Annotated in this window: 42 protein-coding genes and 1 pseudogene; 21 read left to right on the top strand and 22 right to left on the bottom strand. The window is 70.5% G+C overall.

The genetic code is table 11. The features are described 5' to 3' along the window. The 3 genes from AC07OQ_RS22750 to AC07OQ_RS22740 form a co-directional block, all read right to left on the bottom strand. Positions 1-359, bottom strand: a 359-nt coding sequence (locus AC07OQ_RS22750) for a zinc ribbon domain-containing protein (RefSeq protein WP_495055421.1), incomplete at its 3' end; no start/stop codon positions are given. 135 nt (positions 360-494) lie between these two features. Continuing rightward, positions 495-1841, bottom strand: a complete 1347-nt coding sequence (locus AC07OQ_RS22745; protein ID WP_495055420.1) for an MATE family efflux transporter — start codon at positions 1839-1841, stop codon at positions 495-497. A 37-nt stretch (positions 1842-1878) separates the two neighbouring features. Then, the gene (locus AC07OQ_RS22740; RefSeq protein ID WP_495055419.1) at positions 1879-2583 is read right to left on the bottom strand and encodes a phosphatase PAP2 family protein; all 705 of its coding nucleotides are present in this window, start codon (positions 2581-2583) and stop codon (positions 1879-1881) included. Between the two features lie 88 nt (positions 2584-2671). On the opposite strand from AC07OQ_RS22740, the gene AC07OQ_RS22735 reads away from it, so the two are divergent. Next, a complete protein-coding gene (locus tag AC07OQ_RS22735; RefSeq protein WP_495055418.1) occupies positions 2672-3352 on the top strand; it encodes a response regulator transcription factor in 681 nt (226 codons plus the stop codon). Next, positions 3349-4683 (top strand): histidine kinase dimerization/phospho-acceptor domain-containing protein, encoded by a 1335-nt coding sequence (locus AC07OQ_RS22730; protein ID WP_495055417.1) that lies wholly within the window; start codon positions 3349-3351, stop codon positions 4681-4683. Before AC07OQ_RS22735 ends, AC07OQ_RS22730 begins: the two co-directional genes overlap by 4 nt. On the opposite strand, the gene AC07OQ_RS22725 is transcribed toward AC07OQ_RS22730, so the two are convergent. Next, positions 4680-5249, bottom strand: a complete 570-nt coding sequence (locus AC07OQ_RS22725) for a peroxiredoxin (RefSeq protein WP_495055416.1) — start codon at positions 5247-5249, stop codon at positions 4680-4682. The two genes, AC07OQ_RS22730 and AC07OQ_RS22725, sit on opposite strands and share 4 nt — an antisense overlap. Positions 5250-5419: 170 nt before the next feature. Here AC07OQ_RS22725 and AC07OQ_RS22720 point away from each other — a divergent pair, with 170 nt between their 5' ends. The 5 genes and pseudogenes from AC07OQ_RS22720 (at position 5420) to AC07OQ_RS22700 (ending at position 10714) form a co-directional block, all read left to right on the top strand. Further along, positions 5420-6301, top strand: coding sequence for an N-acetylmuramic acid 6-phosphate etherase (locus AC07OQ_RS22720; RefSeq protein WP_495055415.1), 882 nt, complete (start codon positions 5420-5422; stop codon positions 6299-6301). A gap of 5 nt (positions 6302-6306) precedes the next feature. After that, a pseudogene (locus AC07OQ_RS22715) lies at positions 6307-6570 on the top strand (transposase); the annotation flags it as partial. 53 nt (positions 6571-6623) lie between these two features. After that, positions 6624-7901 carry an AmpG family muropeptide MFS transporter gene (locus tag AC07OQ_RS22710; RefSeq protein ID WP_495055414.1) on the top strand — a complete coding sequence of 426 codons (1278 nt, stop codon included), beginning with the start codon at positions 6624-6626 and terminating at the stop codon, positions 7899-7901. After that, entirely contained in the window at positions 7898-9034 is a 1137-nt protein-coding gene (locus AC07OQ_RS22705; RefSeq protein ID WP_495055413.1) for an acyltransferase family protein, read from the top strand. The genes AC07OQ_RS22710 and AC07OQ_RS22705 overlap by 4 nt, the downstream gene beginning before the upstream one ends. A gap of 135 nt (positions 9035-9169) precedes the next feature. Then, entirely contained in the window at positions 9170-10714 is a 1545-nt protein-coding gene (locus AC07OQ_RS22700) for a glycoside hydrolase family 10-like protein (protein ID WP_495055412.1), read from the top strand. 20 nt (positions 10715-10734) lie between these two features. Here the strand turns inward: AC07OQ_RS22700 and AC07OQ_RS22695 are convergent, their stop codons facing one another. Both AC07OQ_RS22695 and AC07OQ_RS22690 read right to left on the bottom strand, forming a co-directional pair. Continuing rightward, complete coding sequence (locus AC07OQ_RS22695) at positions 10735-11880, bottom strand: serine hydrolase domain-containing protein (RefSeq protein ID WP_495055411.1); 1146 nt, start codon at positions 11878-11880, stop codon at positions 10735-10737. 22 nt (positions 11881-11902) lie between these two features. Next, the gene (locus AC07OQ_RS22690) at positions 11903-12544 is read right to left on the bottom strand and encodes a cysteine hydrolase family protein (protein WP_495055410.1); all 642 of its coding nucleotides are present in this window, start codon (positions 12542-12544) and stop codon (positions 11903-11905) included. Positions 12545-12643: 99 nt separating this feature from the next. Here AC07OQ_RS22690 and AC07OQ_RS22685 point away from each other — a divergent pair, with 99 nt between their 5' ends. Then, the gene (locus AC07OQ_RS22685) at positions 12644-13615 is read left to right on the top strand and encodes a GlxA family transcriptional regulator (RefSeq protein ID WP_495055409.1); all 972 of its coding nucleotides are present in this window, start codon (positions 12644-12646) and stop codon (positions 13613-13615) included. 40 nt (positions 13616-13655) lie between these two features. On the opposite strand, the gene AC07OQ_RS22680 is transcribed toward AC07OQ_RS22685, so the two are convergent. From AC07OQ_RS22680 to AC07OQ_RS22670, 3 genes are all read right to left on the bottom strand, one after another. Further along, on the bottom strand, positions 13656-14036 hold the full coding sequence (locus tag AC07OQ_RS22680; protein WP_495055408.1) for a hypothetical protein: 381 nt from the start codon (positions 14034-14036) through the stop codon (positions 13656-13658). 169 nt (positions 14037-14205) lie between these two features. Beyond that, positions 14206-14730, bottom strand: coding sequence for a DUF6130 family protein (locus AC07OQ_RS22675; RefSeq protein ID WP_495055407.1), 525 nt, complete (start codon positions 14728-14730; stop codon positions 14206-14208). Next, complete coding sequence (locus AC07OQ_RS22670; protein ID WP_495055406.1) at positions 14727-15746, bottom strand: alpha/beta fold hydrolase; 1020 nt, start codon at positions 15744-15746, stop codon at positions 14727-14729. Before AC07OQ_RS22670 ends, AC07OQ_RS22675 begins: the two co-directional genes overlap by 4 nt. Before the next feature lie 116 nt (positions 15747-15862). On the opposite strand from AC07OQ_RS22670, the gene AC07OQ_RS22665 reads away from it, so the two are divergent. Both AC07OQ_RS22665 and AC07OQ_RS22660 read left to right on the top strand, forming a co-directional pair. Then, the gene (locus AC07OQ_RS22665) at positions 15863-16813 is read left to right on the top strand and encodes a GlxA family transcriptional regulator (protein ID WP_495055405.1); all 951 of its coding nucleotides are present in this window, start codon (positions 15863-15865) and stop codon (positions 16811-16813) included. Between the two features lie 114 nt (positions 16814-16927). Beyond that, positions 16928-17833: an alpha/beta hydrolase fold domain-containing protein gene (locus AC07OQ_RS22660; protein ID WP_495055404.1), complete on the top strand. Its 906-nt coding sequence runs from the start codon at positions 16928-16930 to the stop codon at positions 17831-17833. A 78-nt stretch (positions 17834-17911) separates the two neighbouring features. On the opposite strand, the gene alkB is transcribed toward AC07OQ_RS22660, so the two are convergent. The 3 genes from alkB to ada all read right to left on the bottom strand — a co-directional run bounded on the left by alkB (position 17912) and on the right by ada (position 20511). After that, the gene (alkB, locus tag AC07OQ_RS22655; RefSeq protein WP_495055403.1) at positions 17912-18556 is read right to left on the bottom strand and encodes a DNA oxidative demethylase AlkB; all 645 of its coding nucleotides are present in this window, start codon (positions 18554-18556) and stop codon (positions 17912-17914) included. Between the two features lie 183 nt (positions 18557-18739). After that, positions 18740-19429: a 2OG-Fe(II) oxygenase gene (locus tag AC07OQ_RS22650; RefSeq protein ID WP_495055402.1), complete on the bottom strand. Its 690-nt coding sequence runs from the start codon at positions 19427-19429 to the stop codon at positions 18740-18742. Then, positions 19426-20511: a bifunctional DNA-binding transcriptional regulator/O6-methylguanine-DNA methyltransferase Ada gene (gene ada / locus AC07OQ_RS22645; RefSeq protein ID WP_495055401.1), complete on the bottom strand. Its 1086-nt coding sequence runs from the start codon at positions 20509-20511 to the stop codon at positions 19426-19428. The genes AC07OQ_RS22650 and ada overlap by 4 nt, the downstream gene beginning before the upstream one ends. Before the next feature lie 195 nt (positions 20512-20706). On the opposite strand from ada, the gene AC07OQ_RS22640 reads away from it, so the two are divergent. Both AC07OQ_RS22640 and AC07OQ_RS22635 read left to right on the top strand, forming a co-directional pair. Next, on the top strand, positions 20707-21648 hold the full coding sequence (locus AC07OQ_RS22640) for a BadF/BadG/BcrA/BcrD ATPase family protein (RefSeq protein WP_495055400.1): 942 nt from the start codon (positions 20707-20709) through the stop codon (positions 21646-21648). After that, positions 21645-22514: an N-acetylmuramoyl-L-alanine amidase gene (locus tag AC07OQ_RS22635; protein WP_495055399.1), complete on the top strand. Its 870-nt coding sequence runs from the start codon at positions 21645-21647 to the stop codon at positions 22512-22514. Before AC07OQ_RS22640 ends, AC07OQ_RS22635 begins: the two co-directional genes overlap by 4 nt. A 33-nt stretch (positions 22515-22547) precedes the next feature. Here AC07OQ_RS22635 and AC07OQ_RS22630 read toward each other — a convergent pair whose 3' ends face one another. Then, positions 22548-22796 carry a GlsB/YeaQ/YmgE family stress response membrane protein gene (locus tag AC07OQ_RS22630; protein WP_495055398.1) on the bottom strand — a complete coding sequence of 83 codons (249 nt, stop codon included), beginning with the start codon at positions 22794-22796 and terminating at the stop codon, positions 22548-22550. Between the two features lie 346 nt (positions 22797-23142). On the opposite strand from AC07OQ_RS22630, the gene AC07OQ_RS22625 reads away from it, so the two are divergent. From AC07OQ_RS22625 to AC07OQ_RS22615, 3 genes are all read left to right on the top strand, one after another. Next, complete coding sequence (locus tag AC07OQ_RS22625) at positions 23143-24039, top strand: LysR family transcriptional regulator (protein WP_495055397.1); 897 nt, start codon at positions 23143-23145, stop codon at positions 24037-24039. Further along, positions 24040-24657 (top strand): M15 family metallopeptidase, encoded by a 618-nt coding sequence (locus tag AC07OQ_RS22620; protein WP_495055396.1) that lies wholly within the window; start codon positions 24040-24042, stop codon positions 24655-24657. 82 nt (positions 24658-24739) lie between these two features. Continuing rightward, positions 24740-25792: a S66 peptidase family protein gene (locus AC07OQ_RS22615; protein WP_495055395.1), complete on the top strand. Its 1053-nt coding sequence runs from the start codon at positions 24740-24742 to the stop codon at positions 25790-25792. A 10-nt stretch (positions 25793-25802) separates the two neighbouring features. On the opposite strand, the gene AC07OQ_RS22610 is transcribed toward AC07OQ_RS22615, so the two are convergent. From AC07OQ_RS22610 to AC07OQ_RS22600, 3 genes are all read right to left on the bottom strand, one after another. Further along, the gene (locus AC07OQ_RS22610) at positions 25803-26600 is read right to left on the bottom strand and encodes a substrate-binding periplasmic protein (RefSeq protein ID WP_495055394.1); all 798 of its coding nucleotides are present in this window, start codon (positions 26598-26600) and stop codon (positions 25803-25805) included. A gap of 76 nt (positions 26601-26676) precedes the next feature. Continuing rightward, entirely contained in the window at positions 26677-28116 is a 1440-nt protein-coding gene (gene dacB, locus AC07OQ_RS22605; protein ID WP_495055393.1) for a D-alanyl-D-alanine carboxypeptidase/D-alanyl-D-alanine endopeptidase, read from the bottom strand. Between the two features lie 5 nt (positions 28117-28121). After that, positions 28122-29024 (bottom strand): ornithine cyclodeaminase family protein, encoded by a 903-nt coding sequence (locus tag AC07OQ_RS22600; protein ID WP_495055392.1) that lies wholly within the window; start codon positions 29022-29024, stop codon positions 28122-28124. A gap of 425 nt (positions 29025-29449) precedes the next feature. On the opposite strand from AC07OQ_RS22600, the gene AC07OQ_RS22595 reads away from it, so the two are divergent. Further along, the gene (locus AC07OQ_RS22595; RefSeq protein ID WP_495055391.1) at positions 29450-32263 is read left to right on the top strand and encodes a TonB-dependent receptor; all 2814 of its coding nucleotides are present in this window, start codon (positions 29450-29452) and stop codon (positions 32261-32263) included. Positions 32264-32461: 198 nt separating this feature from the next. Here AC07OQ_RS22595 and AC07OQ_RS22590 read toward each other — a convergent pair whose 3' ends face one another. The 6 genes from AC07OQ_RS22590 to AC07OQ_RS22565 all read right to left on the bottom strand — a co-directional run bounded on the left by AC07OQ_RS22590 (position 32462) and on the right by AC07OQ_RS22565 (position 38019). After that, entirely contained in the window at positions 32462-32842 is a 381-nt protein-coding gene (locus AC07OQ_RS22590) for a VOC family protein (RefSeq protein WP_495055390.1), read from the bottom strand. Between the two features lie 173 nt (positions 32843-33015). Next, entirely contained in the window at positions 33016-33936 is a 921-nt protein-coding gene (locus tag AC07OQ_RS22585; RefSeq protein ID WP_495055389.1) for a S66 peptidase family protein, read from the bottom strand. Then, positions 33936-35243, bottom strand: a complete 1308-nt coding sequence (locus AC07OQ_RS22580; RefSeq protein WP_495055388.1) for a D-amino acid dehydrogenase — start codon at positions 35241-35243, stop codon at positions 33936-33938. Before AC07OQ_RS22580 ends, AC07OQ_RS22585 begins: the two co-directional genes overlap by 1 nt. A gap of 68 nt (positions 35244-35311) precedes the next feature. Continuing rightward, complete coding sequence (locus AC07OQ_RS22575; RefSeq protein WP_495055387.1) at positions 35312-35929, bottom strand: histidine phosphatase family protein; 618 nt, start codon at positions 35927-35929, stop codon at positions 35312-35314. Between the two features lie 25 nt (positions 35930-35954). Further along, entirely contained in the window at positions 35955-36614 is a 660-nt protein-coding gene (locus tag AC07OQ_RS22570; protein WP_495055386.1) for a glutathione S-transferase family protein, read from the bottom strand. A 334-nt stretch (positions 36615-36948) separates the two neighbouring features. Beyond that, positions 36949-38019 carry an integron integrase gene (locus AC07OQ_RS22565; RefSeq protein WP_495055385.1) on the bottom strand — a complete coding sequence of 357 codons (1071 nt, stop codon included), beginning with the start codon at positions 38017-38019 and terminating at the stop codon, positions 36949-36951. 222 nt (positions 38020-38241) lie between these two features. On the opposite strand from AC07OQ_RS22565, the gene AC07OQ_RS22560 reads away from it, so the two are divergent. From AC07OQ_RS22560 to AC07OQ_RS22540, 5 genes are all read left to right on the top strand, one after another. Further along, positions 38242-38508, top strand: coding sequence for a hypothetical protein (locus AC07OQ_RS22560; protein WP_495055378.1), 267 nt, complete (start codon positions 38242-38244; stop codon positions 38506-38508). 121 nt (positions 38509-38629) lie between these two features. After that, complete coding sequence (locus AC07OQ_RS22555; RefSeq protein WP_495055384.1) at positions 38630-38938, top strand: hypothetical protein; 309 nt, start codon at positions 38630-38632, stop codon at positions 38936-38938. A 58-nt stretch (positions 38939-38996) separates the two neighbouring features. Beyond that, positions 38997-39431, top strand: a complete 435-nt coding sequence (locus AC07OQ_RS22550) for a hypothetical protein (RefSeq protein WP_495055383.1) — start codon at positions 38997-38999, stop codon at positions 39429-39431. Between the two features lie 682 nt (positions 39432-40113). Then, positions 40114-40515, top strand: a complete 402-nt coding sequence (locus tag AC07OQ_RS22545) for a hypothetical protein (RefSeq protein ID WP_495055382.1) — start codon at positions 40114-40116, stop codon at positions 40513-40515. Between the two features lie 90 nt (positions 40516-40605). Further along, entirely contained in the window at positions 40606-40896 is a 291-nt protein-coding gene (locus AC07OQ_RS22540) for a hypothetical protein (RefSeq protein WP_495055381.1), read from the top strand. The last annotated feature ends 71 nt before the right edge of the window (positions 40897-40967 follow it).

The following is a 40967-nucleotide window of genomic DNA, read 5'->3' as shown; positions in this document are numbered from 1 at the left end:
GGCCGCGCCGGCTCGGCCGCGAACACCGCCGGCGGGCCCGCCGCGGCCGGCGGCTCGGGCCGCTGCAGCGCCTCGTCCCGCGCGAGCCTGTCGCCTTCAAGGCCGGCGGCGGGAGCGTCCGTTGCTGGGGTGGCCGGGCGCGGCTTGCGCAGATGCCCGAGGCGCAGATCGCCGTGGCAGCTGCCACAGGCGTCCATCTTCGAGATGTCGTTGAGCGCGCCGCAATGCGGACAGGGCACCAGGTGCAGCGCGGCTCCACAGGCGTTGCAGAATTTCGAGCCTTCCGGACTGTTGTGATCGCAGTACGGGCATTGCGTCAGCGGCCTGGTCATGGGCTCATCCGGCGACATCAGCGACATGCGTCCGAATCTCCTGCAAAGAGGGCCGAATCAGTGTATTGCGCTTCCCTGGCAGGCGCTAGCCACCGAATTCAAGGTCAAGACCCGAGGCCGGCCGGCGCCAGAATGTCGGCCCCGCGGTCCCGCCGGCTCGGCTCAGCCTGCCTGCTGGTGACGCAGCCGGCGCCGCACCTCGCGGGCATGCGGCACCCAGCCCTGGGTGGCCCAGCGCCGCCACATCAGCAGCCCGCGCAGCCATTCGTCGGCGGCATAGGCGATCCAGATGCCTGCCAGACCCAGGCCCAGCACCTGGCCCAGCAGCCAGCTGCCGCCGGCCAGCACCAGCAGCATCGAACCGGCCCCGACCAGCACCGGATAGCGCGCGTCGCCGGCCGCGCGCAGCGCATTGATCACCACCAGATTGAAGGTGCGGCCGGGCTCCAGCAGCACGGTCAGCCACATCAGCGTGACGCCGGCGCCGATGATGGCCGGGTCCCGCGTGAACAGGCCCAGCAGCCAGGGCGAGGCCACGGCCGCGACGGCCGCCACCGCGACGCTGATCGCCAGCCCCCGCGCCAGCGCGCGCCGCACCAGGCGATGGGCCGCGTGCAGTTGGCCGGCGCCGATCAGGTGGCCCACCACGATCTCGGCCGCGAAACCGGTGGCCAGGCCGCACAGCAGCACGAAGTACATCAGCTGCGAGGCGTAGGCATGGGTGGCCAGGGCGGTGGCGCCGAGGCCGCCGGCCACCGCCAAGCTGACCATATAGGCCAGCCGGTAGGCGATGTTCTCGGCAGCCCCGGGCAGGCCGATATGCAGCACCGCCGACAGCTCGTGCCGGCGCAGCCGCCACCAGTCGCCCAGGGTCGGGCGCAGATCCAGCCGGGCGCGCCACAGCCAGAGGTGCAGGCCCAGGGCCAGCGTGCGGCTGGCGAGCAGGGCCAGGGCGAAGCCGCCCAGGCCCAGCCATTGCATCAGCGGCACGGCCAGGGCGAGCTGGGTCAGCTGCATCGCCACCAGCACCGCCAGCGTGTCGCGGCTGCGCAGGTGCGCCCGCATCACGCTGGCCATCGACGCGTTCCAGGCATCCAGCAGCAGGGCCGGCGCCAGGCTCATCAGCAAGGGCTGGGCCAGCGGCAGGATCTCGGGCGGCGCGTTCATCAGCCGCAGCAGGGGGCCGGCCCCGGCAGCGGCCGCCGCCGCGGCCAGGGCGCCGATCCAGCTGCTGGCGCCTAAAGCGGCGCGGGCCAGCGCCTGTGCGCGGTCGCGCCGGCCGCCGCCCAGGCTCTGCGTGATCACGACGCTGATGCCGGCGCCGATGATGCGGAACAGGATGAACAGGGCCGCCGCCACCTGGTTGGCCAAGGCGAAGGCGGCACCGGCGGGGTCGGAGATGCGCGCGGCCAGCAGGGTGCCCACCATGCCCACCGCGATGCCCAGCAGCAGTTCGATGAAGAGGGGCCAGGCGAGCGAGAACAGGCGAGGGCGGGGCGGAGACATCATGCGGGAGGACCGGGCCCGCATGCTAGCGCGGGCCGGGTTACCGCGCGGTTTCCAAACGCGGGCCCGGAGGCGCACCGTGCATGGCACGCCACAGTCCGTCCAGGATCCAGGCGGCGCTCCAGCACAGCCAGGCCGACCACAGCGTGTGGCTCATGAAATGGGCCCCGCGCAGCTGCTGCGACAGGCCCAGCAGCAGGCCGGCCGCCAGCGCCGCGGCCAGCCAGCGCCGGGCGATGCGCGCATCGACGCCGCGGAAGGCGAAATAGCCGCCGACGAAGGCGAAGCCCGCCGAGGCGTGGCCGGCCGGGAAGCAATGGCCGCCGCCGCCGTCGCCGCGCCAGAAGCCCAGCCAATGCGGCGCATAGCGTGCCACGCCGCCGAACTGCTGCAGGTCCCAGGGGCAGCTGGTGGCGTTGACGCCCTTCAGCAGGCTGACCAGCAGCACGGCCAGCCAGCCCGACAGCACCAGCTGCAGCCGTGCCGACCAGCGCAGGCGCCGCAGCGGCCCGCGGGGCCACCAGACGCCCAGGCTCAGCAGCAGCATCAGCAGCCAGGCCAGCAGCCGGCCGCCCTGGTGCAGCGCGTCGGTCAGCAGCCAATGGTCGCGCAGCGCGAAGCCGGCCGGGCCGCCGACGGCGCGCGCCAGCGCCAGGTCCAGGCCGCTGGCCTCCCAGGCCAGCAGCAAGAGCAGGGCGCCGCCGGTGGCCAAGGCCGGGCGCAGGTCGGAGGAAATTCTCGGCATGGGGCGGCACGATGCCCGGCCGGGCTTAAGCGCGGCTTAGCGCGGATTGGCGCGGATTGGCGCGGCTTAGCGCGTGCACAATGCCGCCATGCGTGTACTGGTGGTGGAAGACGACGAGGGCATTGCCCAGGGGCTGCGCGCCCATCTGCGCCAGCAGGGCTGTGCGGTGGACATCGCCGGCACGGTGGCCGAGGCCTGGACGGCGCTGCGTGCCGAGCCCTTCGAGCTGGTGCTGCTGGATCTGGGTCTGCCCGACGGCGACGGCGGCCAGCTGCTGCAGCGCCTGCGCCAGGCGCCCGCCGAGAAGCTGCCCGATCCGCTGACGCCGGTGCTGATCATGACGGCGCGCGACCAGATGGCTTCGCGCATCGCCGGCCTGGACATGGGGGCCGACGACTATGTCACCAAGCCCTTCGACGCCGGGGAGCTGGCCGCCCGCATGCGCGCGCTGCGCCGGCGCGCCGCCGGCCGCGCCCAGCCGCTGCTGCGCGCCGGCGATATCGAGCTGGATCCGGCCAAGCGCAGCGTGCGCCGCGCCGGCGCCGAGGTGGAGCTGTCGGCGCGCGAATTCGGCGTGCTGCAGGCCCTGCTGGAGGTGCGGCCGCGCGTGCTGTCGCGCCCGCAGCTGGAGGCCACGCTCTACAACTTCGACCAGACCCTGGGCAGCAATGCGATCGAGGTGCATGTGCACCATCTGCGCCGCAAGCTCGGCGAGGAGCTGATCCGCACGGTGCGCGGTGTCGGCTACTTCATTCCGGCCGAATCGTGACGAACCGGCCGAGCAGCAGCCTGCTGCGCCATCTGCTGGCCTGGGTGCTGGGCGCCCTGGTCCTGGTGTGGGGCAGCTTCATCGCCGTGGGCTTTCGTACCGGCGTGCACGAGGCCGACGAGCTGACCGACGGCCATCTGGCCAGCGTCGCCGCGCTGCTGCTGAACCAGCGCGGCGGCGGCGAGTTCATCAGCAAGACGCCGCAGCCCAGCGGCCTGCTGCCGCCCGATCTGAAGAGCCACGACTACCAGCAAAGCCTCAGCGTGTTGGTCTGGAATGCGGCCGGCCAGCTGCTCGGCCAGACCGGCGTCGCCGAAGCACCGGACTTCGAGCGCGGCGAGGGTTTCGCGGATCTCCAGCTGGGCGGCGAACCCTGGCGCAGCTTCGCGCGCTGGGACCCGGCGCATGAACGCCGCGTGATGGTGCTGCTGCGCCTGGCCGAGCGCGACGACCTGGCCTGGGACATTGCCGGCCAGGTGGCCGAACCGGGCCTGTGGCTGCTGCCGGTGGTGGCGCTGGCGCTGGGCCTGGCGCTGCGGCGCGGCCTGCGGCCGCTGTACCAGCTGTCGGACGAGGTGCATGCGCTGGACCCGCGCCGCGCCGCGCCGCTGGCGCTGCAGGACCGCAAGCAGGAATTCCAGGTCGTGGTCGAGGCCATCAACGCGCTGAGCCTGCGCTACCGCGCGGCGCTGACCCGCGAGCAGGAGCTGGCCAACGAGCTGGCCCATGAGCTGCGCACGCCGCTGGCCTCGCTGGCCCTGCATGCCAGCAATCTGCGTGGCGCGCTGGACGGCGCGGAGCGCGAGCAGGCGCTGGCGCGCATCGAGCATGAGGCCTTGCGCACCGGCCAGGTGCTGAGCGAGCTGCTGTCGCTGGCGCGTGCCAGCCGCACCGAACTGGCCGAGGCGCAGCAGGCGCTGGATCTGGCCGCGCTGGCGGGCAGGGTGCTGGCCGAATATGGGCAGGCCGCGCTGGACAGCGGCCACGAGCTGGCGCTCGGCGGCGCCGAGCGCTTCCCGCTGCAGGGCCATCCGGTGCTGCTGGAACTGGCCTTGCGCAACCTGATCGAGAACGCGCTCAGCCACACGCCGCCGGGCAGCCTGGTCGAGGTGCAGCTCGACAGCGAGGCGCGCTGGCTGCAGGTCTGCGACCGCGCGGTCGCGCAGCCGCTGCCGGAGGCGACGCGGCGTCTGCCCACCCTGGGCCTGGGCCTCGGGCACCGGGTGGTCGAGAAGGTGGCGGCGGTGCATGGCGCGGTGTTCGCCGCCGTGCCGCCGCCCAGCGGCTTCGACAGCTGCTACCGCCTGCAGTTCGACGCTGCGACGGCCTAGGGCTTGCTGCCCGCCGCCTTCCATTGCTGCACCGCCTTCAGCATGGCCTCGACATGGCCGTCCGGGCTGAGGCTGGCGAACACCGAGGCGATGCGGCCGTCCGGCGTGATCAGGTAGGAGATGCGGTCGGCCATGCCGGGCACCACGCGCAGCGCCGCGTCATAGTCTTTCATCACCTTGGCGCCGGCATCGGCCGCCACCGCGAACTTGTTGCGGCAAGCCTCGACCGAGAACTTCTTCAGCGTCTCGATATCGTCATTGGACATGCCGATCACGGTGGCGCCCAGCTTCTTGAATTCATCGGTGGCTTCGGCGAAGCGGTGCGCCTCGACCGTGCAGCCGCTGGTGAAGGCCTTGGGATAGAAATACAGCACCACCGGCCCCTCGCGCAGCGCGCTGGCCAGGTGGAACTTGAAGGCCTGGCCGCCCACCGCGGCCTCGGTCCTGAAGTCGGGCGCGGCGGCGCCGGGCTGCAGCGCGGCATGGGCGGCCGGGAGTCCGCACAGGATGGCGGCGGCGCACAGGAGGGCCGCGGCGAGCCGGGCGGGACGGACGATCGGGGGCATGGCGAGGCTCCTCGGGTGGCGGGGCTGCCATGATCGCCGAAAGCCGGGGTCCGGCGTGCGGCCGGGTCGACTTCCCGATTACCTGACGTTATAGAGTCAAAGCCTGCTTTCATTGGTAAGACCATTTGTAGACCATTAGAGTCCGACGCAGCAACCCCGAGAGACTCCCGATGCTCAAGACCGAGACGCCCAGCAGTACCCACGCGGATCTGGACCTGTACGAGCTGCCCCAGCTGATCAGCGCCTTTGTCGAGGACCAGGTCGAGGCGGTCAACGCGGTGCGCGCGGCCGGGCCGCAGCTGGTCGCGGCGGTGGCAGCGGCGCTGCCGCGCATCCAGGCCGGCGGCCGCCTGGTCTATGCCGGCGCCGGCACCTCGGGGCGCCTGGGCGTGCTGGACAGCGTCGAGCTCTATCCCACCTTCTCCTGGCCGCAGGAGCGCGCGGTGGCCCTGATCGCCGGCGGCCGGGGCGCGATGTTCGTCGCGGTGGAGGGCGCCGAGGACGACCAGGACCAGGGCGAGCGCGACCTGCAGGGCGTGGGCATCGGTCCGAACGACGTGCTGCTGGCCCTGGCCGCCTCGGGCGGCACGCCCTATGTGCTGGGCGCGCTGAAGGCGGCGCGCGCGGCCGGCGCGCTGACCATCGGCTTCGCCAACAATGCCAGCGCGCCGGTGACGGCCGCGGCCGAGATCGGCATCACGCTGGACACCGGGCCCGAGGTGATCTCGGGCAGCACGCGGCTGAAGGCCGGCAGCGCGCAGAAGATGGCGTTGAACACCTTCTCCAGCGCGCTGATGGTCCGGCTGAACAAGGTCTACGGCAATCTGATGGTGGACCTGAAGGCCACCAACGCCAAGCTGGTGAAGCGCGCGGTGGCGCTGACCATGCGTGCCGCCGGGGCGGACGAGGCCGCGGCGCGCGCCGCGCTGGAGCGCTGCGACTTCCATGTCAAGGTGGCGGTGGTGGCGCTGCGCAAGAAGGTGTCGGTGGAGGCCGCACGCGAGCTGCTGGCGCGCAGCCAGGGCAGCGTGCGCCAGGCCCTGCGGGACTGACGGCGATGCGCGGCGGGCCGAAGCGCGAGTACACGCTGGACTTCAAGCGCCAGGCGCTGGCGCGTGCCGCGGCCCGGGGCGTCTACGCCGCCGCGCGCGAGCTGGGCCTGGCCGAGCAGACCCTGCGCAACTGGGCCAAGGCCGAACGCGCGGGCGGCCTGGCGGGCGGCGCCGGCAAGGGCGTGACGGCGGAGCAAATGGAGCTGTCCCGCTTGCGGGCCGAGAATGCGCGCCTGAGGATGCGGCTCCAGCCACCGCAGCGCCAGGACGCATCGACGTCCGCGGCGCGCAGGGCTGCGGCCCGCTGAACAAAGCCGAGCGCATGACGACCACGACACCCATCACCACCCGCAATCCCTGGACCTGGATCCCCACGCTCTACTTCGGACAAGGCCTGCCCTATGTCGTCGTGATGACCCTGTCGGTCGTCATGTACAAGAACCTCGAGGTCTCCAACACCGACATCGCGCTCTACACCAGCTGGCTCTACCTGCCCTGGGTGATCAAGCCGCTGTGGTCGCCGCTGCTGGAGATGTTCAGCACCAAGAGGGCCTGGATCGTCGCGCTGCAGTTCCTCGTCGGTGCGGCGCTGGCGCTGGTGGCGCTGACGATTCCGGCGCCCAAGTTCTTCCAGCTGACCCTGGCGGTGTTCTGGCTGATGGCCTTTGCCTCGGCCTCGCACGACATCGCGGCCGACGGCTTCTACATGCTGGCGCTCAGGCAGCACAGCCAAGCCGCCTTCGTCGGCGTGCGCTCCACCTTCTACCGCCTGGCCAATATCGGCGGCCAGGGCGGCCTGGTCTACCTGGCCGGCGAGCTGCAGGAGCGCAGCGGCAGCATGAGCCTGGCCTGGAGCGCGGTGTTCTGGGTGCTGGCCGGGCTGTTCGCCGCCCTGGCCATCTTCCACTTCTTCCTGCTGCCGCGCCCGGCCAGCGACACGGCGCGCCGCGTGCAGGGCAATCCGGCGACCGAGTTCTTCGGGGTGTTCGCCGAGTTCTTCAGGAAACCCGGCATCCTGGTCGTGCTCGGCTTCCTGCTGCTCTACCGCTTCCCCGAGGCCCAGCTCCTGAAGCTGGCCTCGCCCTTTCTGCTGGACAGGCCCGAGGTCGGCGGCCTGGGCCTGTCGACCAAGGAGGTCGGCATCGCCTACGGCACCGTGGGCCTGACCGCGCTGACCCTGGGCGGCCTGGCCGGCGGCTGGGTGATCTCGAAGATCGGCCTGAAGCGCGCGCTGTGGCCGCTGATCCTGGCGATGCACGTGCCAAACGTGGTGTTCCTGGCCCTGGCGCTGTGGCATCCGCATAACCTGTGGATCGTCAGCGGCGCGCTGGCGGTCGAGCAGTTCGGCTACGGCCTCGGCTTCACCGCCTACCTGATGTACATGATCCTGGTGGCCGACGGGCCGCACAAGACCGCCCATTACGCGATCTGCACCGGCTTCATGGCCCTCGGGATGATGCTGCCCGGCATGTGGAGCGGCTGGCTGCAGGATCATGTCGGCTACCCGCTGTTCTTCGCCTGGGTGCTGCTCTCGACCATCCCCTCGTTTGCGATGGCGGCCTTGATCAAGGTGCCCGCGAATTTCGGAAAGAAGGAATGAACCAGCGTCTGCTGTCTCTCGACGCCTTCCGCGGCTTCACGATCGCCGCGATGCTGCTGGTCAACAACCCCGGCGACTGGGGCCATCTGTACGGCCCGCTGGCCCACGCGAAATGGGACGGCTGGACCTTCACCGACTGGATCTTCCCCTTCTTCGTCTTCATCAGCGGCATCTCGATGGCGATCAGCCTCTCCCGCCGCGCGGCACTGGGCGACGACAAGCTCGCGCTGCTGGGCCAGACCGCGCGCCGCGCCGTCACCATCATCGCGATCGGCCTGCTGCTGAACCTGATCCCGGCCTTCAACTTCGCCGAGCTGCGCATCCCCGGCGTGCTGCAGCGCCTGGGCCTGTGCACCCTGCTGGCCGCGCCGATCGCGCTGTGGTGGGGCTGGCGCGGGCAGCTCGGCTGGGCGGTCGGCCTCTTGGCGCTCTACAGCCTGATCCAGCTGTGCGTGCCGGTGCCCGACGCGAACGGCGTCTGGCACCGCGGCTCGCTGCGCCCGGGCGAGGATGTCGGCGCTTGGCTGGACCGCCTGCTGATGGACGGTCATCTGTGGCGCCAGAGCCGGACCTGGGATCCCGAGGGCCTGCTCAGCACGCTGCCGGCCGTCGCCAGCCAGGTCTTCGGCCTGCTGGCCGGCCATTGGCTGGCGGCCAAGCGCCAGCCGATCGAGAAGGCGATGTGGTTCATGGTGGCAGGCCTGGCCTGCCTGTGGCTGGGCGAGCTGCTGGGCGCCTGGCTGATGCCGATCAACAAGAGCCTGTGGACGCCGTCCTATGCGGTGGCGATGGGCGGCTGGGCCTGCCTGGTGTTCGGCTGCTGCTACTGGCTGCTGGACGCGATGCCGCTGCCGCTGCTGCGCGAGCGCATGGCCCGGCTGGCCCATCCGCTGGTGGTGTTCGGCATGAACGCGCTGTTCCTGTTCGCCTTCTCCGGCCTGCTGGCCAAGCTGCTGGGCCTTTCCATCAAGCCGGATGGGCAACAGTCGCTGAAGGCGCTGATCTATGCGCCGATCCAGGCCCTGCCCATTGCCCCCGTCAATGCCTCGCTGCTGTATGCGCTGGGCTTCGTCGCCGCCATGTACGCGGTGGGCTGGTTCATGTGGCGCAAGCGCCTCTTCATCAAGGTCTAGTGATCACCCACCCCCTACGCGCTTCGCGCGCCCCCTCCAGGGGGCAATGCCGACTGCCCGGCAAAGCCGGATCAGCGGCATTCCCTCGGTCAGGCCCGCGAGATCGCGAAGTGGCACGGATTTGAAAGAGCACCCATGACTCATCGTCGTTCCGTCCTCGCCCTGGCCGCCTCGGCCGCCGCGCTGGCCGCCTGCGGCAGCGTCCCGCTGCCATCGCCCCGCCCCGCCGGCCGGCCGGCGCCCGAACTGGCCGAGGCCGCGCCGCCTGCGCCGCGCGAGTTCCGCGCCGCCTGGGTGGCCACGGTGGCGAACATCGACTGGCCCAGCAAGCCCGGCCTGAGCGCCGCCCAGCAGCAGGCCGAGATGCGCGCGCTGCTGGACCGCGCGGTGGCGCTGAAGCTCAATGCGGTGATCTTCCAGATCCGCACCAGCGCCGACGCGTTCTACGACTCGGCTTTGGAGCCCTGGAGCGAGTACCTGAGCGGCGTGCAGGGCCAGTCGCCCGGCTACGACCCGCTGGCGCTGTGGATCACCGAGGCGCATCAGCGCGGGCTGGAACTGCACGCCTGGTTCAACCCTTTTCGCGCGCGCCAGAACGGCGCCAAGTCCGCGCCGGCCGCCGGCCATCTGAGCCAGACCCGGCCCGGCTGGGTAAAGAAATACGGCGACCAGCAATGGCTGGATCCGGGCGAGCCGCTGGCCGGCGAGCACACCTTGGCGGTGTTCAAGGACGTGCTGCAGCGCTACGACGTCGACGGCATCCATATCGACGACTACTTCTACCCCTATCCGATTCCCCAGCCCGGCAGCGACCCGGCGGCCAAGCTGGAACTGGACTTTCCCGACGAGCCGTCCTGGCAGCGCTATCTGCAGGCCGGCGGCAAGCTGGCGCGCCACGACTGGCGCCGCAGCAATGTCGACGAGCTGATCCGCCGCCTGCACCAGCAGATCCTGGCCATCAAGCCCTGGGTGCGCCTGGGCATCAGCCCCTTCGGCATCGGCAAGCCCGCGCTGCGGCCCGAGGGTATCGCCGGCTTCAGCCAATACGACAAGCTCTACGCCGATGTCGAGCGCTGGCTGGCCGAGGGCTGGCTGGACTATCTGGTTCCGCAGCTCTACTGGCCGCGTGCGCAGAAGCCTCAGGCCTTCGTGCCGCTGCTGGACTACTGGCATGCGCAGAACCCGCGCGGCCGCCATGTCTGGCCGGGCCTGTTCACCAGCAAGGTCACCGACAAGCCCGAGAGCTGGCCGGTCGAGGAGATCACCGGCCAGATCGAGGCGGTGCGCCGCGCCTACCCGGGCAGCGGCCACGCCCATTTCAGCATGGTGGCGCTGAGCCAGAACCGCCGCGGCCTGGCCGATGCGCTGCAGGCCGGGCCTTATGCCGAGGATGCCCTGGTACCGGCCACGCCCTGGCTGGAGGCCGGCGGGCCGGCCGCGCCGCTGCTCGATCTGCAGGCCGCGGCCGAGCCGCAGCAGCTGCGCCTGCGCCTCGTGCCCGGCGCGGGCAAGCCGGTGGCGCGCTATGCGCTGTGGCTGCGCCGCGGCCAGGACTGGCGGTTCATGACGACCCAGCGTCCCGAGCTGCTGCTCGAGCGCCGCGGCCTGAGCGGCCTGGTGGTGTCGGCGCTGGACCGGGTCGGCAACGAGGGGCCGCGCGTCGGCCTGGCGATCGGGTAGGGACGGGCGGGGGCCGGCGTTCAGTGCGGGCCCAGCCCCGCGGCCCGCGCGCTCAGGCTGCCCAGCTGCTCGTAGAGCGGCAGGGTGTTGGTCGGGTGGCCCGGGTGCACGCGGTTGGCCAGCAGGATGTAGAAGCTGCGGCTGCCCGGGTCGAGCCAGAAGGCGCAGCCGGTGAAGCCGGTGTGGCCGAAGCTGCTGCGGGGGTAGAGCCGGCCGCGCGGGCGGGAGTAGATCGAGTCGATGTCCCAGCCCATGCCGCGGCGTGCGTCGGCCACGCCGCCGGGCTGCTGCGGCGTGCTCATCAGCGCCACGCTCTCGGCGCTCAGCAGGCGCCGGCCGTCGTCGGCCAGGCCGCCGTTCAGCAGCATGCGGGCGAAGCGGGCCAGATCGGCCGCGGTCGTGAACAGGCCGGCATGGCCGGCCACGCCGCCCATGCGGCGCGCGGTGGGATCGTGCACCTCGCCGCGCAACACCCGGCCCTCGATCTCCTGCGTCGGTGCGATGCGCCCGGCCGGCAGGCGCTGCAGCGGCAGGTAGCCGCTGTCTGCCATGCCCAGCGGCGCGAACAGGGACTCGCGCGCGAGGTCCTGCAGCGGCCGGCCGCCGACCCGCGCGACGATCTCGCCCAGCAGGATGTAATTGATGTCCGAGTAGCGGAACTGCGTGCCGGGCGCGTCGCTGAGCGTTTGCCGGCAGGCCTGTTCGATCGCGCCCGCCGCGCCGGACCAGGCGGGAAGGCGCGGCAGCCCGGCCGGCAGGCCCGAGCCGTGGGTCAGCAGCATGCGCAGGCTGATGGCCTCGAAGCCCCGGCATTCCGGCAGGTAGCGTGTCAGCGGCGCCTCGAGGTCGAGCCGACCCTGCTCGCGCAGCAGCTGCACCAGCGGCGCCGTCACCACGGCCTTGGTCAGCGAGGCGGCGTCGAACACCGTGGCCTCGTCCAGCGGCTCCGGCGCGGGCCTCAGCGCGCGCAGCCCGTAGGCGCGGTGATAGCTGCGGCCTTCATGCTCGATCCACAGCACGCCGCCGGGCATCTGGCCGGCCTCGATCATCGCGCGCATCGCCGCGTCGGCCTCGGCCAGCGGTTCGCGCGGCAGCGTGGTGCAGGCGGCGAGCGCCAGGCCGGCCAGCAGGGCCGCGGCGTATCGGGTGGTCGGGAGCAGGGGCATGGCCGCATTCTGCGGCCGCGCCTCAGCGTGGCGATGTGCCCTGCGAACGGCGTGCGCGCTGGTTGGACTCGACGATATTGCCGACCGCGCTGGGACGGCCCTCGCGCAGCGCCGCGATCCAGTCCTCGGTGCGCTGCACCGCCGCGAAGCCGGTGTGGAACACCACCGAGTAGATGCGGTGGATCTCCTCGGCGCTGGCGCGGCCGGCCTCGTTCTCGTAGGGCAGGGCGCCGCTGGCGTCGGCCAGGAACTCGACCTTCAGGCCCAGGTGCGCGGCCTGCACGACGGTGGAGGCGTCGCAGTTGTGCGTCATGTAGCCGGCTACAGCCAGCGTGTCGATGCCGCGCGCGGCCAGCCAGTCCTGCAGGTCGGTGCCGGCGAAGGCGCTGGCCTGGGTCTTGCGGATCAGATGCTCGTGGGGGCGGCCGGCCACCACCTCGTGCAGCTGCCAGCCCGGCGAGCCGATGGCGAACACCGGCGATGCGGCCGGCGCGTCATGCTGCACGAGGATCACCGGGACGCCGGCGGCGCGGGCCGCATCGATCGCGGCACCGATGCGCTGCAGCGACTGCGCCACCGGCGGGTACTCGATCGGCAGGGCGCCGCTGACGTATTCGTTCTGCACGTCGATCACGATCAGCGCGCGGCGCGGGTTTTGGCTCATGCAAGTCTCCTGGGTCGGTTTCGGATGGCCTCATTCTTCCGAGGCCCGGGCGCCGGCGACAGTGGCCCGATGTCCCACTTTCGATAGGATCGGGCCAAGATGAAAAAATCCCCGCCCTCAGCGCCGCTGCGCATCGCGGTGCTGGCCTTCGACGGCATCAGCGCCTTCCACCTGGCCGTGCCCTGCCTGGTGTTCGGCGAAGACCGCAGCGCCTTGGGGCTGCCGCGCTTCGAACTGACGGTCTGCGGCCTGCAGGCCGGCGCGTTGCGCAGCTCCAGCGGCTTCGGCATCACGCCGCAGGCCGGGCCGGCCGCGCTGCAGCAGGCCGACATCGTGATCGTGCCCTCCTGGCCCGACGAGCTGCCACCGGTGCCGGCGGCGCTGCGGCGCGCGCTCCAGCGCGCGGCCGCGCGCGGCGCGCAGCTGGTGGGCCTGTGCCTCGGCGCCTTCGTGCTGGCCGAGGCGGGGCTGCTGGACGGCCGGCGCGCCACCACCCACTGGATGGCCGCGGCCGAATTCGCCGCGCGCTACCCCGCCGTGCAGCTGGAGGCCGACGCGCTCTATGTGGAGGATGGCCTGCTGCTGACCTCGGCCGGCACGGCGGCGGGCCTGGACTGCTGCCTGCATCTGCTGCGCCGCCATTGCGGCGCCGAGCTGACCAACCGGCTGGCGCGCCGCCTGGTGGTGGCACCGCACCGCAACGGCGGCCAGGCCCAGTTCGTCGAGCAGCCGTTGCCGGTCAGCGCCGGCGAGCAGCGCCTGCAGGGCCTGCTGGCATGGATGGGCGAACACCTGAGCGAGCGCCTGAGCCTGGACCAGCTGGCGGCGCGCGCGCTGATGAGCCGGCGCAGCTTCACGCGCCAGTTCCGCCAGGCCACCGGCACCACGGTGCAGCGCTGGCTGCTGGAGCAGCGCCTGGCGCGCGCGCAGCGCCTGCTGGAGACCAGCGACCGCGCGCTGGAGCTGATCGCGCAGCAGGCCGGTTTCGGCACGGCGCTGTCGCTGCGCCAGCATTTCCAGGCACGGCTGGGCCTGGCACCCAGCGCCTACCGGCGGCAATTCAGGGCTTGAGCCCACCGGCCCGGCCAAGCCGGATCCCCGGGCGCCGCGCTCAGGCGAAGGTGTCCAGCAGGCCGCCGATCGAGTTGCCGCGCTGGGTGTGGATCCAGATCAGCGGGCCCAACTCGGCCTGCAGGCGCAGATTGTCGTCGGCGTAGACGGTGTAGCTGCCGCGCGTGTAGGCGGGCGTGTGCACGGCCTTGACCGATTCGACCGGCCGGCCGAGCTGCCAGTCGCCGCGCCGCAGCGCCGCACGCGCCTCATCGGGCAGCAGGCGCAGCAGGTTCTGCTCGACCATGCGGGTGTCCAGCCGTGCCGGGGCCTCGGCGCCGGCGGCCAGCGCCTCGCGCACCTTCTGGCGGTGCTGCTGCAGCGGGTTGGCCTGGAAGGCCGAGGTCTGGACGGGGTAACGGTAAATCTCGGACGCGCGCACGGCCCGGCCGCCGCGCTCCCGCGACGGCCCTCCCTCGAAGGCTGGTGGGTGATGGATTGATGTTCTCGTGACCGCAGGGCGGCCGCAGCGGCCGACCGGGGTGCGAGAGTCTACCCGGGGCCGGCGGGCCCGGGCCGTCCGTGTCGGCCGATGCCGACCGGGTCAGGGGTCAGTGGCGGTGGGCCGGTGCCGATGCCGACGGCGCGGCCGCCTTCGTTTCCGGCACGTTGAAGCGCGCCTTCTGCGCGGCCACGATGCCGTGGCTGGGATCGGCCAGTTCGACCAGGATCTCGTGCGCGCCGGGCTTCAGTCCGACCACGATGATCGGATCGCCGCTGGTGTGCGCCCAGGTGAGCTGCGTGCCACCCACCGTCACATGCAGATGCCCGATGCGCGGCGAGACGCCGAGCGCGCCCATCCCGAAGACGGGGAACAGGCGGAAGTGCTCCGTCCTGAACTGCAGGATGACGACGCCGCGCGCCAGCGCCGCGGGTACCGGCGGATAGAGGTGCAGCGTCGCGGGCGGCTCCGCTTCCACCGGGATCACGGCGGGCGGCTTGTCGGCGTCCGCGGCGGCCGGCTGGGCCGCCGCTTGAACGCCGGCCAAGGCGACGGTGGCGATGGCGGCGGCGCCGGCGCAGCGGGTGAAGCGGGCAAGGCGCCGGGCGGAGGGCTGGAACGGGAGTTGTTTCATGGCGTGTCCTTGTGTTGCTCGAGCACGGCGCGGATTTCGTCGGCCGTCTGTGCCGGGTTCTGGAGATGCGGGTAGTGGCCGATGCCGGGCAGGACCTTGAACCCGGTCTTGAGTCGCTCGGCCAGTTCGGCGCCCATGGCGGGATTGATGTAAAAGTCCTTCTCTCCCCAGACGACCTTGACCGGCGTCTTCAAGCGGCCCAGATTGGCCTCCAGGAAGTTCTGGTCGCGTGTGAAGTGCGAGTAGTAGTGATAGAAGGCGTCGGCCGTCGACATGGTCGGCTGGTCCCAGCCCTTGCGCATGTCCTCCTTCAGCGCGGGCGAGATGTCGAACTGCTGCTCCGGCGAAAAGCCGCGCCGGTAGGCGTTTTCCACGACCTCGTCCCGCGACCGGTTCAGATGGGCGCGGATGGCCTCGGACGAAGGCGCCGACTTCAGCCCCTGCAGGTTGGCCGCCATGTGCTGCGGGCGGTCGAACGGCGCGAAGTCCCCGACGATGATGGTGTTGGCGATGTCCGGCCGCTCCAGTGCGAGCAGCAGGGCCGGCAGTCCGCCGATGTCCGTGGCGTAGATCAGCAGCCGGGAGCTGTCGATGCCCGACGCGTCGATATAGCCCTTCAGCACCTTCGCGTAGTCCTGCGGCGAATAGGAGAAGCGCTCCACCGGCGGCCGCGACGACAGGCCGTAGCCGGGCCAGTCGAAGGCATGGACCTCGTAGTCCCGGCCCAGCGCCAGCGCGATGTCCTGCCAGGCGTAGAGCGTCTCGGGGAAACCATGCAGTAACAGCACGGTGCCCTTCGGATGCGGCGGCCGGACCAGCAGCCGGCGCAGCTTGAGATCGTCGCCGATGTCGAGGCTGCCGATGTCGGCCTTGGGCGCGGGCGCGGGCGCCGCCTCGGCCGCTGCGCCGCCGGCCAGCGCCAGCAGCCCGAGCGACAGGGCCGCCGCGCGCAGTCCGCGGCCGGTGTTCGAGGGGGCGCCGCCGATCGGGGCGGTGCCGGGGCGAGTCGTGGTCATGCGGGGCTCCGGTTGCAATGATGAGTCAATGCTAGGCAGCGACCGGCATGTCTTAAATGACGTATATGGTTATGATTCAAGCCATTCCGCATGACTCATCCCCGAAGGAGTCCGACATGCACAAGGTGGGCTATGTATTGATCGACGGCTTCCAGGTGATGACCCTGGCGACGCAGTCGGTCTTCGAATACGCCAACCTCGTGGCGGGCGAGCCCTTCTACGAGGTCCGCGTCTACTCGGCCGAGGGCGGCGAGGTGCGCTCCTCGCTGGGCATGGCGGTCTCGACGCGGGCGCTGGGCCGTGCCGACGCGGCCGATACCTGGATCGTCGCCGGCGTGAACGACCCGCTGGCCGTGGCCGCCGCGCCGCCGGTGCTGATGAAGTTCCTGCGCCGGGCCGCCCGCGTGGCGCGCCGCACCGCGGCGATCTGCACCGGCGGATTCGTGCTGGCGCAGGCCGGGTTGCTCGACGGCAGGCGGGCGACGACCCACTGGGCCTTTGCGCGCGCGCTGGGCGCCCGCTATCCCGACGTGCGGGTCGAGGAGGATCGCATCTTCATCGTCGACGGCCCGGTCTGGACCTCCGCCGGCATGAGCGCCGGCCTGGACCTGGCGCTGGCGATGGTGGAGCAGGATCTCGGCGCCGACGCCGCGCGTTCGGTGGCCCGCAAGCTGGTGATGCATCAGCGCCGGTCCGGCGGCCAGTCGCAGCATTCCGGGATGCTGGACTGGGCGCCGAAGTCCGACCGCATCCAGGCGGCGCTCGACTATGCGCGCAAGCACCTCGCGCGGTCGCTCACCGTCGAGGAACTGGCCGAAGCGGTGCACCTGAGCCCGCGCCAGTTCAGCCGCGTCTTCACGGCCGAGACCGGCCGTTCGCCGGCCAAGGCGGTCGAGGCGCTGCGGCTCGAGGCGGCCCGGCTGATGATCGAGCAGAGCCGCCATCCGCTGGAGACGATCGCGCGCGAGACCGGCTTCCGCGACCGGCGCCATATGCGCGAGGTTTTCGTGCGCGGCTACGGCACGCCGCCGCTGGCGCTGCGGCGCGCGGTGCGCGAGGCCGGCTGACGGGCGTCCGGACGGCCGGGCGCGGGCCCGCTGGCTTGTCCGCGATCGGGGGCGTGTTCTAAGCTGCCTTGAAGTCCGTGGTCCGTGACCCGTCGTGCCGAAAGAGGTGTTCCGATGGATGATGAGCTTGAACGACTGGAAGCCCTGCTTCGTGCGCGGCCGGCGTCCCTCAGCCATGAGCAGCGTCGGGCGGCATACGACGCCCAGGGCGATCTGTTCCCGCTGGCCGCGGATGTCCAGGTGGAACGGGTCGAGGCGCACGGCGTTCCCGCCGAATGGACCGTCACGCCCGTCGCGCGCGGCGACGCGGTCATCCTCTACCTGCACGGCGGGGGATATGCCTGGGGCTCGCTGAAGAGCCATCGGCACCTCGCGAGCGAGCTGGGGCGCGCGGCGGCGATGCGAACGCTGGCCCTCGATTACCGGCGCGCCCCCGAGTGCCCGTTTCCGCAGGCCCTGGAGGATGCGGTCGGCGGATACCGATTCCTCCTGGATGCCGGCTTCCAGGCGCGTCGGATCGCGGTCGCCGGCGACAGCGCGGGAGCGGGTCTGGCCGTGGCGCTGCTGGTCCGGCTGAAGGAGCAGGGCATGCGGCAGCCGGCCTGCGCCTTGCTCTTTTCGCCCTGGGTCGACATGACGGCGACCGCGGACAGCTACGGCCGCAACGCGAAGCGAGATCCGGTCCTCAACCGCGAGCTCATGCAGTTCCTGGCCGAGCAGTATCTTGGAGCGCGGCCGCGGGAGACGCCGCTCGCGTCACCGGTGTTCGCCGATCTGAGCGCCATCGCGCCGCTCACGATCTTCGTGGGAGCCACGGAGGCCTTGCTGGATGACGCGCTTGCACTCGCCCGCGCGGCGGGTCTGGCCGATGTGAGCGTGCGGCTGGAGATCTGGCCGAGGATGTTCCATATCTGGCCCAACTACCACCGGGTGCTGGCGCAAGGCAGGCAAGGTGTCGCCAGGGCCGGAAGGCTGCTGCGCGAAGCCGTGGCAGCGGCTTCGGGCGGCGAAGAAGGCTGAGGCGTCGGCGAGGCGAGGCGATCGCTGCCACGGCCGCCCGGCCGACGCCGGCCCGGCCTTAGCCTGATTTGCCCTGACTTACCCGGCCTTCCTGAAGGTCAGGTTGATGCGCAACTCGCCCAGCCGCGCGTGACATCCGGCGGCCAGCGGCGCCACGCCGTGATAGCGCAGCCGCGCCGGCCCGCCCCAGACCAGCACATCGCCATGGCGCAGCGCCAGACGCAGGCAGGGGTCGGTGCGCTTCGGCCCGCCGAACAGAAAGGTGGCCGGCAGGCCCAGCGAGACCGAGACGATGGGCTGCTCATAGTCGCGCTCGTCCTTGTCCTGGTGCAGCGACAGCCGCGTGCCGGGCTCGTAGCGGTTCAGCAGGCAGGCGTCGGGCCGGAAGTCCGCGAAGCCGCAGGCCGCCGCGGCGCGCGCGGCGAGGCCGCGCAGCCGCGGCGGCATCGGCGGCCAGGGCCGGCCGCTGTCGGGGTCGATGCCGCCGTAGCGGTAGCCGCGCGCATCGCTGATCCAGCCCAGTTCGCCGCAGTTGCTCATCGCCACCGCCATGCGCTTGCCGCCGGGCGTCAGCCAGCGGCGCGGCGGCGCGGCGGCGAACACCGCCTCGGCCGCGTCGAGCAGCGCGTCCGCCTCGGCCAGCGCGAAACCCGGCAGCAGAAAGGCGCCCGGGGCCAGGTCTTGCCGCTGGCCGGGCTCGGGCGGAAAGAGCTCAAGTGTCATCGTGCCAGGCCCGCGTATCGACCGCGCCCCACCCAGCGAAGCCCGAGGATCCGGCTTGGCCGTTCCAGCGGGCTGGCCCTTTGAAGAGGGCGGAGCCCGAACACGAACGGTCGCTGCGGACTGTCTGTGCCCGGCGACGGCCAGGGCTTCTGGGCATGGCGGCCGGTGGTCGCAGGGGAGGTCTCATTCTGCATCGTGGAAGATGAGCCCGAGCGTGTGGCGGCTGCCGCTGCGCAGCCGGCTGACGCCGTGGCGCATCGCCACCCGGTAGATGCCGCGCGTGCCGCTCACCGGGCGCTGGTTGACGGCGAACACGACCGCGTCGCCGCGCCTCAGCGGCACGACCTCGGGCCGCGACTGCATGCGCGGGCGCTGCTCGGTCAGCACGAACTCGCCGCCCTCGAAGTCCGCGCCCGGCTGCGACAGCAGCACCGCGATCTGCAGCGGGAATACCTGCTCGCCGTAGAGGTCCTGGTGCAGGCAGTTGTAGTCGCCCTCGCGGTAGCGCAGCAGCAGGGGCGTGGGGCGGCGCTGGCCGGCCGCGTGACAGCGCGCGATGAAGTCGGCATGTTCGGCGGGGAAGCGGGTCTCCAGGCCCATGGCCCGCTGCCAGCGGTTGGCGATCGGCGCCAGGCGCGGATAGGCTGCCGCGCGCAGCGCCGCGATCGGCTCGGGCAGCGGGTAGGCGAAGTACTGGTATTCGCCCCGGCCGTAGCCGTGGCGCTGCATGACCACCTTGCTGCGAAAGCGGGCGGGCTCGTCGTACAGCGCCACGCAGGCGGCGCAATCGGCCGGGCTCAGGAAGCCCGGCAGCAGCGCGCAGCCGCGTTCGTCCAGCTCGGCCTCGGCGGCGTCCCAGTCGATCGTGTTCATGCCTTTTCCAGCTCCAGCAGCGCACGCTTGCGTTCGACGCCCCAGCGGTAGCCCGACAGGCTGCCGTCCTGGCGCAGCACGCGGTGGCAGGGGATGGCCACCGCCAGCAGGTTGGCCGCGCAGGCCCCGGCCACCGCGCGCACCGCCCGCGGCGCGCCGATGCGCTGGGCGATCTCGGCATAGCTGGCGGTCCGGCCCGGCGGAATCTCGCGCAGCGCCTGCCAGACGCGCTGCTGGAAGGCCGTGCCGCGCACGTCCAGCGGCAGGTCCAGGCCCAGCCCCGGCGCCTCGACGAAGCCGACCACCCGCGCCACCAGCTGCTCGAAGTCCGCATCGCCGCCGATCAGCCGGGCCTTCGGGAAGCGGTCCTGCAGCTCGCGCAGCAGGGCCTCGGGGTCCTCGCCGAGGCTGATCGCGCACAGGCCCCTGTCGCTCTGCGCCACCAGGATCGCGCCCAGGCTGCACTGGCCGATCGCGAAGCGGATCTCGGCCTGGGCGCCGCCGTCGCGGTAGCGGCGCGGCGCCATGCCCAGCACCCGGTCGGCCTGGGCATAGAAGCGGCTGCTGGCGTTGTAGCCGGCACCGTAGACCGCCTCGGTCACCGTGGCGTATTCGCGCAGCAGCGCGCGCAGGCGCTGGGCCTTGTGGGCCTCCGCATAGGCCTTGGGCGTCAGCCCGGTGTGGGCCTTGAAGAGGCGGTGCAGATGGTGCGGGCTCAGGGCCGCGCGCTCGGCCAGCGCGTCCAGGCTGGGCGGCGCCTCGGCGCTTTCGATGAAGCGGCACAGCTCGGCCACCAGCGCGGCCTGGCGCTGGGCCAGCGGCGCCTGGTCGGGCTTGCAGCGCTTGCAGGGGCGGAATCCCGCCGCCTCGGCTTCCGCGGCCGTGGCATGGAAGGCCACGTTCTCCGGCCGCGCCGGCCGCGCGCCGCAGGAGGGCCGGCAGTAGACGCCGGTGCTGCGCACCGAGTAGACGAACCGTCCGTCGGCCGCCGGATCGCGGGCCTGCACCGCGGCCCAGCGCGGGTCGCGCTGCGTGGCCAGGGCGGCCAGGGCGGTGGTTTCGGTCTTGCTGCTCATGTTCATGGCTGGGCTCCTTTGCATGATGACCGAAATCTAGGCCCGACCCGTCGACCGGGCATCCCGCCGCTTGCTTTTGAATTCCATGATCGGTCCTCGCGCAGGCCGCGCCCAGCGGCGCCGGGGCATTGACGGAGGTTATGCCCGGCGCCGGCATTGACATTGGTCAGCCGGCCGCGCCGCGCCTAAGCTGGCCCGCCCATGTCCGTTCCCCCCAAGCCGCCCGCTCCCGCTGCCACCGCTCCCCTCGGTCTGGGCCTGGACGCCGGCGGCACCCAGACCCGCTGGGCCCTGGCCGAGGCCGGAGGCCACCTGCTGGCCGAGGGCCATGTGGCGGGCATCAGCGGCCTGCAGCTGGCCACGGCGCCGGGCCGCGTCGCGCTGGCCCAGACCGCCCATCGGCTGGCCGCCGCCGTGCTGCCCCATGGCCGGCCCGGCGGCCTCTACGCCGGCATCACCGGCGTCGGCGAGGCGCAGGGCCTGGCGGCCCTGCAGCTCAAGGACATCCTGTCCCAGGCCCTGGGTCTGGCGCCGGCGGCGATGTTCGTCGGCAGCGACATGGACATCGCCTACCGCAGCGCCTTCGCGCCCGGCGAGGGCTATCTGCTCTATGCCGGCACCGGCGCGATCGCCGCCTTTATCGACGAGCAGGGCCAGATGCAGCGCGCCGGCGGCCGCGGCGCCCTGCTGGGCGACGAGGGCAGCGGCTACTGGATCGCCCGCGAGGCCCTGGCCCTGGTGTGGCGCCGCGAGGACGAGGCGCCGGGCAGCTGGCGCGACTCGCCGCTGGCGCGCCGCCTGTTCGACGCCCTGGGCGGCAGCGACTGGGCCGTCACCCGGGGCTTCGTCTATGCCGGCGAGCGCGGCGCCATCGGGCGGCTGGCGCTGGTCGTGGCGGCCGCCGCCCACGAGGATGCCGCGGCCCGCGCCCTGCTGCAGCGCGCCGGGGCCGAACTGGCGCGCCTGGCCCGCGCGCTGCTGCGGCGCTACGGGCCGCGCCCGGTGGTGGCCGCCGGCCGGGCGCTGCAGTTGCACCCGCTGATCGAGGACGGGCTGCGCGCCGCGCTGCCGCCCGGCATCGCGCTGACAATCACCCATCTGGAACCCCACAAGACCGCCGCGCAGCTGGCGGCCCGCCTATGAAGACCACGCCGACCCTGTTCGCCTCCGTGGCCCTGACCGCCCTGCTGGGCGGCTGCGCCACCGGCCCGGATGCGCCGCTGCGCATCGACACCAGCTATACCTCGGCCAACCAGGACAGCCGCGCGCAGTTCCTGGTGCTGCACTACACGGTGCTGGACTACGAGAAGTCGCTGAAGGTGCTGACCAGCGGCGGCCTGGTCTCGGCGCATTACCTGGTGCGCGACCAGCCGCCCACCGTCTACCGGCTGGTGGACGAGAACCGCCGCGCCTGGCATGCGGGTTCCAGCTACTGGGGCGGCGCCACCAACCTGAACGCGGCCTCGATCGGCATCGAGATCGTCAATCCCGGCTACCAGGACACGCCGCAGGGCCGGGTCTACGCGCCGTTCTCGCAGGCCCAGATCGACGCGGTGATCAAGCTCTGCAAGGAGATCGTCGCGCGCCATGACATCAAGCCCGAGCGCGTCATCGGTCATGCCGACATCGCGCCGGGGCGCAAGCAGGACCCCGGTCCCGCCTTCCCCTGGAAGCAGTTCGCCGAGGCCGGCCTGATCCTCTGGCCCGACGCGGCCCAGGTGACGGCCAGGGTGCCGCTGTTCACGCTGCAGCCGATCGAGGTGGCCTGGGCGCAGGAACGGCTGGCGCGCATCGGCTACAACGTGCCGCGCCACGGCGAGCTGGACCTGCTGACCCAGGAGGTGATCACCACCTTCCAGATGAAGTACCGCCCGGGCAACTACGATGGCCTGCTGGACCCCGAGACCGCGGCCCTGATCGATGTGGCCTCCACGCCCGGCGGCATGGTGATGCTGGGCAAGCCGGTGGTGGGCGCCGGCGCCGCCAAGCCCTACACCTCGCGCTGGTAGGGCCGGCCGAACCGGCCGGGTTCAGCCCTTCTCTCAGCCCTTCTTCTTGATCAGGCCCCAGACGAACAGCAGCGCGACCGCGCCGACCACCGAGGCGATGAAGCCCGCGCCCTGGCCCGCGGCATACCAGCCCATGGCCTGGCCCAGATAGGTGGCGGCCAGCGCGCCGCCGATGCCGATCAAGGTCGTGACGATGAAGCCGGCCGAGTCGTCGCCCGGCTTGAGGGCGCGCGCCAGCAGGCCCGCGACAAAGCCGATCAGGATGGTCCAGACAATGCCCATGCGTCGTTTCCTTTCGGTGGCCAAGGCCGCGGGGCGCGGCCGGATCATGATAGCGGCGGGCGGCGCCCGATAACGCAAAGTTATATTTCGTCCAGCTCATTTCAGTTGTGAGCCCGACTCCACCCCTCCAAGATGCCCGGTTCCGCCATGAAGCCCGCCCAGCCGCCTTGTCCCGCCCCGCAGACGCCGCCCCGCCCGGGCGGCCGGAGATGAGCATGCGGCTGCGCCATATCGAAGTCTTCCATGCCGTGATTGAGCCCCTCGGCCGAGGGGTACATCGGCCGATCCCCCGGGGGGATGCGGGCCGGCTTGGGGCGGCCCGGCGCTCGGCCCGGAGAATCACGGCATGAGACTGCGCCATATCGAGGTGTTCCATGCCGTGATGCAGGCCGGCACCATCAGCGGCGCCGCCCAGCTGCTGCACATCTCCCAGCCCGCGGTCACCAAGGTGCTGCAGCATTGCGAGCTGCAGCTGGGCATGGCCCTGTTCGACCGGGTGCGCGGCAAGCTCTATCCGACGCCCGAGGCCGAGCGCCTGTTCGTCGAGATCGACAAGCTGAACCGCGACCTGGTCTCGATCCGCCGCCTCGCCGCCAATCTGCGCAGCGGCGAATCGGAGCAGGTGCGCCTGGTGGCCACGCCCACCTTGGGCGCCTCGGTGATTCCGGCGGCCATGACGCCCTGGTGCCGTGCCTACCCGAACGGCCATTGCGTGCTGGCGACCAACCACACGCGCGAAATCGTCTCGGCCCTGCTGCTGGGCGAGGCCGACCTGGCGCTGTCGCTGCAGGACCCGCGCCATCCCGGCATCAAGACCGAGGTGCTGGCCAGCGGGCCGATGATGGCGCTGTGCCCGCTGGGCTCGCCCGAGGCGGCCGGCCAGGGCCCGCTGCCGCTGGAGCAGATCAGCACCGAGCTGGTGGCGCTGCCGGCCGACGATCCGCTGGGCAATGTGGTGATGAACGCCTTCGAGGCCCAGGGCAGCCAGCCGGTCACCCGACTGACCGTGCAGACCTACCAGCTGGCGCGCTCGCTGGTGGAGGCCGGCGTGGGCATGAGCATCGTCGACCCCTTCACCGCCGCCAGCGCCGACCGCAGCCGCGTGCGCCTGCGCCCGCTGGCGCCGATGATCCCGGTGCAGCTCTACCTGCTGACTGCCGCCAACGCGCCGCTGGCGCAGACCGCGCGCCGCCTGGTCAAGTACCTGGGCGAGGCTGCCAAACAGAACCTGGAGAGCCTGTAGTTGTCCTGCCTGCCGATGATTCCCTGCGAGGAGGTGCCCGGGCACCCCGACTTCCGTGCCCTGCTGAGCATTCCCGGCATCGGCGTGGACCTGCGCTATGCGACGCCGGACAACTTCGTCGGCCGCAATGTCTACGGCGGGCTGGACTGCAGCTATCTGCGCCGGGAGGCTGCCGACGCGCTGCAAAGGGCCGCGGCGTGGCTGGCCGCGCACCGGCCCGGCTACAGCCTGCTGGTGCTGGACGCGCTGCGGCCGCAGCGCGTGCAGGAGGTGCTGTGGAACGAACTGCTGGGCACGCCGCTGACCTTGTATCTGGCCAACCCCGAGCGCGGCTCCATCCACAGCTTCGGCATGGCGGTCGACCTGACCGTGCTGGACCCGCAGGGCCGCGAGGTGGACATGGGCTCGGGCTTCGACGAGATGGCCCTGACCTCGCACCCGGACCACGAGGCCGAGCACCTGGCCCGCGGCCTGCTGAGCGCCGCCCAGCTGACCGAGCGCGGCTGGCTGCGCGCCGCGATGCGCGAGGCCGGCTTCCAGGGCATCAGCACCGAGTGGTGGCATTTCGATTTCGGCGATCGCGTGGCCGTGCGCCGTGATCTCCCTCGCGTGATGTGAACCACCCCTACGCGCTGCGCGTGCGCCCTCAAGGAGGCACCGCCGGCCGCCCGGTACACCCAACCATGGAGAGCAGCAAGACATGACCCTGAGCCGCCGCCTGCTGGGCCAATCGATCATCGCCGCCGGAGCTTCTGCCGGCGGCCTGGCCGCCGCACCCGCGCTTGCGCAGCCGCCGCGCCGTGCCGCGCTGTACCCGAAGCGCCTGCAGCCCGGCGACACGATCGCCCTGGTCAGCCCGGCCAAGGCCACCTTCGAGCGGGAGCCCTACGCGATCGCCGCCGAGGCCCTCCAGGCCCTGGGCTTCAAGGTGCGCGAGGCGCCGAACCTGCGCGCGCGCTGGGGCAAGTTCGGCGGTACCGACGAGCAGCGCGCCGCCGACCTGAACGCGATGTTCGCCGACGATGCGGTGGCCGGCATCGTCGCGATGACCGGCGGTTCGGGCTGCAACCGCATCGTCGACAAGCTGGACTACCGGCTGATCGCCGCCAAGCCGAAGTACTTCGGCGGCTTCTCCGACATCACCTGCCTGATCAACGCGATGCAGCGCCAGACCGGCCTGGTCGCCTTCCACGCCCCGGTGGCCGAGTCCGAATGGAACGGCTTCTCGGTCGCGCATTGGCGCGCCCTGGTGATGGACGGCCAGGCCCCGCTGCTGAAGAACCCGAGCGGGGAGCGCGGCGACAACCTGGTGCAGAAGGAAGACCGCATCACCACGCTGCGCGGCGGCCGCGCGCGCGGCCATCTGGTCGGCGGCAATCTGGCGGTGCTGGCCTCGCTGGCCGGCACGCCCTATTTCCCCGATTGCCGCGGCGCGATCCTCTTCCTCGAAGAGATCAACGAATACATCTACCGCGTCGAGCGCATGCTGTCGACGCTGCGCCTGTGCGGCGCGCTGGCCCAGCTCGGCGGCGTGGTGATCGGCAAGTTCACCAAATGCGAGCCCGGCGACGGCTATGCCAGCCACACCTTGGACGAGGTGTTCGACGACTATTTCCTGCCGCTGAACCTGCCGGTCTACCGCGGCGCGATGATCGGCCATATCCGCCGCAAGTTCACCGTGCCGGTGGGCGCCGAGGCCGAGATCGATGCCGACGCCGGCACCCTGCAGATCCTGCGGCCGGTGACGGTCTGAGCGGGTTCGGTCAGGCCTTGGCGCAGGCCGAGGCCGGCAGCGCGTGGGGCTTGATCAGCTCGGCGCTGCGCCCGCTGCGGCACAGCCTCACCAGGGCGGCGTTGAAGGCCTGGAAATTCTTGAGCGGCACGCGCTGGCGCGACAGGCCGAAGGAATAGGCAAAGCTCTTCACCGTGCCGGCGGCCTGCAGGCCGGGAATGTTCTCGTCGCGGATCAGGGCCAGGGCCACGCTCTCGTTCAGCAGGCCTAGCGCCTTCGGGCCGTAGCGGCCGGCGCTGAGCTTGCGCAGCACCGTCAGGTTGTCGGACTCCACCACGGCCTGCACCTCCTCCAGGCCCTCGACCAGCTCGTCCAGTACCAGCAGGGTGTTGGACGGACCATAGGCGGCGATGCTGCGGCCCTGCAGCGACTGGGCCTGGCCGCGGTACTGGAAGTCGTCGCCGGCATGGGCGAACAGGGTGTAGCGCGCATCGATCACCGGCACGCTGACATGGAAGTAGGCGCGCCGTTCGGCACCGTCGACGATGCCGAAGATGCCGTCCACCTCGCCGCGCTGCGCCATGCCCAGGGCGCGCCGCCAGGGCAGCACCTCGACCTGGCACTGCCATTTCAGCTCGGCGCAGGCCGCCTGCAGCAGCTCGACCATGGGGCCGGCCGGCTTGCCCTGGCGCTCGTAGCTGTAGGGCGGGAAGGGCTCGGTCACGAAGCGCAGCGGTGCCGCCTGGACGGCGGCGCCCAGCAGCGCCAGCGCCAGCGCCAGCGCGCCTGCGATTCGTCGTGGGCGCCGCTGCGTGTCTCTTCCACCCATCTGCCGCTCTCCCGTCCCTCTTGATGGGTGTGCAGCATAGTGGTTCCGGGCGCCGCATGGCGCCCGGCGGCCCCGCTCAGCGCTGCCGCGCCAGCCAGTCGATCAGGGCGTCCAGCACCGGCCGACCCTGGGCCGCGGCCTTGGGGTCGTTGAGCATCGCGGATACCACCCAGATGCGCCCGCCGGCGTCCGGCACATAGCCGGCCAGCGCGACGGCGCTGCTCAGCGTGCCGGTCTTCAGGCGCGCGCGGCCGGTGGCCGGGCCGTCCTTCAGGCGCTGGCTCAGCGTGCCGTCGACGCCCGCCACCGGCAGCGTGACCAGCAGCTCGGGGCCATGCCGGCCCTTCTGCGAGGCCAGCAGCAGGGCGGCCATCTGGGCCGCCGTGATGCGCTCGCTGCGCGACAGGCCCGAGCCGTTGTCCAGCACCAGGCCCGCGTCCGCGATGCCCTGTTCGGCGAACCAGGTGCGCACCACGCGCTCGGCCGCGGCGCGCGTGTCCTCGCCGGGCGCGGCGGCCGCGGCGCCCAGGCGCAGGTAGACGATGCGGGTCAGCGGGTTGTCCGAACTCTTCATCATGCCGCGCATCGCTTCGGCCAGCGGTCGGCCCTGGTGGCGGGCCAGCACGACGGCGCCGGGCGGCGTCGCCGCGTCGCGGTCCTCGCCCGAGATCGTGCCGCCCAGCTCGCGCCAGATCTGGCGCACCGCCTGGGTGGCGATCCACTGGCGCTCCACCAGGTTGAGCTGCGGCTCGGCCTTGCAGTGCCGCGGGAAGCTGCCGGCCAGGCGCACGGTGGCGCCGCTCGCGTCCTGGGCGACGGCCGGCAGCTGCCAGCCGCGCGCCCAGTCCTTGCAGGCCTTGTCGTCGAGCGTCACGGCGCTGGCGTCGACCCGCATGCCGGGCCAGGCCGGCAGCAGGCGCGCCCGCAGCGCGTCGGCGTCGGACTGCAGCAGCATGCCGAGCAGTTGGCCGTTCAGGTAGAGCGCATCGGGGATCACGTTGTAGGGGAACTCGGGCGCCTCGTCGAAGGGCGGCACGCCGATGTCCGATCGGCCGGGGTTGAAGAGGCTGCGATCCACCACCAGGCCGCCGCGGATCTCGCGCACGCCATGCTGCTCGCGCAAGGTGCGCAGCAGGGTCCAGAGCGCGCCCCAGTCCAGCTGGTCGTCGCCGCCGCCGCGCAGGTACAGCGGGCCCGGCAGCACCTCGCCGGCCGGCGGTGCCTCGGCCAGCAGCTCGGTGCGGCCGCGGCTGTTGGGCCCCAGGCGGTCCAGCGCCACGGCCCCGGTGACCAGCTTCATCGTCGAGGCCGGCTGCATCGGCCGCTCGGCCTGCACGCGCAGGCCGCGCTCGCGCGCATCGAGCGGGAAGGCGACCACGGCCAGCGAGGACTCGGGCAGCTTCGCCTGGGCCAGCGCCGCCCGGATCTCGTCGGGCAGGCCGGGGCCGGGTGTCAGGCCGGCGCAGCCGGCCAGCGCCAGCGCGGCGGCGCTCAGGCTCAGGGATCTCGGCAGCATCTTCTTCAGACCTTCAGGGCTTGGTAGACCAGCTGGGCCAGCGCGACATCCTCGAGGCCGATGCCGACACTCTTGTAGACCGTGACGGCCCGCGGATCATGCGGCGCGGGCGCGGCCAGCAAGGAGCCCAGCTCGACCAGGCGTTCCGGCGCCACCACGCCGGGCGCGGCGCGCACCAGCTCGCCGGCCTCGGCCCGGGCGGCCGGCAGCCATTCGACGACGATCCGCGCGGCGCGCGCCAGCAGCGCGTCGTCCAGCTCGCGCGCCACCGGCTTGCTGGAGCCGACCGCGGCGACCAGGGCGCCGGGCCTGACCAGGGCGCCGTCGAACAGCGGTTCGCTGGCGCGGGTGGCGGTGACGATCACGTCGGCCTGGCTCGCGGCGGTGGCGGCGTCGACAAGCTCGGCGCCGATCTGCGCGGCGAATTCGGCCGCGGCCGCGCCGTTGCGGGCGCACAGCAGCACGCGCTCGAAGGCGCGCAGCGGGCGCAGGGCCTCGGCATGCGCGCGCGCCTGCGTGCCGGCACCGAAGATCGCCAGCACCCGGGCGTCGGGGGCGGCCAGCGTGTCGACCGCCAGCGCCGTGGTGGCCGCGGTGCGCACGCGCGTCAGCTCGTTGGCCTCCAGCGTGGCCAGCGGCAGGCCGGTGGCGCAGTCGAACAGCGTGATGACGAACTGGAACTGGCCGTTGCGGGTCGAATAGACCTTGCTGCCCATCACCTCGCCCAGCACCGCGCCCATCGCGCTGAGCATCAGCGCCGCACCGTCGCCGGCCGTGGCGGCGGCGCGGCCGCGCGCCAGCACGGCGGCCTGGCCGCGGCCCAGCTCGATGAAGGCGCGGCGCAGCGCGGCGATGGCGGCCGGCGTCTGCAGGCTGCGGGCGACCTGGGATTCGGTGATCAGTTGCATGGCATCGAAGGCGTCTTGACGGGGATGGCGCACTGTATGCGGCCGGCGCGCAAGCGCGCGGCTTGGCGCCGATAACTTATTGCCGATGGGCCAGAAGCCGCGGGAATGAGCGGCCACGGCGCCCCAACAGCGGGTGAAAAGCGCGGTAGCAGCGGGCATGCCGGCGCCAAGCCGGGGCGGAATGCGGCCCGCATTCCGTCAGGTTATATCCAGGCGACAAGCATTCATCACCGCTATACAACAAATGCGTGACGGCCCTCTGGCGGCCCACCCTCGCTGTGCTTGATCATGATTGCAAGTCGGCAACGGAGCGCACACCGCACCGGGCCGACAGGCACAGCAATCAACCATTCCAACCATCGTCGGGAGCGCGCCTGGCAGAGCAGCGCGCCGTGCCGCATCGGGTCCAAAGAAGGAGAAGCACCGTGAAACTGAACAAACTGGCGCGCAGTCTTGCGCTGATCGGCATCGGCGCCCATGCGCTGAGCGGCGCGTTGGCGCAAACCGAGCCGGCGACCCAGAAGGTCGAGCGCGTCGAGATCACGGGCTCCAGCATCAAGCGCCTGGCCGCCGAAGGCGCGCTGCCGGTGCAGGTCATCACGGCCGAGGAACTGAGCCGCAAGGGCATCACGACGGCCGAGCAGATGCTCAGCCAGATGGGCATCAACGGCACCGGCGCCGACAGCGCCACCGCCAACAACAATGTGTTCGGCAACGACACCGACCGCCTGACCGGCGGCTCGGCCAACGCCAATCTGCGCGGCCTGGGCCCCGGCAGCACCCTGGTGCTGCTGAACGGCCGCCGCGTCTCGACGCATGGCATGAGCGGCGGCGCGGTCGACCTGAACGCGATCCCGATGGCCGCGGTGGCGCGGGTCGAGGTGCTGAAGGACGGCGCCTCGGCGATCTACGGGACCGACGCGATCGGCGGCGTGATCAACTTCATCCTGAAGAAGGACATGCAGGGCGTCGACGTGGCCGTCAACTACTCGCAGCCACTGGAGTCCGGCGGCGGCACCAAGCGCCGCGCCAGCGTGACCGGCGGCTTCGGCGACCTGGAGCGCGACCGCTTCAACTTCCTGGGCAGCGTGACCCTGGACAAGGAAGACATCCTGCGCGGCCGCGAGCGCGACTGGGCCACCGGCTTCCAGCCGAGCCGCTATCTGTCGCCCGATTCGTCCAGCCACCCCTTCGCCAACATCCTGGGCAACAGCTCCACGGTGGCCGGCACGGCGCTGGGCGGCGCCAGCGGCACGGCCGGCTCGACGATCGGCACCGGCGATCCGACCAAGTACACCCGCATCAACCTGCTGAGCCTGCAGGGCGCCTGCGACTCGATCCCCACCGGCGTGCAGTACCAGCCGCAGCTCTGGAACGCCAGCGCCGCGTCCAGCCGCTACATCTGCAACACCGACTACGGCGCGCAGTCGATGCTGTCGCCGCCGAAGGACGCCTACAACCTGGTGGCGCGCGGCAACTTCCTGCTCACCGACCGCCATACGGCCTTCGTCGAGCTCACGGCCTCGCGCACCGAGATCCGGGCCGAGCTGACGCCCGGCCAGTTCAGCACGACCAACGCCGCCGGCAACCACTATCCGGTCAGCGGCCCCTATTACCTGAACCTGAAGGACCACGGCGTCAACAGTTTCGATCCGACCAAGCCGATCGCCTACCGCTGGCGCATGCAGGACTTTGGCAACCGCGTGATCGAGAACGTCTCGGACAACAAGCGCCTGGCCGCCGGCCTGGACGGCGACATCGGCGCCTATTCGTACAAGCTGGGCCTGTCGACCGCCAAGGCCGAGGGCTGGTCCAACCTGATCGACGGCTATGCCTACACCGCCAAGCTCAACGCGGCGCTGAAGACCGGCCTGATCAACCCCTGGCTCAAGCCCGGCGAGCAGCAGACCCAGGCCGCGATGGACCTGATCGAGTCGACCAAGGCGCGCGGCCGCCTGCAGGGCGGCGAGACCACGCTGCACCAGTTCGACGGCGCGCTGTCGGGCGAGCTGTTCAAGCTGCCGGCCGGCCCGCTGGACTTCGCCATCGGCTTCGACGTGCGCAAGGAGAGCTACGAGTTCGCGCCCGAACCCGACTCCTTCAGCTGCGTCTCGGGCCTGAGCAACGGCGCCAACGACGTGCTGCTGTGCCCCGGCAACGGGGCGGTGCGCAAGCAGTCGCGCGACATCCACGCCATCTACGGCGAGCTGGCCGTGCCGGTGTTCAAGGGCTTCGACCTGCAACTGGCCGTGCGTCACGACCAGTACAGCAAGATCGGCGGCACGACCAACCCGAAGGTCGCCTTCCGCTACCAGCCGAACGACAAGATCCTGCTGCGCGGCTCGGTCAACACCGGCTTCAAGGCGCCGAGCTTCCAGCAGCTGGCCCCGAACCTGGCACCGCTGCTCGACACCGCGGACTGGCGCGATCCGGTGACCTGCCCGACCGTCAGCGCCACCAACCCGGAGTGCACGCGCCGCCTGGACTATGTCGTGACCGGCGATCCGGCCCTGAAGCCCGAGAAGAGCAAGCAGGGCACGATCGGCATCGTCCTGTCGCCGGTGCGCGACCTGACGATGTATGCCGACTACTGGCGCGTCGACCTGGACGACCGCCTGCGCAAGCTGACCCTGACCGAGGTGAAGAACAACTATGAGCTGTTCCAGGACCTGTTCCAGCGTGACGCCGCCGGCCATGTGACCATGGTCACGACCGGCTGGCAGAACGCCGCCGACAGCTCCACCAAGGGCGTCGACTGGGGCGCGGCCTACCAGTTCAAGCATGAGACCGGCACCTGGCGCGCCAGCATCAACGGCACCCATATGCTGAGCCACAAGGAGCGCGCCATCGCGAACCAGCCGCTGCAGGAATATGTGGGCGAATTCGCGCTGCGCACCCTGTTCCTGCGCAACAAGTTCAGCGCCGACCTGGGCTGGGGCCGCGACGACTGGAGCACCACGCTGACCACGGTCTACAAGTCCGGCTACAAGGATCAGGACCTGACGCGCTTCGGCACGCCGCGCCGCGACGTGAACAGCTACACCACGTTCAACCTGTTCGCCAGCTACACCGGCTTCAAGAACATGGTGATCACGGCCGGCCTGAACAATGTGCTCGACACGGCCCCGCCGTTCACCTATCACAACGTGGACGATGTGGTCGGCGCCGGCTGGGATCCGCGCGTCGGCGACCCCTTCGGCCGCACGCTCAGCGTATCGCTCAGCTACAGCTTCAGGTAACAGGCCTCCGACCGCGGCGCCGCGTCCCGCATGCAAGCAAGCCCGCCCGCGCAAGCCGGCGGGCTTATTTCCTTCTTGTGCGACCTTGAATCCGCGGCCTGACCCTCCCATCGAGGGGGCGCCCTACGACCGGCTTGGCCTGCTTCCGACCGCCCCGATGCCGAACATGGAGGCGTCAGCCATGGCGCCCCCAGGGTCCTAAGGGATGTCCTCGTGCAGGCACAGACAGTTGCCTTCCGGGTCCTTGAACCAGGCGGCCTTCTCGGCGCCGAGAACGCACACATGGTCGACGGTCTTGAAGTCCGGGAAGTCGTAGTCCTCGAACACGACTCCCGCCAGCTTCAAGGCTCCGATGGTCGCCGCGATATCGGCCACCTGGAAACTGATCGCCGTGTGCTCGGCCTTCGTTCCATCCGGCTTCGGGAACAACGCCAGGGTGCTGCCTCCCACCTGATAGACGAACTTGCCATCCGGTTGGAAGCCTCCCGGCACCAGCCCAAGGCGCCCCTCGTAGAACTCGCGGGCCCGGGCCATGTCGATGACCGGGAGCATCGTGGTAACCGCGGCATTGGCCAGCATATGCAGTCCTTTCGCCCGGCTCGGGGGCGCTGGCATCGAAGGATGCCGCTTGGGCCCGGTGAGCCAGCGGCCAAGCATAGGGCGGACGGGAAGCTCCGGCAATCCGGCGCCTCGGCTCGGACGCCGGGCGGCATCGCAAGCCGCCCGCCTTTGCGGGCCTCCACCCCGGCGGCTTACCGTTCGGGGTCGGCCCCCGCCAGCAGCTCCAAGCCCCGCCCCGCGACATCCATCCGCACCCGCAGCCCCAGCGGCAGCGCCGCATTGGGCCGGCAGTGGCCGGAGGGCCAGCCGGCCAGCACCGGCTTGCCTAGGCGGTCGAGGTAGTCGGCCAGCACGGCCGTCGGGTCCTCGGCGTCGCTGAAGCTGCCGACCAGGAAGCCGGCCACGGCGTCCAGCACGCCCGCATGGCGCAGCTGGGCCAGCAGGCGGTCGACCCGGTAGGGCTCCTCGGCCACGTCCTCGATGAAGAGGATGGCCCCCTCGGGGCGGGGCATCCAGCGCGTGCCGAGCAGCGCGGTGAAGACGGCCAGATTGCCGCCGATCAGGCGGCCGCTGGCGCCCTCGCCCCGGTTCAGCGCATGGGCGGCCAGCGGCGGTGCGAGGCGGTCGCCGACCCGCAGGCCGCGCCTGAGCAGGCCGAACAGGGCCGCCGCGTCCGGCCCGGCCTCGGGGTGCAGCAGGTCGGAGGCCGGCATCGGCGCATGCAGGCTGGGCAGGCCCAGGCCGTCGAGCAGGCCGTGCAGCGAGGTGATGTCGCTGTAGCCGATCAGGGGCTTGGGGTGGCGCCGCAGCAGCGCGGTGTCGATGCGGTCCAGCAGGCGCGCGCAGCCATAGCCGCCGCGCAGCGCATAGACGGCATCGACCTCGGGATCGGCGAAGGCCGCATGCAGGTCGGCCAGGCGGCCGGCGTCGTCGGCCGCCAGAAAGCCCAGATGGGCCGGACCGGCGGCATGGGGAAAGAGCTTGGCCCCGAAGCCATGCGCGGCCAGCAGGGCCGGCACCTGCTCCAGCGTGCCCGGCCCGGGCGGGCCGGCCGGGGCGATCAGGCCCAGGGTGGCGCCGGCGGGCAGGGCGGGGAACAGCAGCGCGGACATCAGGTGCCGCCCAGTTGCAGGCCGTCCAGGGCGATGGGGCTGGCGCGGCCCGAGATCAGCTCGGCCAGGATGCGGGCCGAGCCGAAGGAGAAGGTGAAGCCCAGGGCGCCATGGCCGACGTTGAGCCAGAGGTTGCCCACCGGCGTGGCGCCGAGGATGGGCGCGCCGGTGGGGGTGGCGGGGCGCAGCCCGGTCCATTCGGCGGCCTGCGCATAGTCGGCGGCCCGCGGGAACATCGCATGCACCGCGCGCTTCAGCGAGGCGATGCGGCCGGGGTCGATACGCAGGTCGTCGCCGACCAGGTCCACCATCGCGGCGACGCGCAGGTCCCGTCCGATGCGGGCATACAGCACCTTGCGTTCGAAGTCGGTCACGCTGACCTCGGGCGGGCGGTGCTGGGCGCCGATCGGCGCGGTCAGGCTGTAGCCCTTGAGCGGATAGATCGGCAGATCCAGCCCGACGCTCTTGCCCAGGCCGCGGCTGTGCAGGCCGGCGGCCAGCACGAAGGCATCGGCGGCCAGGCCGTCGCCGCCGGCGGTCTGCAGCGCTACCGCGCGGCCGCCGGCGAGCTCGAAGCCGCGTGCCTCGGCCGTGACCAGACCGGCGAAATTGCCGTGCCGGCGCAGGCGCTCGGCCAGCTGCAGACACAGCGCATGGCAGTCGGCCACCGCCTCGCCGGTGGTGAAGATGCCGCCGGCGAACTGGGTGTCGGCATGGGCCAGGGCCGGCTCCAGCGCCACGCATTCGTCATGCGTCAGCGCGCGCTCGGGCGAGCCCGGCTGGGCCCCGACGCGCGCGGCCACGCGGCGGAACTCCGCGGGCTTGCGATACACCACCAGCTTGCCGGGCGCGCGCAGCGCGATGCCATCGCCCAGCTGGGCGGCGGCGTTCAGCTCGGCGAACGCGGCCTGGCTGAAGGCGCCCAGCTCCAGCAGGCGCGCCGTGGTGCGGCGGTTCACCGGGCCGCGGCAGGCGCGCAGGAAATCGATCATCCAGGCCCATTGGTGCCAGCGCGCCTCGGGCTTGAAGCGCAAGGGGCCGTCGGGGTCGAGCAGCCAGCGCAGCGCCTTCAGCGGCACGCCCGCATCGGCCAGTGGCGAGACATAGCGGTAGCTGAGCTGCCCGCCGTTGGCGCGACTGGCGCCGCCGGCCAGCTCCCGTTCGCGCTCCACCAGCGTGACCTTGTGGCCACGCTCGGCCAGGGCCCAGGCGCTGGTCAGGCCGACCACGCCCCCCCCGATTACCACCACATGCTTCATCCGGACTCTTCCGCGGATTCTTTGAACTGCCGGCAGGGTACGGGACAAGCAGGCGCCGCAGCCAATGAAAGCGCAGGCGGCTCGTATAACTTGGGCGCATGCGGCCTAGCAGTTGTCTAGGGAAGATCCCGCAGATGCTCGTCCTCGGCCCAGGCCAGGATCTCGAAGCGCCCGTCGGTCAGGCGCAGCCGGTTGATGCCGGCGTTGGGAATCGCGCATTCGCGCGCGCCAGTCAGAGGCAGGTTCTTGGCGGCGCGCCACACCATGTCCAGCACGCCGCCATGGGTGACGACGGCGAGCCGCCGGCCGGGATGCTCGCGGCCCAGCTCGCCGAGCGCGGAGATCACGCGGCCATGGAACAGGCGCCGACTCTCGGCGCCACCGGGCAGGGCGTAGTCGGGATCGTGGCGCGCCCACAGCGCGAACTCGGCCGGGTGCTTCACCTTGATGTCGTCGAAGGTCAGCCCTTCCAGGATGCCGAAGGCCTGCTCGCGCAGCGCCGGCGTGAAGCTCGGACGCAGCTTCAGCAGCTCGGCCATCGGCGCGGCGGTCTGGCGGGTGCGCATCAGGTCGCTGACCACCAGCGCATCCAGCGGCTCGCCGGCCAGCCGCTCACCGAGCCGCTGCGCCTGGGCCAGGCCGCGTTCGTTGAGCGGCACGTCGATCTGGCCCTGGAAGGTCTGGCGGCGGTTCCAGTCGGTCTCGCCATGGCGGATCAGCAGCAGTTCGGTCATCGTGCCCACGATTATGGACGGGGGCTCAGATCCAGGGCTGGGGCAGCCGCTCCGTCTCGATGACGGCGCGCACCGCCGGCCGCGCCAGCATGCGCTGCAGGTAGGCGCCGAGCCGCGGCAGGCTGCGCGCCGGGCGCGCGAAGCCGCGGGTCCAGCGGCACAGCATGAAGGCCATCGGATCGACGGCGCTGTAGCGCTCGCCGAGCAGCCAGGGACCGCCTTCCCCCGCCGTTTGTGCGGCCAGCTGCGCCTCCAGCTGGTCCAGCAGCGGCCCGATGCGCGCCTCGGCATGGGCCTTGATCTGGGCCACGCCGGCGGTGTTGCCCGCGTCCACCCAGCGTTCGGGGTAGTAGTAGGCCATGATCAGCGGCTGGACCGTGTTGGTCAGCCAGATCAGCCATTTGTAGAACTGTGCCCGCTCGGGCGTGGCCAGGGCCGGCGCCAGGCCGGCCTGCGGATGCGTGTCGGCCAGGTGCAGCAGGATGGCCGCGGTCTCGTAGAGCACCAGTTCGCCGTCCTGCAGCACCGGGATCAGGCCGTTCGGATTCAGCTTCAGGTAGGCGGGCGACTTGTGCGCCCCATGGTCGCGGTCCACCGGCAGCAGCTCGAAGGGCAAGCCCAGTTCGTGCAGCAGGATATGGGGCGCCATGCTGGCGTTGCTGGGGTGGTAGTGCAGCTGGATCATGCGCGGCTCGGCAGCGAGGGTGCGCCATCATCGCATTGCCCGCTGCATGGGCCTGGGCGCCCGGCAACGGGAGGCCGATCGGCGGGATGGCAAGCGCTCTGGGCCACCACCCGGGCGGTGGCGATGCAGGACGGCTTGGTGTTCGACCGCGCGGGGGAGGCGGCCTGGATGGACGGACGGGAGGCACGATGCGGTGAAGATCCGGCTCCTGCACCCGGTGCGTGCCTTTTGCGCGCATCAGCGCGGCGAGGTTGAGCGAGGGGTTGCCCTGCGCCGGCTGTCTTCTTGCTCCGGGGCGCTGATTAAGGGAGCGCGTTAGGCTGGAAGCGGAAGTTCACCAGCGCCCGCTTTGCGGCGGCTGCGTGCTGGACAGCGAATCCAAGGGGCTGCGCACGGCACCGCCGCCCATCCTGAGCACATGGGTGTAGATCATAGTCGTCGCCACATCGGCGTGGCCCAGGAGTTCCTGCACCGTGCGGATGTCGCTGCCGGCTTGCAGCAGGTGGGTCGCGAAGCTGTGCCGCAGCGTGTGCGGCGTGGCCGGCTTGGTGATGCCGGCATCGCGCACGGCCCGCTTGAAGGCCCGCTGGAAGGTCTCGTCATAGAGATGGTGCCGGCGGACGACACCGCTGCGCGGTTCGGTGGAGTGGTGGTCTTGAGGGAAGACCCAGAACCAGCCCCAACTCGATCCCGCGCGCGGGTACTTGCGCTCCAGCGCATAGGGCATCTCAACGCCGGCGCAACCCCGCGCGACATCCTCATTCCAGACCTGGCGACACGCGCCCAGCTGTACCCTGAGCACCGACAGCAAGGACTGCGGCAGCATCACCACCCGATCCTTGCGCCCCTTGCCCTCGCGGACATAGATGGCCCGGTGGCCGAAATCCACATCCTTCACCCGTAGGCTCAGTGCCTCCGAGATGCGCATGCCCGTGCCGTACAGCAACTCGGCCAGCAGCCGATGAACGCCGGACATGCCCACCAAGACCGTCTGGACTTCCTCGCGGCTCAACACCACCGGCAGGCGCGGCTTCGGCACGGGCCGGCCGATGTCCTGCATCCATGGCAGTTGCTGCCCCAGCACCTTGCCATACAGAAAGAGCAGGGCCGACAGAGCCTGGCGATGACTGGATGGTGAGAGCTGGCGCTCGGACGCCAGGTGGGTCAAGAACGCCTCCACTTCGGCGCCGCCCATCTCGGCGGGATGCCTGAGCAGATGAAAACGAATAAAGGCGCGCGCCCAATAGACGTAGGCGCGCTCGGTTTGCAGGCTGTAATGCACCAGCCGGCAGCGCTCACGAATCTGATCGAGCAGCCGCACCGAGCGAAGCGGCGCCAGCTCGGCAACCGGCGGCGGACGTAGGGTTCCCCGGGGGACACCCTGACCCGAATGAGATGGCAACATGGCGGCATGCCTTCCTCCTGGTGGGCGCCGCGCGGACCCGCCAGGACAGATGTGACAGGCGCGGCATTTGCTGTCAAAAATAATACTGTATAAAAATACAGTCAACAAGGGGAAAGCAAAGATGGGACAAGGGCTTACACATGGCTTGCTGCGGCTGTTAGCGCGCGGCTTCCGGTGTTATCCGACACTTGCTGTCGGTATATAACTAGTTAGAAATTCAGAATGCAGATTCCGCCGCGCGTAGCTCCGTACTTTGAGTGCTGCTACATCCTGGGATTCAGCATTTGCAATGGATGCGGCGTCAGCGCCGAATTCCAGTCAAGCCATCCTCGATTCAGCGACTTCTGGTGGCTCGATGAAGCGGCGGCCATGTCTACGCAAGGCTGGATGGTTCCAGAATCGCAGGTCACGTTCTGTCGGGCGTGTGCGGAAAAGCTAAGCATCAGACACAACCCCAATGCCTACACGATCGACACCGAGAATTTCTAACCCTGCCATGGATCGGACAGCCAAGGGCTGGCCTCGCTACGGCACCTCGTCATTGTTGCCTTCGCTCGGCCAGCCCTTGGCTGCCGCTCATGTTGAACGTTAGGCGGCAATGAGAGATCCCGTGAACCGAATCGAAGGCCGCTCCTTCCTGTGGCTCTTCTTTCTTGGTGGCCTTTGTTGGCTCACCTCTCAAGCAATGTTCGGCCCTGAAAGCACATTGGCCTGGTCTTCTCTTTCGGCCCTAATGGCGCTCGCATTCTTCATCCAACTGCTCTCGGGGTTTGCCTTCGATCCGTATTGGATTGCTCGATATGGTCGTCGCACTACGCCCGCTAAGTATTGGTTCTGGGTTGCGACCTATGGACTCACTGCCGCCCTGCTAGCACGTGCTGCATTTCTGGCGTCGGCGGGTGCTAGTGTTGCCGCCTAACAATTCATTCAAGCCGAAGCCGCTTCGCGGCTCGGCTTAATTCAGGCGTTAGGCCTACATGAAACATTCTTGGTACTCGCTCCTACTGCTCTTCTGCGCTCCGGCATGCCTCGCCGCGCCGGACGCATGGTTCCGTGACTGGCCTCAGGGTGCGACTGGCCAGGACATTCCACCTAGCCTAGTGATTGAGGTTCCGCACTCGCTGTTTGGCCAGGCCGAAGGTCTGCTCAAGTCCAAGCCCATCCTAGAGATTGGCGAGCACTATTTCTCCGGCTTTGCCTACAAATGCCCAAGTGGCACAAGCGCCTACCTGGTGCGTGCCCTCTACGAGCATCCCAACAGTGGCAGCTTCAACGTCAAGCAGCGCGGGCATGACCTTCTTGTGCGGCACTACGCCTTGGGGCCAAGATCAACCACTCACCGGTCTGCCTTGGTTGTTTGCCTTAGCTTTGATCCGGAGCAGGTCTATGTGGCCACAGGTGGCGCACTGTAGGCCTAACAATTCATTCAAGCCGAAGCCGCTTCGCGGCTCGGCTTAATTCAGGCGTTAGGCCGCACAGGGCGCACACTGTGGCTACTCGAAGCGCCTTGAAAACACCGCGGCTGTTGGACCACCGCCTGGCCCTTCCACGCACACAATCTGCGCTTGCATCTAAACTTCGCGATGGGAATCTTCAATGTTTGCAATTAGAGCCGCACTTGTTCTTACATCGGTCTTCGCCCTGTCAGCCTGCTCTTCGACTGGCGTACTTCAAAGCGGAAACGATCGATACATGATTTCAAAGACGAGCCTCCAAGTCGGCTTTGGGGCTCCTACAGCGGTCCATGCTGAGATCTCTCGGGAGGCAAATGACTTCTGCGCCAAGCAGAACAAAAAGGTAGAAGTCGTCAACACGACAATCAATCATCCGGCACTCGGAAAGCCGGGTTCAGCCACCGTAGAATTCCGATGCGTCACCGAGCAGAAGTGAGGTCAGTTTCGTCACGATGGCTTGTCTGGGCTCGCAGACGGTCATGTACTCGGTGCGGCCTAACCCCTCGGTCAAGGGGAGCGCCAACGGCGTGCCACCAGGCCCCGGCCACAGGTACGTTGTACATTGTCTGTGGCCGGGGCCTGGCGTCACGCCGTCGTCGCCCCCTTACCTCGAACGTTAGGCGTCATGGAAGAAGGTGACATGGCGATTGCTGTTCCGGAAATGCTCCGGCTTGCCCGCGAGCTGATCCCCATGCTTCTACAAGGAGAGGATCCGCGGCTCGAAACTCTGCGGCTGCAGTGGCAGGCCGCCACCGTAACTATCAGCGGTGCCTCGTCCTGCGGCTTTTATGCAGACATCTCTGTCCTGCCTGAGGCACCGCGAGTGGAAGCGCCTAGCCAAGGCGGCGGAAATGCCGTGATTCCCGTGCAGGGTTGCGAGCAACCGGCTGGGTGCGTGCTGTACGTCGTAGATGGGGCGCTTAACTTTCTGGAGGTGTACAACGTCATCGCCTGGGAGGAGGCTCCGGTCTTTGGCTCTCCTCAGGATGTCGAGCCCTTCGAGTTTCAACTATCGGTTGCCAGCACGGGCCATGGCGCCTAACAATTCATTCAAGCCGAAGCCGCTTCGCGGCTCGGCTTAACTCAGGCGTTAGGCACCATGGGAAAGAATCCCGCTCATTCAACACCGCACATGGACCTCTCCATCCTCAAGAATGCGATTGGCTCTTGGTACCACCAGGATGCCTACCTGGACTTTGCATCGGACGAGGAGATCTGGGCAGATATCTTTGCCGGCCACGCCCCTGCAACGCGATCCCTACTCGCAACGCAGCTCGCGGAGTTGCTGCAACAGAGCGATAGCGCAATCCTTGGCCTGTGGAACTCAGAGGCGCACTCGCATACTTTTACTAGCGGGGATGAGGCTAGGAGTTTTCTTGGTGCAATGCTCAAGTTCTTTGAGGATCGTGAGCATGGCGCCTAACAATTCATTCAAGCCGAAGCCGCTTCGCGGCTCGGCTTAATTCAGGCGTTAGGCGTCATATGGCAACGTCT

The sequence above is a fragment of the Roseateles sp. GW821-FHT09B06 genome (assembly GCF_059418245.1).
Note: the sequence above shows the minus strand (reverse complement) of the source record. Positions and strands in the feature narration are given on the sequence as shown.

Excerpts from the sequence above, each read along its gene's own strand:
- AC07OQ_RS22575 (WP_495055387.1), bottom strand. The coding sequence starts at position 35,929 with ATGACCGAACTGCTGCTGATCCGCCATGGCGAGACCGACTGGAACCGC.
- ada (WP_495055401.1), bottom strand. The coding sequence starts at position 20,511 with ATGAACATGAGCAGCAAGACCGAAACCACCGCCCTGGCCGCCCTGGCC.
- AC07OQ_RS22615 (WP_495055395.1), top strand. The coding sequence starts at position 24,740 with ATGACCCTGAGCCGCCGCCTGCTGGGCCAATCGATCATCGCCGCCGGA.
- AC07OQ_RS22630 (WP_495055398.1), bottom strand. The coding sequence starts at position 22,796 with ATGGGCATTGTCTGGACCATCCTGATCGGCTTTGTCGCGGGCCTGCTG.
- AC07OQ_RS22690 (WP_495055410.1), bottom strand. The coding sequence starts at position 12,544 with ATGAGCCAAAACCCGCGCCGCGCGCTGATCGTGATCGACGTGCAGAAC.
- AC07OQ_RS22560 (WP_495055378.1), top strand. The coding sequence starts at position 38,242 with ATGCAGATTCCGCCGCGCGTAGCTCCGTACTTTGAGTGCTGCTACATC.
- AC07OQ_RS22725 (WP_495055416.1), bottom strand. The coding sequence starts at position 5,249 with ATGCCCCCGATCGTCCGTCCCGCCCGGCTCGCCGCGGCCCTCCTGTGC.
- AC07OQ_RS22670 (WP_495055406.1), bottom strand. The coding sequence starts at position 15,746 with ATGACCACGACTCGCCCCGGCACCGCCCCGATCGGCGGCGCCCCCTCG.
- AC07OQ_RS22705 (WP_495055413.1), top strand. The coding sequence starts at position 7,898 with ATGAACCAGCGTCTGCTGTCTCTCGACGCCTTCCGCGGCTTCACGATC.
- AC07OQ_RS22735 (WP_495055418.1), top strand. The coding sequence starts at position 2,672 with ATGCGTGTACTGGTGGTGGAAGACGACGAGGGCATTGCCCAGGGGCTG.
- AC07OQ_RS22675 (WP_495055407.1), bottom strand. The coding sequence starts at position 14,730 with ATGAAACAACTCCCGTTCCAGCCCTCCGCCCGGCGCCTTGCCCGCTTC.
- AC07OQ_RS22710 (WP_495055414.1), top strand. The coding sequence starts at position 6,624 with ATGACGACCACGACACCCATCACCACCCGCAATCCCTGGACCTGGATC.
- AC07OQ_RS22745 (WP_495055420.1), bottom strand. The coding sequence starts at position 1,841 with ATGATGTCTCCGCCCCGCCCTCGCCTGTTCTCGCTCGCCTGGCCCCTC.
- alkB (WP_495055403.1), bottom strand. The coding sequence starts at position 18,556 with ATGACACTTGAGCTCTTTCCGCCCGAGCCCGGCCAGCGGCAAGACCTG.
- AC07OQ_RS22570 (WP_495055386.1), bottom strand. The coding sequence starts at position 36,614 with ATGATCCAGCTGCACTACCACCCCAGCAACGCCAGCATGGCGCCCCAT.
- AC07OQ_RS22640 (WP_495055400.1), top strand. The coding sequence starts at position 20,707 with ATGTCCGTTCCCCCCAAGCCGCCCGCTCCCGCTGCCACCGCTCCCCTC.
- AC07OQ_RS22565 (WP_495055385.1), bottom strand. The coding sequence starts at position 38,019 with ATGTTGCCATCTCATTCGGGTCAGGGTGTCCCCCGGGGAACCCTACGT.
- AC07OQ_RS22720 (WP_495055415.1), top strand. The coding sequence starts at position 5,420 with ATGCTCAAGACCGAGACGCCCAGCAGTACCCACGCGGATCTGGACCTG.
- AC07OQ_RS22550 (WP_495055383.1), top strand. The coding sequence starts at position 38,997 with ATGAAACATTCTTGGTACTCGCTCCTACTGCTCTTCTGCGCTCCGGCA.
- AC07OQ_RS22665 (WP_495055405.1), top strand. The coding sequence starts at position 15,863 with ATGCACAAGGTGGGCTATGTATTGATCGACGGCTTCCAGGTGATGACC.
- AC07OQ_RS22740 (WP_495055419.1), bottom strand. The coding sequence starts at position 2,583 with ATGCCGAGAATTTCCTCCGACCTGCGCCCGGCCTTGGCCACCGGCGGC.
- AC07OQ_RS22650 (WP_495055402.1), bottom strand. The coding sequence starts at position 19,429 with ATGAACACGATCGACTGGGACGCCGCCGAGGCCGAGCTGGACGAACGC.
- AC07OQ_RS22590 (WP_495055390.1), bottom strand. The coding sequence starts at position 32,842 with ATGCTGGCCAATGCCGCGGTTACCACGATGCTCCCGGTCATCGACATG.
- AC07OQ_RS22635 (WP_495055399.1), top strand. The coding sequence starts at position 21,645 with ATGAAGACCACGCCGACCCTGTTCGCCTCCGTGGCCCTGACCGCCCTG.
- AC07OQ_RS22545 (WP_495055382.1), top strand. The coding sequence starts at position 40,114 with ATGGCGATTGCTGTTCCGGAAATGCTCCGGCTTGCCCGCGAGCTGATC.
- AC07OQ_RS22610 (WP_495055394.1), bottom strand. The coding sequence starts at position 26,600 with ATGGGTGGAAGAGACACGCAGCGGCGCCCACGACGAATCGCAGGCGCG.
- AC07OQ_RS22660 (WP_495055404.1), top strand. The coding sequence starts at position 16,928 with ATGGATGATGAGCTTGAACGACTGGAAGCCCTGCTTCGTGCGCGGCCG.
- AC07OQ_RS22695 (WP_495055411.1), bottom strand. The coding sequence starts at position 11,880 with ATGCCCCTGCTCCCGACCACCCGATACGCCGCGGCCCTGCTGGCCGGC.
- AC07OQ_RS22600 (WP_495055392.1), bottom strand. The coding sequence starts at position 29,024 with ATGCAACTGATCACCGAATCCCAGGTCGCCCGCAGCCTGCAGACGCCG.
- AC07OQ_RS22685 (WP_495055409.1), top strand. The coding sequence starts at position 12,644 with ATGAAAAAATCCCCGCCCTCAGCGCCGCTGCGCATCGCGGTGCTGGCC.
- AC07OQ_RS22625 (WP_495055397.1), top strand. The coding sequence starts at position 23,143 with ATGAGACTGCGCCATATCGAGGTGTTCCATGCCGTGATGCAGGCCGGC.
- AC07OQ_RS22585 (WP_495055389.1), bottom strand. The coding sequence starts at position 33,936 with ATGTCCGCGCTGCTGTTCCCCGCCCTGCCCGCCGGCGCCACCCTGGGC.
- dacB (WP_495055393.1), bottom strand. The coding sequence starts at position 28,116 with ATGCTGCCGAGATCCCTGAGCCTGAGCGCCGCCGCGCTGGCGCTGGCC.
- AC07OQ_RS22700 (WP_495055412.1), top strand. The coding sequence starts at position 9,170 with ATGACTCATCGTCGTTCCGTCCTCGCCCTGGCCGCCTCGGCCGCCGCG.
- AC07OQ_RS22540 (WP_495055381.1), top strand. The coding sequence starts at position 40,606 with ATGGACCTCTCCATCCTCAAGAATGCGATTGGCTCTTGGTACCACCAG.